The 57,671-nt window shown below is 69.2% G+C and carries 41 protein-coding genes (2 of these 41 running past the window's edge); 11 read left to right on the forward strand and 30 right to left on the reverse strand.

Annotated features, from left to right (window positions below; genetic code table 11):
* A protein-coding gene (locus AU194_RS29375; RefSeq protein ID WP_369804252.1) for a dienelactone hydrolase family protein crosses the window boundary here: on the forward strand, window positions 1-676 show its 3' portion. It extends 32 nt beyond the left edge of the window; only the last 676 of its 708 coding nucleotides appear in the window; the start codon falls outside the window, past its left edge; it ends in the stop codon at window positions 674-676.
* On the opposite strand, the gene AU194_RS29380 is transcribed toward AU194_RS29375, so the two are convergent.
* The 7 genes from AU194_RS29380 to AU194_RS29410 form a co-directional block, all read right to left on the reverse strand.
* Window positions 673-1,083 (reverse strand): PPOX class F420-dependent oxidoreductase, encoded by a 411-nt coding sequence (locus tag AU194_RS29380; protein WP_059092765.1) that lies wholly within the window; start codon window positions 1,081-1,083, stop codon window positions 673-675. The two genes, AU194_RS29375 and AU194_RS29380, sit on opposite strands and share 4 nt — an antisense overlap.
* Before the next feature lies 1 nt (window position 1,084).
* The gene (locus AU194_RS29385) at window positions 1,085-1,468 is read right to left on the reverse strand and encodes a PPOX class F420-dependent oxidoreductase (RefSeq protein WP_059092766.1); all 384 of its coding nucleotides are present in this window, start codon (window positions 1,466-1,468) and stop codon (window positions 1,085-1,087) included.
* A 101-nt stretch (window positions 1,469-1,569) separates the two neighbouring features.
* Window positions 1,570-5,181 carry a cobaltochelatase subunit CobN gene (gene cobN / locus AU194_RS29390; RefSeq protein ID WP_059092823.1) on the reverse strand — a complete coding sequence of 1,204 codons (3,612 nt, stop codon included), beginning with the start codon at window positions 5,179-5,181 and terminating at the stop codon, window positions 1,570-1,572.
* Window positions 5,182-5,466: 285 nt separating this feature from the next.
* Window positions 5,467-6,444, reverse strand: coding sequence for a glycine betaine ABC transporter substrate-binding protein (locus tag AU194_RS29395; protein WP_059092767.1), 978 nt, complete (start codon window positions 6,442-6,444; stop codon window positions 5,467-5,469).
* Window positions 6,441-7,208, reverse strand: a complete 768-nt coding sequence (locus tag AU194_RS29400) for an ABC transporter permease (protein WP_059092768.1) — start codon at window positions 7,206-7,208, stop codon at window positions 6,441-6,443. Before AU194_RS29400 ends, AU194_RS29395 begins: the two co-directional genes overlap by 4 nt.
* The gene (locus tag AU194_RS29405) at window positions 7,205-8,380 is read right to left on the reverse strand and encodes an ATP-binding cassette domain-containing protein (RefSeq protein ID WP_059092769.1); all 1,176 of its coding nucleotides are present in this window, start codon (window positions 8,378-8,380) and stop codon (window positions 7,205-7,207) included. The genes AU194_RS29400 and AU194_RS29405 overlap by 4 nt, the downstream gene beginning before the upstream one ends.
* A complete protein-coding gene (locus AU194_RS29410; RefSeq protein ID WP_059092824.1) occupies window positions 8,377-9,030 on the reverse strand; it encodes an ABC transporter permease in 654 nt (217 codons plus the stop codon). Before AU194_RS29410 ends, AU194_RS29405 begins: the two co-directional genes overlap by 4 nt.
* A gap of 142 nt (window positions 9,031-9,172) precedes the next feature.
* On the opposite strand from AU194_RS29410, the gene AU194_RS29415 reads away from it, so the two are divergent.
* Both AU194_RS29415 and AU194_RS29420 read left to right on the forward strand, forming a co-directional pair.
* A complete protein-coding gene (locus AU194_RS29415) occupies window positions 9,173-10,096 on the forward strand; it encodes a TauD/TfdA family dioxygenase (protein ID WP_059092825.1) in 924 nt (307 codons plus the stop codon).
* A gap of 178 nt (window positions 10,097-10,274) precedes the next feature.
* A complete protein-coding gene (locus AU194_RS29420; protein ID WP_231743622.1) occupies window positions 10,275-12,818 on the forward strand; it encodes an ABC transporter permease in 2,544 nt (847 codons plus the stop codon).
* An 8-nt stretch (window positions 12,819-12,826) separates the two neighbouring features.
* Here AU194_RS29420 and AU194_RS29425 read toward each other — a convergent pair whose 3' ends face one another.
* The 4 genes from AU194_RS29425 to AU194_RS29440 all read right to left on the reverse strand — a co-directional run bounded on the left by AU194_RS29425 (window position 12,827) and on the right by AU194_RS29440 (window position 28,300).
* Window positions 12,827-18,163 (reverse strand): non-ribosomal peptide synthetase, encoded by a 5,337-nt coding sequence (locus tag AU194_RS29425; protein WP_059092827.1) that lies wholly within the window; start codon window positions 18,161-18,163, stop codon window positions 12,827-12,829.
* On the reverse strand, window positions 18,147-26,705 hold the full coding sequence (locus AU194_RS29430) for a type I polyketide synthase (RefSeq protein WP_231743623.1): 8,559 nt from the start codon (window positions 26,703-26,705) through the stop codon (window positions 18,147-18,149). Before AU194_RS29430 ends, AU194_RS29425 begins: the two co-directional genes overlap by 17 nt.
* Before the next feature lie 71 nt (window positions 26,706-26,776).
* Window positions 26,777-27,595 carry an SDR family oxidoreductase gene (locus tag AU194_RS29435; protein WP_059092771.1) on the reverse strand — a complete coding sequence of 273 codons (819 nt, stop codon included), beginning with the start codon at window positions 27,593-27,595 and terminating at the stop codon, window positions 26,777-26,779.
* 261 nt (window positions 27,596-27,856) lie between these two features.
* Entirely contained in the window at window positions 27,857-28,300 is a 444-nt protein-coding gene (locus AU194_RS29440; RefSeq protein WP_059092772.1) for a Crp/Fnr family transcriptional regulator, read from the reverse strand.
* 203 nt (window positions 28,301-28,503) lie between these two features.
* Here AU194_RS29440 and cobG point away from each other — a divergent pair, with 203 nt between their 5' ends.
* Genes cobG through AU194_RS29460 form a run of 4 tightly spaced genes read left to right on the forward strand, consistent with a single transcriptional unit; the run spans window position 28,504 to window position 32,842 of the window.
* The gene (gene cobG / locus AU194_RS29445; protein WP_059092773.1) at window positions 28,504-29,625 is read left to right on the forward strand and encodes a precorrin-3B synthase; all 1,122 of its coding nucleotides are present in this window, start codon (window positions 28,504-28,506) and stop codon (window positions 29,623-29,625) included.
* Window positions 29,626-29,635: 10 nt separating this feature from the next.
* Window positions 29,636-30,262, forward strand: a complete 627-nt coding sequence (locus AU194_RS29450; protein ID WP_059092828.1) for a precorrin-8X methylmutase — start codon at window positions 29,636-29,638, stop codon at window positions 30,260-30,262.
* A complete protein-coding gene (locus AU194_RS29455) occupies window positions 30,259-31,731 on the forward strand; it encodes a precorrin-2 C(20)-methyltransferase (protein WP_059092774.1) in 1,473 nt (490 codons plus the stop codon). The genes AU194_RS29450 and AU194_RS29455 overlap by 4 nt, the downstream gene beginning before the upstream one ends.
* Window positions 31,732-31,768: 37 nt before the next feature.
* Entirely contained in the window at window positions 31,769-32,842 is a 1,074-nt protein-coding gene (locus AU194_RS29460) for a phosphotransferase family protein (RefSeq protein ID WP_059092775.1), read from the forward strand.
* On the opposite strand, the gene AU194_RS29465 is transcribed toward AU194_RS29460, so the two are convergent.
* Genes AU194_RS29465 through AU194_RS29480 form a run of 4 tightly spaced genes read right to left on the reverse strand, consistent with a single transcriptional unit; the run spans window position 32,829 to window position 36,224 of the window.
* Window positions 32,829-33,551, reverse strand: a complete 723-nt coding sequence (locus tag AU194_RS29465) for a cobalt-precorrin-6A reductase (protein ID WP_059092776.1) — start codon at window positions 33,549-33,551, stop codon at window positions 32,829-32,831. The two genes, AU194_RS29460 and AU194_RS29465, sit on opposite strands and share 14 nt — an antisense overlap.
* Window positions 33,551-34,303: a precorrin-4 C(11)-methyltransferase gene (cobM, locus tag AU194_RS29470; protein ID WP_059092829.1), complete on the reverse strand. Its 753-nt coding sequence runs from the start codon at window positions 34,301-34,303 to the stop codon at window positions 33,551-33,553. Before cobM ends, AU194_RS29465 begins: the two co-directional genes overlap by 1 nt.
* A complete protein-coding gene (gene cbiE / locus AU194_RS29475) occupies window positions 34,300-35,496 on the reverse strand; it encodes a precorrin-6y C5,15-methyltransferase (decarboxylating) subunit CbiE (protein WP_369804253.1) in 1,197 nt (398 codons plus the stop codon). Before cbiE ends, cobM begins: the two co-directional genes overlap by 4 nt.
* Window positions 35,475-36,224 (reverse strand): SDR family NAD(P)-dependent oxidoreductase, encoded by a 750-nt coding sequence (locus AU194_RS29480; RefSeq protein WP_059092777.1) that lies wholly within the window; start codon window positions 36,222-36,224, stop codon window positions 35,475-35,477. The genes cbiE and AU194_RS29480 overlap by 22 nt, the downstream gene beginning before the upstream one ends.
* A gap of 34 nt (window positions 36,225-36,258) precedes the next feature.
* Here AU194_RS29480 and AU194_RS29485 point away from each other — a divergent pair, with 34 nt between their 5' ends.
* A complete protein-coding gene (locus AU194_RS29485; RefSeq protein ID WP_059092778.1) occupies window positions 36,259-36,684 on the forward strand; it encodes a F420-dependent biliverdin reductase in 426 nt (141 codons plus the stop codon).
* A 64-nt stretch (window positions 36,685-36,748) separates the two neighbouring features.
* On the opposite strand, the gene AU194_RS29490 is transcribed toward AU194_RS29485, so the two are convergent.
* Entirely contained in the window at window positions 36,749-37,891 is a 1,143-nt protein-coding gene (locus tag AU194_RS29490) for a Xaa-Pro peptidase family protein (protein ID WP_059092779.1), read from the reverse strand.
* Between the two features lie 25 nt (window positions 37,892-37,916).
* Here AU194_RS29490 and AU194_RS29495 point away from each other — a divergent pair, with 25 nt between their 5' ends.
* Complete coding sequence (locus AU194_RS29495; protein WP_059092780.1) at window positions 37,917-38,768, forward strand: hypothetical protein; 852 nt, start codon at window positions 37,917-37,919, stop codon at window positions 38,766-38,768.
* The gene (locus tag AU194_RS29500) at window positions 38,765-39,715 is read left to right on the forward strand and encodes a 5'-3' exonuclease (RefSeq protein WP_059092781.1); all 951 of its coding nucleotides are present in this window, start codon (window positions 38,765-38,767) and stop codon (window positions 39,713-39,715) included. The genes AU194_RS29495 and AU194_RS29500 overlap by 4 nt, the downstream gene beginning before the upstream one ends.
* 7 nt (window positions 39,716-39,722) lie before the next feature.
* Here AU194_RS29500 and AU194_RS29505 read toward each other — a convergent pair whose 3' ends face one another.
* From AU194_RS29505 to AU194_RS32795, 8 genes are all read right to left on the reverse strand, one after another.
* Complete coding sequence (locus AU194_RS29505) at window positions 39,723-40,511, reverse strand: DUF4333 domain-containing protein (protein WP_059092831.1); 789 nt, start codon at window positions 40,509-40,511, stop codon at window positions 39,723-39,725.
* Between the two features lie 41 nt (window positions 40,512-40,552).
* On the reverse strand, window positions 40,553-43,312 hold the full coding sequence (locus tag AU194_RS29510; RefSeq protein WP_059092782.1) for an RNA helicase: 2,760 nt from the start codon (window positions 43,310-43,312) through the stop codon (window positions 40,553-40,555).
* Window positions 43,296-44,243, reverse strand: coding sequence for a twin-arginine translocase subunit TatC (gene tatC / locus AU194_RS29515; RefSeq protein WP_059092783.1), 948 nt, complete (start codon window positions 44,241-44,243; stop codon window positions 43,296-43,298). Before tatC ends, AU194_RS29510 begins: the two co-directional genes overlap by 17 nt.
* Before the next feature lie 80 nt (window positions 44,244-44,323).
* Entirely contained in the window at window positions 44,324-44,563 is a 240-nt protein-coding gene (gene tatA / locus AU194_RS29520; RefSeq protein ID WP_059092784.1) for a Sec-independent protein translocase subunit TatA, read from the reverse strand.
* A gap of 29 nt (window positions 44,564-44,592) precedes the next feature.
* Window positions 44,593-45,570, reverse strand: a complete 978-nt coding sequence (locus AU194_RS29525; RefSeq protein ID WP_059092785.1) for a YafY family protein — start codon at window positions 45,568-45,570, stop codon at window positions 44,593-44,595.
* Complete coding sequence (locus AU194_RS29530) at window positions 45,567-46,547, reverse strand: YafY family protein (RefSeq protein ID WP_059092786.1); 981 nt, start codon at window positions 46,545-46,547, stop codon at window positions 45,567-45,569. Before AU194_RS29530 ends, AU194_RS29525 begins: the two co-directional genes overlap by 4 nt.
* A gap of 652 nt (window positions 46,548-47,199) precedes the next feature.
* Window positions 47,200-48,345 carry a hypothetical protein gene (locus AU194_RS32060; RefSeq protein ID WP_157576590.1) on the reverse strand — a complete coding sequence of 382 codons (1,146 nt, stop codon included), beginning with the start codon at window positions 48,343-48,345 and terminating at the stop codon, window positions 47,200-47,202.
* A 60-nt stretch (window positions 48,346-48,405) separates the two neighbouring features.
* A complete protein-coding gene (locus AU194_RS32795; protein ID WP_231743624.1) occupies window positions 48,406-49,131 on the reverse strand; it encodes a secretion protein EccK in 726 nt (241 codons plus the stop codon).
* A gap of 37 nt (window positions 49,132-49,168) precedes the next feature.
* On the opposite strand from AU194_RS32795, the gene AU194_RS32800 reads away from it, so the two are divergent.
* On the forward strand, window positions 49,169-49,519 hold the full coding sequence (locus tag AU194_RS32800; protein WP_231743625.1) for a hypothetical protein: 351 nt from the start codon (window positions 49,169-49,171) through the stop codon (window positions 49,517-49,519).
* Window positions 49,520-50,699: 1,180 nt separating this feature from the next.
* On the opposite strand, the gene AU194_RS31550 is transcribed toward AU194_RS32800, so the two are convergent.
* The 6 genes from AU194_RS31550 to AU194_RS29560 form a co-directional block, all read right to left on the reverse strand.
* Entirely contained in the window at window positions 50,700-51,656 is a 957-nt protein-coding gene (locus AU194_RS31550; protein ID WP_231743626.1) for a hypothetical protein, read from the reverse strand.
* A gap of 244 nt (window positions 51,657-51,900) precedes the next feature.
* Window positions 51,901-52,710, reverse strand: coding sequence for a hypothetical protein (locus AU194_RS29540; RefSeq protein WP_231743627.1), 810 nt, complete (start codon window positions 52,708-52,710; stop codon window positions 51,901-51,903).
* Between the two features lie 186 nt (window positions 52,711-52,896).
* Entirely contained in the window at window positions 52,897-54,255 is a 1,359-nt protein-coding gene (pafA, locus tag AU194_RS29545) for a Pup--protein ligase (protein ID WP_157576591.1), read from the reverse strand.
* A gap of 88 nt (window positions 54,256-54,343) precedes the next feature.
* Entirely contained in the window at window positions 54,344-55,132 is a 789-nt protein-coding gene (locus AU194_RS29550; RefSeq protein WP_059092788.1) for an IclR family transcriptional regulator, read from the reverse strand.
* Window positions 55,133-55,142: 10 nt separating this feature from the next.
* On the reverse strand, window positions 55,143-56,903 hold the full coding sequence (locus tag AU194_RS29555; protein ID WP_369804255.1) for a putative nucleotidyltransferase substrate binding domain-containing protein: 1,761 nt from the start codon (window positions 56,901-56,903) through the stop codon (window positions 55,143-55,145).
* Window positions 56,904-56,968: 65 nt separating this feature from the next.
* Window positions 56,969-57,671, reverse strand: partial view of a GMC family oxidoreductase gene (locus tag AU194_RS29560; protein WP_059092835.1) — the end only. It continues 821 nt past the right edge of the window; only the last 703 of its 1,524 coding nucleotides appear in the window; its start codon lies beyond the right edge, outside the window; the stop codon is at window positions 56,969-56,971.

A 57,671-nucleotide genomic window follows, 5' to 3' on the forward strand; every position in this document is an offset into this window, starting at 1 on the left:
CGCACCGGGCGGACCGGTCGACGCGCTGCTCGGCGTGCCCGACGGTGACGGCCCCTTCCCCGGCATCGTCGTGGTGCACGACGCCGTCGGCTACGGCCCCGACAACGAGGCCACCGCGGCGCGGATCGCTGCCGCCGGCTTCGTCTCGCTCACCCCGAACCTGTTCTCGCGCGGCGGCCGCGTCCGCTGCATGACGCGGGTCTTCCGCGAGGCGGTGCAGCAGCGCGGCCGTGCCTTCGACGATGTGCTGGCCGCCCGCGACCACCTGCTGGGCCTGCCACAGTGTTCGGGGGCGGTCGGGGTCGCGGGGTTCTGCATGGGCGGGCAGTTCGCGCTGCTCCTCGGGGCGGGCAACTTCGGTGCCTCGGCGCCGTTCTACGGCACCCCGCTGCCGAAGAACATCGCCGACAGCCTCGACGCGTCGTGTCCGGTGGTGGCCAGCTTCGGCCGCCGCGATCCGCTCGGCCCCGGCGCGGGTCCGAAACTGCAGGAGATGCTGACCGCCAAGGGGGTGCCGTCCGACGTCAAGGTGTATCCCGACGTCGGGCACAGTTTCGCCAACCAGCTGCCGATCCAGCCGTTCCTGCGCATCGCGCAGTTCGGCTACCACGCCGAGGCCACCGAGGACGCGTGGCGCCGGGTGTTCGCGTTCTTCACCACCCATCTGGGCGCTTAGGCCGGGCTGGTCACCTCGATCGCGCTGTGCAGCTTGTCGACGCCGCCGCGGATGATCGCGTGCGGCACCCACCACCAGGCGTGCCACCAGTAGCGTCGGGTCACCATGTTCCAAACCCGGCGGGTCTCGGACTTCGGCAGGTTGCGGGCAACCGCCTCGACCGGCTCCCCCTTGGGTTTGCCGAGCACACCGCACTTCTGGATGGTCACGCGCGGAGTGTTGTTGATGCGCTTGGTTTTCCACGACCCGTCGTCGGTGACGATGTACAACTTGTCGCCGTCGGGCACGCCCCACACCGGCGTGGGCTTGGGTCTGCCGTCCTTGGTGAACGTGGTCAGCAGCAGGTACTTCTCGCGGTATACGTCACCGAAGGTGGGGCGGGAGGTGGGATTAGAGGAAGCCGCCACGTCAGCCTCCGGCGGAGATCTCGACCGTCACGTTGTTCTTCATGCCCCCGCGCAGCTTCGAGAAAACGTTGAACGTCTTGCCGAGCAGCCCGTAGCGCTTGCCGAGCGCGTCGTAGGTGGCCCCGTTGGCCGACTTGTCGAGGATGCGCGCCACCGCTTCGGCCGCCTCGCTCTGCGGTTTACCGGAGCGGTCGCACTTGGCGATCGTGACCCGCGGAGTGTTGCGGATCCGCTTGACCTTCCACGACTTCTCCTGGGTGATCACCAGCAGCTTGTCGCCGACCGGTGCGGCCCACACCGCGGTCGGCTTGGGTCGACCGTCCTTGGTGAACGTGGTCAGCAGGATGTACTCGGAGCCGGCGATCTCGGTGAAGGTGGGGGCCATGCGATCACGCTACTGAATTTCCCGTTGACTCTGCGTACTGGGCGAAGAAGTGCGAGTGGGGTGCGCCGTGCGCGCAGAGTCAACGGTGCCGTCAACGGGTCTCAGCCCTCGAGTTCACCTTCGGTCTCCAGCAGCACCTGGCGCAACCCGTCGAGGGTGGCGGGATCCGGTTCGGCCCACATCCCGCGACCGGCCGCCTCGAGCAGCCGCTCGGCCATCCCGTGCAGCGCCCACGGATTGGATTCCTCCATGAACTTGCGGTTCTCCGCGTCGAGCACGTACTCCTGCGAGAGCTTGTCGTACATCCAGTCCGCCATCACGTGCGCGGTGGCGTCGTAGCCGAACAGGTAGTCCACCGTGGCGGCCATCTCGAACGCACCCTTGTAGCCGTGCCTGCGCATCGCGGTGATCCAGCGCGGATTGACCACGCGGGCGCGGAACACCCGGTTGGTCTCCTCGCTCAAGGTGCGGGTGCGCACCGCGTCGGGGCGGGTGTTGTCACCGATGTAGGCCGCGGGCGCCTTGCCGGTGAGCGCGCGGACGGTGGCGACCATGCCGCCGTGGTACTGGAAGTAGTCGTCGGAGTCGGCGATGTCGTGTTCGCGGGTGTCGGTGTTCTTGGCGGCCACCGCAATCCGGCGGTAGCTGCTGTTCATGTCCTCGGCGGCGGGTCGGCCGTCGAGGCCGCGGCCGTAGGCGAAGCCGCCCCAGGCGGTGTAGACCTCGGCCAGGTCGGCGTCGTCGCGCCAGTTGCGGCTGTCGATCAGCTGCAGCAGACCCGCGCCGTACGTGCCGGGTTTGGAGCCGAAGATCCGTGTGGTGGCGCGCCGTTGGTCGCCGTGCTGGGCGAGGTCGGCCTGCGCGTGCGCGCGCACGTAGTTGTCCTCGTCGGATTCGTCGAGGCCCGCGACGAGGGTGACCGCATCGTCGAGCATGGCGACGACGTGCGGGAACGCATCGCGGAAGAATCCGGAGATCCGCACGGTGACGTCGATGCGGGGCCGGCCCAGTTCGTCGAGCGTGATGGGTTCGAGGTCGACGACCCGGCGGGAGGCGTCGTCCCAGATCGGCCGAACCCCTAGCAGCGCAAGGACTTCGGCGATGTCGTCCCCCGAGGTGCGCATGGCCGAGGTGCCCCACACCGACAGGCCGACCGAGCGGGGCCAGTCCCCGTGGTCGTCGCGGTAGCGCGCCAGCAGCGAATCCGCCATGGCGACACCGGTTTCCCACGCCAGCCGCGAGGGGACGGCCTTGGGGTCGACGGAGTAGAAGTTGCGTCCGGTCGGCAGCACGTTGACCAGACCGCGCAGTGGCGACCCCGAGGGCCCGGCGGCGATGTAGCGGCCGTCGAGCGCGCGCAGCACCTGGGTGATCTCCTCGGCGGTCCCGACCAGTCGCGGGACCACCTCGGTGGCCGCGAACCGCAGGATCGCGGCGATCTGCGGATCGTCGGTGATGCCGCCCACCGCGGCGGGGTCCCAGCCGGTGGCCTGCAGGGCGCCGACGAGGTGGCGGGCCTGGGCCTCGACGGTGTCGACGCTGGTGCGTTCGTCGTGGCCGTCCTCGGCGAGACCGAGCGCCTGACGCAGACCGGGCAGGGTCTGCTCACCGCCGAAGAGTTGGCGCGCCCGCAGGATCGCCAGCACCAGGTCGAGTTCGGCCTCCCCCGCCGGCGGCGCGCCGAGGATGTGCAGGCCGTCGCGGATCTGGACGTCCTTGATCTCGCAGAGCCAGCCGTCGACGTGGAGCAGCATGTCGTCGAACGAGTCCTCGTCCGGCCGCTCGTCGAGCCCGAGGTCGTGGTCCATCTTGGCCGCGCGCATCAGCGTCCAGATCTGTTGGCGCACCGCGGGAAGCTTGCCGGGATCGAGCGCCGACACGTTGGCGTGTTCGTCCAGCAGTTGTTCGAGCCGGGCGATGTCGCCGTAGGTCTCGGCGCGGGCCATCGGCGGGATGAGGTGGTCGACCAGCGTCGCGTGCGCACGCCGCTTGGCCTGCGTGCCCTCCCCGGGATCGTTGACCAGGAACGGGTAGATCAGCGGGAGGTCGCCGATCGCGGCGTCGGTGCCGCAGGCCGCGGACATACCGAGCGTCTTGCCGGGCAGCCATTCCAGGTTGCCGTGCTTGCCCAGATGCACGACGGCGTCCGCGCCGAAACCCTCGTCGAGCCAGTGGTAGGCGGCCAGGTAGTGGTGGCTGGGCGGCAGGTCCGGATCGTGGTAGATGGCGACGGGGTTCTCACCGAATCCCCGCGGCGGCTGCACCATCAGCACGGTGTTGCCGGATTGCAGTGCCGCGATGACGATCTCGCCGTCGGGATCGTTGCTGCGATCGACGAAGAGTTCACCGGGCGGTGGGCCCCAGTGCTCGACGACGGCGTCGGTCAGCTCGGTGGGCAGCGTGGCGAACCACTTGCGATAGTCGCTGGCGGACAACCGGATCGGATTCCCCGCGAGCTGACCCTCGGTGAGCCAGTCCGGGTCCTGGCCGCCGCGTTCGATGAGGGCGTGGATCAGCGCGTCACCGTCGCCGGAGGCGACGATCGTGCCGGGGTCACCGGCCTCGACTCCTGGGACCTCCCCGATGTCGTAGCCGTGTTCACGCATGGCGCGCAGCAGCGCGACCGCGCTGGCCGGGGTGTCGAGTCCGACGGCGTTGCCGATGCGGGCGTGTTTGGTCGGGTACGCCGAGAACACCACGGCGATCCGCTTGTCCCGCACCGGGATTCGGCGCAACCGTGCGTGTCGCAGCGCGATCCCGGCGACGCGGGCGCACCGTTCGGGATCGGCGACGTAGGAGATGAGGCCCTCGCTGTCGATCTCCTTGAACGAGAACGGGACCGTGATGATGCGGCCGTCGAACTCCGGCACGGCGACCTGAGTGGCGACGTCGAGCGGTGAGAGCCCGTCGTCGTTGGCCTCCCACTGCTCCCGGGAACTGGTGAGGCACAGCCCCTGCAGGATCGGCACGTCCAGCGCGGCGAGGTGCGCGACGTCCCAGCTGTCGTCGTTACCGCCCGCGCCGACCGCGGCCGGGGTCGCCGCACCCGCGGCGAGCACGGTGGTGATCAGCGCGTCGGCCGATCCCAGCAGGGCCAACAGATCCGGTTCCGCGGTGCGCAGCGAGGCGCAGTACACCGGTAGCGGCCGCCCGCCCCTGGCTTCGATCGCATCGCAGAGCGCCTCGACGTAGGCGGTGTTGCCCGCCAACTGCTGGGCCCGGTAGTACAGCACCGCGACCGTCGGGCCGTCGGTGGTTGGCGCCTGCCGCTCGAGCACACCCCAGGTCGGGGTGGCGGCAGGCGGAGCGAACCCGAAGCCCGTCATCAGCAACGTGTCACAGAGGAACGCGTGGAGTTGGCGCAGGTTCTCCACACCGCCCTGGGCGAGGTAGACGTGGGCCTGCAGTGCCGCGCCCTGCGGGACGGTGGAATGCCGCATCAGCTCCGCGTCGGGCGACTGCTCCCCGCTGACGACGACGACGGGTTTCCCGCCGGACGTCGCGGCGTCGATGCCGTCCTCCCACGCGCGATAGCCGCCGAGGATCCGGACGACCACGACGTCGGCGGCGTCGAGCAACTCCGCCAATTCGCCCGTGACCAGCCGACTGGGGTTCGCCCAGCGGTACCGCGCCCCGCTGGCGCGGGCGGTGATCAGGTCGGTGTCAGAGGTCGACAGCAGTAGAACGGTCGGCGCTTGGGGCGGCGGGGTCACGCACCATTCGTACCCCACCGCCACCGGTCACTGGTCCGAGCCACCCCACCGGCGGTACCACGACTGCTGGTAGGGCAGACCGAGCATCGTCACGAGGACGAACAGGGCCAGGGCGATGGCGAGCAGTGCGAACATGATGCACCCCTTTCACGTCGTTACCGGTACCCGCGGTACCGGTTCACTGGCAACGTACGACGGGGCGCAGCGCAAAGCCACGGTTTGTGCCGGAGCGATCATATCCGATCTTGGTGTGACAAGTGCCACATCCGGCGGTGTCGGTGCAGGTCAGGGCACGGTGACGAAGCCCTGGGCGACCATCCAGTCCCGGGCGACGACGCTGGGGTCACGCCCCTCGACGTCGACCTGCTTGTTCATCTCGGTGATCGCGTCGTTGGTCAGCGCAGCGGTGACCGGTGCGGTGACCTCGGCGATCTCGGAGTGGGCCTCGAAGAAATCCTGCTTCATCGTGACCGACGGGTTGTAGTGCGCGAAGAATTGTTTATCGTCGGTGAGCACGGTCAGGTCGAGGGCGGCGATGCGGCCGTCGGTGGTGAAGACTTCGCCGAAATCGCATTGCCGTCCGTCGGCGGTGGCCTGGTAGATGATCCCGACCTGCAGGATCGGGGTCTGCGCGCGCGCCGGGTCGAAGCCGTAGGCGGCGGCCATCCCGGGGAAGCCGTCCTGGCGGGCCCGGAACTCCGTGTCGACGCAGGTCTTGGCCGCGGCCGGATTCGTCCGTACCAGCTCCGCGTACTGCGACAGGGTGCGCACGCCGGTGCGGTCGACGACGGCCTTGCTCGCGGCCAGCGCGTAGGTGTCGTCCATCGGACCGGGTTCGAGCCAGATCATCCCGTTGCGGTCGAGGTCCTCGTCGCGCACCGCCTCGAACTGTTCGCGAGTGTCCGGGATCGGTTTCTCGTGGCCGAGGTAGTTGATCCACGCGTTGCCGGTGAACTCGTAGGCCACGTCGACCTGACCCGACAGTTGCGCCTCGCGGGTGCTGCGCGACCCGACGATGCCGGTCAGGTCGCGGACGTCGGCGCCGGCGGCCATCAGCGTGAATTCGAGGATGTAGCCGAGGATGACCTGTTCGGTGTACTCCTTGGACCCCACGGTAATCGGCACGCCCTCGAGGCCCGGGGTGGGCTGGATCGACCCCGGACCGACGCGCAGCGGCGGCGTGCCGCCGGAACCCAGCCCGCACGCGCTGACCGTGAGCAGAACTGCCGCGAGGACGACCCGAAACCGGTTGCGCCGCTTCATCGGAGTCCCTTGGGGTTGAGGAAGAACTCGGCCAGCCCGCCGAGCCAGTCGACCAGCAGCGCAAGGCAGACGGCGAGCACACTGCCCAGGATCAGGGTCACGTTGTCCTGCAACTTGTATCCGGTGTCGATGAGGATGCCGAGCCCGCCGGCGTTGACCAGGAACGACAGCGTCGCCGTGCCGACGGCCAGCACCAGTGAGGTGCGCATACCGGCGAGGATGTAGGGCACCGCCAACGGCAGTTCGACGCGCAGCAGCAGCGACCCTCGCGACATGCCCTGTCCGAGACCGGCGTCGATCAGCGACCGGTCCACCTGGTCGAGGCCGAGGATGGTGCTCGCGAGCACCGGCAGCAGCGAGTACAGCGCGATCGGCAGCACGCCGATCCAGAACCCGGTCCGTGCGGTGAGCAGGAACAGCAGCACCAACAGCCCGATCGCCGGCGCGGCCTGGCCGACGTTGGCCACACCGATGAACAACGGCCGCAACGCTTTTGCGCGTGGCCTGGTGACGAGGATGCCCAGCGGCACCCCGACGGCGAGCACGATGGCGGTGACCGCGGCGGTGATGAGCAGGTGCTGCCAGATCAGGGTGGCCACGTTGGCCGGGTTGATGTTCTCCTGCTGGGTGGCGGTGAGCTCGCGGTTGAACGCCCAGAACACCACCGCGGCGGCGACCACGAGCACCAGCGCGGGCTGGATGAGCAGCCGCAGCTTCTCGGCGGAGGTGGTCTTCGGGGCGGCCCGGTCGGCGACGGTGCTCACGGTTCGGGCGTCTCCGCGTTGGCCTCCGCGCGCAGCCGGGTGATGGTGTCGATGAGGGTGTCCAGCGTGACCACACCCGCGTACCGTCCACCCGGTCCGGTGACCACCGCCGAGGCGTGCTGTTCGGCGAGGATCGCCTCGAGCGCGTCTTCCAGTGTCGACTGCGTGCTGATCAGATCGAGGTGTTCGACCACGTCCGACAGCGGCCCGGCGTGGCGCAGCCGGTTCTCCCGCACCCAGCTGACCGGCCGTTCCCGCTGGTCGAGCACGACCGCCCAATCGAATTCGCTGCCCGCCAACCGGTTTCGCACCTCGTCGACCGAATCGTCGGCGTGTACCGTCGCCGCCTGGCGCAGGTCGATGTCCTTCACCCGCATCAGCCCGAGCTGGCGCAGCGACGCGCCGGAGCCGACGAAGCCCGCCACCGTGTCGTCGGCCGGGCTGGCGAGGATGTTCTGCGGGGTGTCGTACTGCAGCAGCTTCGACTTCGGGCCGAGGACGGCGATGCGGTCGCCGAGTTTGACCGCCTCCCCGAAGTCGTGGGTGACGAACACGATGGTCTTGCGCAGTTCGGTCTGCAGGCGCAGCAATTCGTCCTGCAGGGTGCTGCGGGTGATCGGGTCGACCGCGCCGAACGGTTCGTCCATCAGCAGCACCGGCGGGTCGGCGGCCAGTGCGCGGGCGACGCCGACGCGTTGCTGCTGACCGCCCGAGAGCTGGCGCGGATACCGGTCGGCGTACTGGCCCGGGTCCAGCCCGACGAGGTCGAGCAGTTCGTCGACGCGGGCCTGGATGCGTTTGCGGTCCCAGCGCAGCAGCCCCGGCACCAGGCCGACGTTCTGGCGGATCGTCATGTGCGGGAACAGCCCGGCCTGCTGGATCGAATAGCCGATCTTGCGGCGCAGTTCGGTGGGTTTGATGGCCAGCGCGTCGACGTCGCCGATGCGGATCTGCCCCGAGGTCGGCTCGGAGAGCCGGTTGATCATCCGCATCATCGTGGTCTTGCCGCACCCGGATGGGCCGACGAAGACGACGATCTCCCCGGCCGGGATGTCCAGCGAGGCATCGTCGACGGCCGGTTCGGTGGCGCCCGGGTAGACCTTGGACACGTGGTCGAGTTCGATGCGCACGCCGGACGGGTCGGTCACCGTCGCACCGTTCTGTGTGGTCATCGGATGCCTTTCGAGGTGGTGAGCCGGCCGATCAGCACCAGCACGGCATCGAGGGCGAGGGCCAGGATGACGATGAGCAGCGTTCCGGTCAGCGCCATCGGCACCGCGGTGGGGCTGCCGACACGGGCCAGCCCGGCGAAGATGAGGTTGCCGAGGCCCGGGCCCTTGACGTAGGCGGCGATGGCGAGCACACCCATCGACATCTGGGTGCTGATCCGCATCGCGGAGAGGATCGACGGCCACACCAGCCGCAGTTCGACGCGGCCGAGCGTGCTCAGTCGGCTCATCCCGATACCGCGCGCGGCGTCGGTGAGTGCCGGGTCGACCGCGTTGAGCCCGACGATCGTGTTGCGGACGATCGGCAGCAGCGAATACAGCACCAGCGCCGCGACGCTGGGCACCACCCCGAGGCCGAACAGCGGGATGAGCAGACCGAGGAGCGCGAATGCAGGCACGGTGAGGATCACGCTCGAGGTGGCCGTAGCCAGGTTCGCCGCGGTGGCGTTGCGGTAGGTCAGCACCCCGATCATCACACCGATGACAGTCGCGATCAGCACGCTCTGCACCACTGCGCTGACGTGCTGATACGAGTCGAAGATCAGTTGAGCCTGATGGGTTCTGAGGTAGTCCCAGAGCTCCCGCACGACCACCTCCACGGATCGGCTCGTTGAGTGCCGAATTTGCTGATACCCCAGCTCACGCCAACCGAAACGATCTTGGCCTCGCGGGACTTTCGGTTCGCGGTGAGTCAAACCATGGTGTCGAGCGTCCGCGACGACCACTGTGACCGGCATGTCGTTGCGAGTGGTGAAGTTGGGCGCGCACATCGGCGCCCGTATCGACGGTGTCCGTGTCGGCGGCGGGGTGGATCCCGCGGCGGTGGCGGCGATCAACGCGGCGTTGCTCGAACACAAGGTGATCTTCTTCCGCGGTCAACACCACCTCGACGACGACGGTCAGTTGGCGTTCGCGCGACTGCTCGGCACGCCGACCACCGCGCATCCGACGGTGACCTCGCGGGGGCACCGCATCCTGCCGATCGACTCCCGCTTCGACAAGGCCAACAGCTGGCACACCGATGTCACGTTCGTCGACCGCATCCCGAAGGCGTCGCTGCTGCGCGCGGTCGCGCTGCCCGAGTACGGCGGCACCACGACGTGGGCGTCGACCGAGGCCGCCTACGACCAACTGCCCGCCCCGCTGCGCGCGCTCGTCGAGAACCTGTGGGCGGTGCACACCAACCTGTTCGACTACGCCGCCGACTACGACGGCCGCCGCGAGGCGCTGACCGCGACCGAGCGCGAGTTCCGCGAGGAGTTCTACTCCGACTACTTCGAGACCGAGCACCCCGTGGTGCGCGTCCATCCGGAGACCGGCCGCAAGGTGCTGGTGCTCGGCCACTTCATCAAGCAGTTCGTCGGCCTCGGCGTCGCGGAGTCCACGAACCTGCTCGCCCTGCTGCAGAACCGCGTCACCAAACTCGAGAACACCGTGCGGTGGAGTTGGGAGCCGGGCGATCTGGCGATGTGGGACAACCGCGCGACCCAGCACTACGCGGTGGCCGACTACGACGACCAGTACCGGCGGCTGAGCCGCGTCACGCTGGCCGGCGACATCCCCGTCGACGTCTACGGGCAGCGGAGCCGGGTCATCGCCGGCGATGCGTCCGGCTACTCCGAGGTGGTGCCGCCGGCGCCGATCGCGCTGGCGAGCTGAGCTATTCGGCGAAAAGGGCGCTTGTCCGTTTCGCCGGAACGGCATCCTGCCGACACTTAAGATGGGGCATGGCCGCAAGCCGCGGCGACGTCTCCCCCGGCGCCGTGCCCGAAGCCCGTGCGCTGTGCAAGTCCTTCGGCCGCGGGTCGGCACCGGCCGTGATGCTGTCGGTGCCCTGATGGCACGTCTGGCCCCCACGCGGTTGAGCGCCACGCTGGCCGTGCTGCGGGTCGTCAATCTGCGGGCCGTGCGCAGGCACACGATCCGCGCCCTTCTGGCCGCGCTGTCACTCGGTGGCGGCGTCGCCGTCGTGGTCGCGGTGATGATCGAGACCACCAGCGTCAGTACCGCGATCGACGACGTGGGGTACCGGATCGCCGGGCCCGCACCCCTGCGTTTCGTCGGTGCGGCGACCCGCGGCGGTGTCGATCCGACGGCGATCGCGGACGTCCGCGCGCTACCGGGAGTAGCCGCCGCGGTCCCGATCGTCCGCGCGGTCACCATGGTGCGGGACAACGGCCGGGAGACCTTCGTCCTCGCCGTGGGCGCCGACTGTTCCGCCCAGTGGATCGTCGATCCGGCGGTGTGCGCACCGGGAACGCCGGAACCGCAGGTGATGGCCACTTCGGAGGGTTTCGGCCGGTCCTTGGGTTCGGCCGCGACGCTGGCCACCGACCTGGGCGAGCTCCCGCTTCGGGCCGTTGCGCACGCGACGGAACTGGACGCGATCAACAACGGGTACGTCGTTGTGGTACCGCTGCGCGAGGCCAAGCGGCAGTTCGCGCGCGGCGACCGCGTCGACATGGTCTACGTGACCGTCGACGACGGCGTGGACGTGACCGAGGTGCGGTCGCGGATGTCGGACGTTCTCGGCCCGGGATACAGCGTCATGACGAGCGACGAGCCGGCCCGCGCGTTCAACGTCAACACCGTGCTGTTCCCTCTGCTGGCCGTCTTCGCGCTCGTCGCGGGCGGGGTGGGGGTGATCCTGATCGCCCAGATCACCCGCCTGTCGGTCGAGGAGCGTCGGCGCGACATCGCCGTCGCCGCGGCGCTCGGGGCCTCCCCGCAGGCCACCATGACCGGATTCCTCGCCGAGGCCGCGCTGTTGGGTGTGGCCGGTGCGGGTGTCGGCATCCTCATGGGGTTGGCGATCTCCCGTCCGGTCGTCGCGAGCGCGAGCGAACTGACCGAGCTGTATGTGGGAGTCAACGTGCCCGTGGTGGTCACGCCAGGGATCGTCGTCGCGGGGGTGGCGATCGGGGTGCTGCTGGCGGTCGCGGCCGCGGTGATCCCCAGTGTCTCCGCGGCGAGAACCCCGGTGGCGACCGAACTCTGCGGTCGCGCCGCGCACGATTCGACGAAGTCCAGGGCGCTGTGGCCGAAGGCGGTCGGAATGCTCGCCGTCGGAGCCGCAGGAGCGCTGGCGGCGAAGCTGGCCGGCGCCGCAGGCGGCCTGGAGCCGTGGCAGGCCGTCGTCGCCGACGTGGCCGTGGTCGCAGCCATCGTGGGATTGCTCTCTGCGGCAGCATTTCTCAGCGCACAGATCATCGCAGCGGTCCGCATCCGGCCGTACTGGCCGCACTGTGCGACGGTGGCCGTCGCGGCCACGTCGTTGCGCGCCGACGGGTCTCGCACGACGGCGATCGCCGGGGCGGTCGCCGTTCCCGTCGCGATCGCCACACTTCTGTCGGGCTTCCTCGTGGCGATCAACCGGGGCGCCTCGGATGTCGCACGCGCACAAGCCGATGGACAACTCGTGGCCACCACGACCCGCTTCACGGACTGGGGGACGGTGGACGCGAAGTTCGCTCCTCGGACCATCGCCGACATCGCCGCGCTACCGGGCGTCGACGCGGTCGACAGAATGGCGGAGATCGAGATCAACCTGGCGGACGGATCGCTGGCCTATGTGCGGGCGGAGGATCGGCCTGCGTTCCCGTTCGCGGTGCTCGCCGGCCAGGCTCCGCAAGACAGTATCGAAACGGGTCAACTCGTGGTCGGCGCCGTGCTGGCGCGTGAGCAACGACTCCGCATCGGCGACCGCCTGCGGCTCGGATCCGGATCACGCGCCCGCGACATGGTCGTCTCCACGGTCGTCGCGACGCCCGAACTGGGCGGGCGCAGGATCTATCTGCCCTATCCGACCGCCGACGAGATCTTCGGCGCCGAGCCTGCGGGGCTGCTGTTGATCACGCCAGCACCGGGTTTCACCGCCGGCCAGGTCGAGGCCGCGGTCACCTCGCTGCGAATGCCCCAACCGGTGACGGTGATCGACGCCGAGCAGTACCGGACGGCCACCGCCGACGGCGTCGCGCGATTCCTGACCCCGCTGAACGCATTGAAGTACGGACTGCTCGGGATCGCCTTCATCTCGGTGGCATCGACGCTGTTGCTGGTGGGCATGCGCCGACGGCGGGAGGTCGCTCTCGTCCAGGCCCTGGGAGCCACCCGGTGGAAGGTGTTCGCGATCACGACCCTCGAGGCCCTGTTGGCCGGCGTGACCGGCGCGACCGTGGGGGCGCTGCTGTCGGTGCTCATCATGGCGACCGTCGGTTGGGCAGCGGTGGTGCTCATCGGTTCGGTGACGCCACTGACCTTCCCGTGGTCGGAAGCGGCGAAGTACGCGGGACTCGCCGCGGTGGCGGCGGTGCTGGCGGCGGTCATACCGGCCTGGCGGAACACCCAGACCGCGCCCGCGACCGAACTTCGGGAAGAGTGATAGCAGGTTCAGAAGTGATAAGTGGCGCAACCCACTTCGACTCCGGATCCGACACTGATGATCAACCCGACGTCACCCGGTGCGACGAGACCCCCGCGCCGCGCCTCGCGAAGTCCGAGCGGGAATGACGAGGTGAACGGATCTGCCGCACAGCGCAACTCGACGAACCGGGACGGGTCGATCTTGATGCGGTACCCGAGCTCGGCGCGGGCCGCCACGGACAGGAAGGGCGCGAACACGACGGCGATGTCGTCGCAGTGCAATTCCTCCGACTTGAGGAGTTGCGCGACGACGGTGGGCACCGCGTCGAGGTAGTGGGCCGTCAGATCCGGGTCCCGGTCCACCTGCAACCAGGTCCTTCCGTCGGTGTGGCGGGAGAACGTCTCCAGCGTCCCGCTGTACTCGGGGAAGTGCGCAAAGGCGAAATCGCCGAAACCGCAGGCGTTGTCCGCAGTCTCACTCAGCAGGACGGCCGAACCCAACTCGGCGACACCGTATGCGGGATGGCCGGAGTCGGGGCCGTTGGTCTCGACCTCCGAGGCCATCACGATCGCGTGGTGGGCTCGCTTCGCCTCGAGCATCCGTACGGCGACCTGGCATGCGGCGAGGAACCCGACACCGCCGTTGAGCACATCGAACGCCAGTGTCGTCGGGGCGTCCGGCGATTGCGCATCGTCGTTGATGCCGAGCTCGCCCGCGACGAACGCCGCGATCGCGGGTTCACTGATGAAATCCTCGCGATAGACGCCTGCGTGGATCATCAGGTCGATCGCCGTACGTTCGACCCCGCTCTCGGCGAGACATTCGGCGGCGGCGGTGGCCGCCATCTGGATCGCGCTCGGTGAGCTCACGGTCCCGGGATCGCAGATGCCGACACCGTCGATGCGGACACGCGTCGACGTTCGTCCGGCAGGAGGGCGGCCTGCCGCCGATGCCACCGAACGGCGGGGTCTGCGGTCCGGCGTACGGCGGAGCCGGTCGGGCAGGTCGTCGAAGGTGTACAGCGCAGCGCCCACCGTCTGCCCGGAGCCGGTGATCCCGAAAACGACGTTGTCACCCGATTTGATGCGGTTCGCCAGGATGTGATCCTTGACGGCGACGAAATGTGTTGTGCTGGCGGTGTTCCCACGTTCGGCGAGGTTGACGATCGTGTTGCCGGGATGCGCGACGACCTCCCCGAACAATTTGTTGATCGCCGACACCCCGTCGTGGATCGACGCCTCGGACGTCTGATGCATGATGATGTGGTCGCAGTGCTCCGGCCGCCACCCGTGCCGCCGCATCACGTCGGCGACGAACGGTACGGTGCGCTTGACCGCGACGGCGGTCCCCGAGATCGAATCGCAGATCATGATGGCGCCGCCATGCGGCTGGTCGGTCGCCCTGCCCACACACAGCGTGCTGTACCGGCCCAGGGTGGCGAGGTCGATGTCGTGGAAGCCGGTGCGCCGGTCGCTGCCGCGTTCGAGGATCACCGCCGCGCCCGCGTCACCGAGGGTGAGACAGGCCAGCCGCGGGTCCATCGGCCCGGAGATCTCTTTCTGGGCGGTCTCGGTGAGCTGGGTGATGTATTCACCGCTGACCACCATGGCGGTGTGGACCCGTCCGGTGTCGAGGAACGCCTCGGCCACCGTGATCCCGGTGAACATGCCCGCGCACGCGTTGGAGATGTCGAAGGCGGTGGCGTTGACCAGTCCGCACAGGTCGCGCAGGCGTGCGGCCGTACTGGGTTCGAAGACGAATTTCTGCCCCGGCCCGTCGCAGCGCGAGACGTTGCAGCAGAGCAGCAGATCGATCTCTTCGGGAACGTAACTCGAGTGCATCAGACAGTCCGTAGCCGCTTGGCGCGCCAGGTCGATGGCGTATTCGCCCCGGCCGGCAGTCCGGCGGGTCCGGATCCCGGTGAGGCGTTCCAGCGGGATGCCGATCGGGTTCGCGCAGTCGTCCAGGACGGCCCCGGTCGATACGACGGTCGGCGGCAGATACGTTCCGAGACTTTCGATGACGGTGTTGCGCCGGTCGACGTCGTGCCCGACGCCCCCGGTCGCGACCACGTGCTCGACGGTGTGCGGCGCCGTGGCGCCGGGGTCGGGTGCTGGACCGCCACACCCCTCCGCTGCTGCCACGTTCCCCGGGTAGGCCTCCGCCAACTCCGCGACCGTGCCGCAGAGGAACACCGATTCCGGTGTGAGCGGCACCCCGGCGCGCTGCGCACGGGCGGCGACGTCGAGGCTGTGGCTCGATGAACCGCCCAGCGCGAAGAAGTCGTCGTGCACACCGATTCGGTCGTGGCCGAGGACCTCACTCCAGATCTCGGCGAGAATCCGTTCTGTGGGCGTTCGCGGTGCCACATAGGGCGTCTGCTCGGGTGCCGACAGATCCGTGGTCGGCGCCGAGAGGGCTTTACGGTCGATCTTTCCGCTCGACGTGCGCGGTAGCGCCTCAGTGGGGCGGAACACCGCGGGCAACATCGCCGCGGGCAGGCGCGCGTGGAGGAACCGGCGCAGGTCGGTGGTGGTCGGCGGGTCACCCGGCGCCGTCGGTGTGAAGTATGCGGCCAGCATCCTGTTGCCCCGGCCGTCATCGACGGCGACGACGGCGTTCTCGCCGACGGCGGGGTGCTGATTCAGTGCGGCCTCGATCTCCCCGGGCTCGATGCGGACGCCGCGGATCTTCACCTGATCGTCGCGCCTGCCCAGGTACTCGATGTCGCCGTCGGCGTTGTAGCGAGCGAGATCACCGGTCCGGTAGAGCTTCTCGCCCTCGCGATCGGCGAACGGATCGGTGACGAACGCCGCTGCGGTCGCGTCCGCGCGGTTGAGATAACCCCGGCCCACCGCGGCGCCGCCGATGAACATTTCACCGGGCACGCCGACGGGCACCGGCGTCATGGCCGCGTCCAGGATGTGGATCCGGGTGTTGGCGATCGGCCGCCCGATCGGGACCGTCGACACGCCGCAGCCGCGCCGGCAGTCGTAATAGGTGACACCGACCGAGGCTTCCGCGGGCCCGTACTCGTTCCACAGTTGCGCATCGAAAGTGGAGAAGAAGCGCACGGCGAGATCTTGCGGGAGTACCTCACCGGCGCTGAACACCCGACGCAGCTCGACGCACTCGGCCACCGTCGGTTCTGCGAGGAATGAGCGCAACAACGACGGTACGAAGAACAATGTGGTGACCCGTTGCTCGACGACGGTCCTGACCAGATAACCGTTGTCCTTGTGCCCGTCGGGCGCCGCGACGACCAGCCGCGCCCCGGCGATCAGCGGCCAGAAGATCTCGAGTACGGAAGCGTCGAAGGTCACAGGCGTCTTGTGCAGCACGCGATCTTCGGCGGTGAGTCGGTAGGTGTCCTGCATCCACAGCAGCCGGTTGCGGATGCCCCCGTGGGTGTTCAGCGCCGCTTTGGGCACGCCGGTTGACCCCGAGGTGTGGATGACGTACGCCAGGTGTTCGGCTCCGGTATCGGCACACACGGGACCGCCGTCGCGGGCGGGATGCGGGACGTCGAGACACAGACGGGGGCCGGTGAAGCCGGACAGGTGCTCGAGGTGCCGCTGCATGGTGACGCACGGGGCGGCGTCGGGTAGTTCTGCGATCAGGGCGGCCGTACGGTTCGCCGGCTGTGCGGGGTCCAGCGGCATGAAGGCCCCGCCTGCTTTCAGCACCCCGAGCAGGGCGACGATCAGATCCAACGACCGCTCGAGCAGTACGGGCACCACGGTGTCCGGCTCGACGCCGAGCGCACGGAGGTGTTGAGCGACTTCTGCTGCCTGGCGGTCTAATTCGCGGTAGGTCAGGGATTCGTCCCCGTACGTGACCGCGACGGCGTCGGGAATCCGCTGAACCGTCCGTGCCACGAGGTCGTGCAGACACGGGGGGCCGTCGAAGGTCCGTGTGGTGTCGTTCCACTCACGCTGGTCGCGGCGCTCTCGCGCGGTGAGCAACGGCAGTTCGGACAGTCGCATGTCGGGGTGCGCGGCGACGCCTTCGAGCAGCGTGAGCAGGTGGTCGCCCATTCGCTCGATCGTCGATGCGTCGAACAAGTCGGTGTTGTACTGCATCGCGAACGACAGTCCGCCGTCGCTCTCCCCCGCCATCAGCGTCAACTCCAGCGGCGCACCGCCCTGCCCGATGTGGAGGGTTTCGATGTCCAGCACCGCGCTGCTCTTGCCGACGCCACCGAGGACGTTGTCGAACCGCCGCGCCTGCTCCCAGGCGAACGAGGTCTGGAACACCGGTGAATGACCCGGATCCCGGGTCGGGGCGAGGCGCTCGACCAGCAGTGGGAACGGGAACTCCTGGTGGGCGAGGGCGCTCAGCACCGTCTCCTTCACCCGGCCGAGCATGGCGGTGAACGGCGGGTCGTCGCACATCTCGATCCGCAGCACCACTGGATTGGCGACGTAGCCGACCACGTCTTCGAGCGCACCGTCGTCGCGGCACGCGAAGGGCGAGCCGATGTGGACCGCGTCCTGTCCGCTGTAGCGGTGCAGCAGGGCGGCGTAGGCGGTCAGCACCGCGACGTACGGCGTCACGCCTGCGCGTTTCGCCGAACTTTTCACTCTGGCCGTGCAGTCACGGTCGAGGCGGAACCGGTGGACGGCTCCCCGGTAGCTCTGCAGCGTGCGCGACGGCCGATCCGTCGGCAGTTGCAGTACCGGTATGTCGCCGGTGAGTCGTTCGCGCCAGTACTCCCAATGGCTTTCGCCGACGCCGCTGGCCACCATCCGGCGTTGCCGGTCGACGAAGTCGAGGTAGTTCCCCCGCGGTGGCGCGGGCCGCTCCCCTCCCAGTTCGGCGGCGTAGAGAAGGCACAACTCGTCGAGCATCACGTCGATCGCCCAGAAGTCGACCGCGATGTGATGCACCGACAGGACGAGGACATGCTCATGTGCTGATCGGCGCAACAGCGTGAAACGAAGAACGGGGCCGGTTTCCAGATCGAACGGACGGTGCGCCTCACGGTGCAGCACCTCCTCGACACCCTCACCGTCACCGAAGTCTTCGCGGTTGATGTGCACCGGCCAGCCCGGATGGACCAGTTGCACCGGCTCACCCTCGCGGACGCCATAGGTGGTGCGCAGCACCGGATGGCGGTCGACGAGTGCCTGGGCGGCGCGCTCGAGGGCCGCTACGTTCAGTTCGCCGCGGATCCTGCCCGCGAAGGTGATCGTGTACGCGGGGCTGCCCGGCGCGAGCTTGTGCAGGAACCACATCGACCGCTGCCCGAACGACATGGGGTGAACCGACGCCGACATTCCGGCCTGCTCCATCAGCAGCCGGGACAGCAGGATTCGCTTCTCGTCGGCCGAAAGGCCTGCGATGTCATCGGTGTCGATCATGGCTGTCACCCTCTCTGGTGGCCAGGGCGGTGCGGAGAAGGGCGTCGACGGTGTCGTCAGACGCTTCGGTGACGGTGGTCAGTACCTCGAGCCAACGCGCGGATGCTCCGTCGTTCGCCGTGTGGTGCCGGCTGTCCGTGGGATCGGACGGGGTGAACTGCGCGTCGTCGGCGATGCGCTCGCACAGTCGCTCGGCGAGGTCGGTGACGCTGGGCCCCTTGAGGAGTTCGACGATGGGCACGGGGATACCCAGTTCCCGTTCCATCTGCGTACGCAGTTCGGTCGCGATCAGCGAGTCGAGACCGAGTCGGTCCAAGGCGGCATCGGTGTCGAGGCCGGCCGGTGCGATACCCAGTTTTGCGGCGGTCTGTTCGCGGAGGTACTCCACGAGGATGGTGCGACGGGTGGCGGGCACGGCGTCACGCAACCGGGCGAGGTAGGCCACGGCGCCGCGTTCGGCCGGCGCGTCACCCGGCGTCACCGACAGGTCGGCGACCAACGATGACGCCGCGCTGGGGATCGGGCTGGCGCTCAGCCACTTCGGCCAGTCCACGTCGATGACCGCGAGTTGCGGGCTGGGACACGCGAGGAATCGTGCGAACGCGCTGGCGGCTTCCGCAGGCGCCAACGGGTGCACACCGCGATGTTCGAGGTGTCGGATCTGCTCGGCCGCGGCGACCAGTCCGACCGTGGCCCAGGGCCCCCAGTTGATGCTCAGGGCGGGCCTGCCCTCCATGCGGCGGCGCCACGCCAGTGCGTCCAAGAAAGCGTTGCCCGCCGCATAGTGCGCCTGGCCCGGCGATCCGAACACCGACGCGGCAGAGGAGAAGAGCCAGAAGAAGTCCAGCGGCGCATCCCGGGTCAGCCGGTGCAGGTTCCATCCGCCTGCGACCTTCGGCGCCATGACCTCGCGCAGGCGGGTGTCGTCGAGGCTCGCCAGGATTCCGTCGTCGAGAACCCCGGCGGCGTGGACGATTCCGCGCAGCGGCGGCATGGTGTCTGCGATCGTGCGCAGGACGTCGGCCATGGCGACCGCATCCGCCGCGTCTGCCTGCATGTGGGTGACGTCGGCCCCCTGTGACCGCCATGCATCCATCCGTGCGCGGACGGGTTCCGGGCAGGGACCGCGACTCGTCAGGACCAGGTGGCGCGCACCCTCGTCGATCAGCCAGTGCGCGACCTCGAGGCCGAGTCCGCCGCAACCGCCGGTGATGAGATACGTTGCCGTCGAGACGATCTCGACGGGGTGCCCGGCCGCTGCCTGCGGAGGGGGGCTGCCTGCCACGGACACGGCGACCTTTCCGATGTGCGTGCCGCGGGCGAGGCACCGGACCGCCTCGGCGGTCTCGGACACCGGGAACGTGTGGAGGGGCGGCAGCCGAAGTGTGCCCTGCTCGATGTGGGCGATGATGTCGCGGAGCATCGCGCCGATGTAGTCGGGGCGGTCGTCGGCGAGTTGCGCCAGATCCACCACGCTGTAGGACGCGTTCCGGCGGAGTTGCCACAGGCGTAGCCGGCCGTGCTGATAGATGTCCCGTTTGCCGATCTCGACGAAGCGTCCGTAGGGCGCGAGTGCGGTGAGTCCCTTCTCGACAGCTCGGCCCGTCAGCGAGTTGAGCACCACGTCGACGCCCGCGCCGCCCGTCGCAGCCATGATGTCGGCGGCGAAGTCGAGACTGCGGGAGTCCGACACGTATTCGATGCCCAGGCCGCGCAGATGGTCGCGTTTGGCGGCGGTGCCCGCAGTCGCGTGCACGCTGGCGCCCAGCCAGCGTGCGACCTCTATGGCTGCGAGTCCGACCCCGCCCGCGGCCGAGTGGATGAGGACGCGTTCGCCGATGCGCAACCGTGCCTGTTCGTGGAGCCCGTAGTAGGCGGTGAGGAAGGCGATGGGGATCGTGGCAGCCTCTTCGAAACTCAGCCGCGCCGGTTTGGCCACCACGAGGGCTGCCGCCGTGGTGACGTGCGAACCGAGTCCGTCGGACGCAAGACCGAGAACCGCATCGCCCACCCGCACCGTGTGCACGTGCGGCCCGACCGCGGTCACCGTCCCCGCGACCTCCACGCCGATACGGACGGGTTCGCCGCCCTGCCCCGGATAACTACCAAGAGCCTTCAGGACGTCGATGAAGTTGAGCCCCGACGCGTGTACCCGGATCTCGATCTCGCCGTTGCCGGGCGGGCGACGGCGATCCGACCGGGCGCGGACGTCGTCGAGCACTCCCGGGCGGAGGTATTCCATCCGGTACGCCTGATCCCCAGAGACTTCTTCGGACGGCGGCGTCGGTGTGCCGGCGGCCACCGGATCGTACCGACGCAGGCGTGCCACATGACGCCCGCTGTCCCGGAGCGCGACGTCGGTGTCGTCGTCGTCGCCCAGCATCTCGTCGATGAGCACGCCGATCTGATCGATCGCACTCGTCGCGGAGAGATCGATTCGTTTACAACGGAATTCGGGACACTCCTGGTCGATGCTGCGGCCCATCCCCCACAGTGGTGCTCCGGAGATCGCGACGGGCCCGTCATCGTCGGATACGCGGTGGGCGCCCCGGGTGACCAGGTACAGCCGAGGTGTCCGTGGCATCGCCGCGGACACCAGCGCCTGTACGAGATGCAGCACGCTCGACGGCCCGAGGCGTTGCGCGGCGGCCAACGACTCGGCGGTCGAACAAGGTTCCGCGGCAAGGCTCCACAGATGCACGACGGCCGTCGCAGGAGCCCGGTCATCGGCGCTCAGCTCGTCGACGAGTCGGCGGTAGTGCTGCGGCTGATCCGGGTCGATGCGGAACTCATCGCGTCCGACGCGCGCGAATTCGGGGCCGGGTTCGACGAAGACGCCCACGGGGGTGTGCCGGTCCAGATGGCGGCGCAGGACGCCGGTGGTGTCGGCGCCGTCGCTGAAGAACAACCACGTTCCATGGTCCTGACGGTCGGCAGGCGTCGCATTTCTCACCTGCCAGCCCGGCTCGTAGAGCTTGTCGTCGATGCCGGCGGCCTGAGCGCCGGCGCCGACCGGATGCGCACGGAGTCCGCGCACCGCCATTGCGACCCGGCCGTCGTCGTCGAGGAGGAAGACGTCACCGCACAATGCGCCCGGCGGCGCGTCGTCGGCTTCCGTCAGGACCGCGTGGCACCACGCCCCAGCGCACGTCGGCCCGAAGGCCGCGACCTCGGACACCGCCACCGGCAGATACGTCGCGCGATCCTGGTGACCATTGCGCATCGGGAGGGTCGCCGCAAGCGTCTGGAAGCATGCGTCCATCGTCCGGAACGCGGACTCCGGTGAACTGACCTGCGCGGCTGCGGGTTTCAGCGATGCGAGCGCCTCCCGGCCGCCGCGGTGCACCGCCGCGACGGCACGCAGTCCCGGACCGTAGTCGAGCCCGTAGCCGGCGAGTGTGTCGTAGAAGCGCGCCGCGGTCATCTCCTCCGGGCATCGCGACCGGATGGCGTCGAGGTCGTGCGCGCCGCCGTCGAGTGCCTCCTCGGGTTGGGCCACGCCGCTGGCGAACAACGACCAGCGGGCGGCGGGTGCGGCCCCTTCGTCGAGGCGGTAACACTCGAACAACACCGGCTCGTCGGCCTGACCGCGCAGGACTATCTGAACCGTGCAGGGCCGACCGGAGGCCATGGCGACGGAGTGGTGGAACGCGACGTCGCGAAGCAGCCGCGGACCGGCGCCGAACGCCTCGGTCAGCGCCGTCGTCACGAACTCCAGGACCGCTGCGGCAGGCAGTATCACGGCACCCTGCACACGGTGGTCGGCCAGGATGGGCATCGAATCGGTGGTGACGTCGAATTCGTAGAACACCGTGTTCGGGTCCACCGCCGAGCGGATCGGACGCCGCCCGGGTGCCCGGTTGGGCGACGTCCGATCGCCGGTTGTCGTGTCGCCGTCCAACCAGCAACGCCGTCGCTGCCAGGGATACCTCGGCAGTGCGGTGACCGTACCGCCCCAGGGATGCAACCGGTTCCACGCGATGTCATGTCCGCGCGCGTACAGCGCCCCCACGGCGCCGAGCATCGTCGTGTGGTCACCGTCGTCTCGGCGCATGGACGGCAGGAGCGTGGGTTGCCGGCCCATGTCCTCGGCGTCTTCGCGAATCGCGCTGAGTAGCAACGGGTGCGGACTGACCTCGCAGAACAGGTCCGCCCCGGTGGCCAGCACGTCGCGCACGGTCGACGAGAACCGCACCGTGCGACACAGGTTGTCGACCCAGTAGGCGTTGTCGAGGTGGCGGGACACCGCGCCACCGGTCACGGTGGAGTACATGGGAATCCGCGGCGGAACCGGGCACAGTCCGGTGAGCATCTCGCCGAGCTCGCCGCGCAGCGCAGTCATCTGAGGACTGTGAGACGCGACGTCGACGCTGATCCATCGGCAGAACCTGCCGCGCCGTTCGAGGTTCGCGACGATGTCGGTCAACGCCGTCGGGTCGCCGGACAGCACGGTCGACCGGTGACTGTTCTCGGCGGCGACGGCGACGGCCTCAGGTCGACCGGCGACGATCTCCTGCGCCTCAGCCAGCGAGATCTCCGCCGCCACCATGGCGCCGCGTCCGGCGACCCGGCGCAGCAATGCAGCCCGGGCGCAGATCACCTGCGCGGCGTCCTCGAGGGTCAGCGCGCCGGCGACGTGGGCGGCCGCGACCTCACCGAGGCTGTGACCCACCACCGCCCGTGGTTCGACACCCCACTCCCGCCACAGCGCGCTCAACGCCACCTGCACCGCGAAGATGACCGGTTGGATCACCCCGACGTCGTCGAGTCGGGCGCGCCCGCCGTCGGCGAGGATCTCCGCGATCACAGATCCGCCGAAGGAGCGGCCCATCGCACGATCGCACTCGGTCAACGCGTCGCGGAAGGCCGGTTCCTCGGTGAACAGCCACCGACCCATCCCGGGCCACTGTGAACCCTGCCCGGAGAACACGAAGACCGCACTCGGCGGAGTGCCGGTGATACGCCGGCCGGCGAATACGCGGGCATGTGCCGACCCGTGACGGTAGGCGGCCAACACGTCGCGCAGTTCGGTGGCGGAGCGGCCCACGACTGCCAACCGGTGGTCGTGATGACCGCGACGCGCGCCCGCCGTATAGCAGATGTCGGCGACGGGGGCGCCGTCCTCGAGAACCGATTCGTAACGGCCCGCGAGCGTCCGGAGCGCCTCCGGCGAGCGTGCCGAGATCGGGAGCAGCGCGACGCGCTCGGTGGTGTCGCCGGTGGACCGGGCGGCGCGCACATGTGGACCTTCGGTCAGCACCACATGCGCGTTGGCGCCACCGAACCCGAACGAGCTCACACCGGCCACGGCACGTGCGCCGGCGGGCCATGGTGTCACGGCACGTGCGACCCGCAACCGCAGCTCCTCGAAGCGGATGTGCGGGTTCGGTGAGGAGAAGTTGATACTCGGCGGGATCTGCCGATGACGTAGGGCCAGCGCGACTTTGATGAGGCCCGCCACACCCGCGGCGGCCTCGAGGTGGCCGATGTTGGTCTTGACCGACCCGATCAGACACGGGGAGTCGGCAGCCCGCCCGGCGGCCAGCACCGCGCCCAGCGCACCCGTCTCGATGGCGTCCCCGAGGGCGGTGCCGGTGCCGTGCGCCTCGACGTAGTGAACGGCGCTCGGTGCGATACCGGCGGCGCGGTAGGCCTCCGTGATGACCGCTTCCTGTGAGCGTCCGTTCGGAGCCATCAGCCCGTTGGTGCGGCCGTCCTGATTGATCGCGCTGCCCCGGATCACGGCGTACACGGGATCCCCGTCCTCCAGCGCGCGGCTCAACGGCTTGAGCACGACGATGCCGGCTCCTTCGCCGCGGACGTAGCCGTCGGCTCGCTCGTCGAACGTCTTGCAACGTCCGTCCGCCGCCATCACCCCGGCCTTGGCGAAATTCACTCCCAGTGTGGGAGAGAGGATGACGTTGACCCCGCCCGCGACCGCGAGGCTGCACTCACCGGTGCGCAGGCTGCGGCACGCCAGATGGACCGCGTTCAGCGAGGATGAGCAGGCGGTGTCCACGGCGATGCTCGGTCCGCGGAAGTCGTAGGTGTACGACAGCCGGTTCGCCGCGATGCTCAACGCGCTCCCCGTCCCGGTGTAGGCGTCGAGGAGCGCCATCTCGCCGAGTTGATACTGGCCGTAGTCGTAGGTCGAGATGCCGATGAACACCCCTGTGCGGCTGCCTGCCAGCTGCTCGGGTACCTGTCCGGCGTCGTCGAGAGCCTCGGTGCTCACTTCGAGTAGGAGTCGCTGCTGGGGATCCATCCGCGCCGATTCCCGCGGTGAGATCCCGAAGAACTCGTCGTCGAACTCGTCGATCTGGTCGAGGAATCCACCCCACCGGGTCCTGGCTGGTTCCGTGGACGCGTCCGGGTGGTGGAACGATTCGGCGTTCCACCGGTCACGCCGGATCTCCGTGATCGTGTCCGTACCCTCGGTCAGCAACTGCCAGAACTCGGCGGGACCGTCGGCGCCGGGGAAGCGGCAGCCGATCCCGATGATCGCGACGGGCTCGTCGGCGACCGGTTCGCTGCCTGCCGGGGTCGGCGCGGCGGCTGCGGCCGGGAGTGCTGGATCGCCGGCCAAGTGTGCGGCGGCCTGGTCGATGGTGGGGTGGTCGTAGACCAGTGTCGGGGATATTTCGCGGCCCAGCCACGCGCCGAGTGCCGCGGACAGCTGCAGTGCGCGTACGGAATCCAGTCCGTAGTGCGCGAATTGGCGGGCGGGCTCGACCTGCGTCGGGTCCAGCCCGAACTCCCGGCAGATCTGTGCGGTGAGCCATGTGGTGATCTCCGCGGCGGTGCGCGCAGCGGGTGGCTCGTCCGGCGGCGCGTACCGGTCCGCGGGAGCGGGTGCGCGCCATTGGGCGATCACATCGAGGGTGTCCTCGAGGAAGCGCTCGCGGCAGGCTTTCCGCCGCACCTTCCCGCTCGACGTCGTGGGGATGCGGGTCGGCTCGACCAGAACGATTGCCTGCGGCTGGATTTCGTGACGATCGCTGATACCCACCCGGACCGCGTCGATCACGTCACCGACGTCGACCGCGCCGATGCGGTCTCGGATCACCTCTTGAACCACGACGAGTTCCTCGGACTGGCCACCGGGCGGCGAGATGGAGAAGGCTGCGCCGCGGCCCCGCAGCAGCGCCGGATGGCTGTCCTGGACCGTGTTCTCGATGTCTTCGGGGAAGTGGTTCCGGCCGCGGATGACGATCAGGTCCTTGAGCCGCCCGGAGATGAACAGCTGATCGCCGTCGAGGAATCCGAGGTCACCGGTGCGCAGGTAGGGTCCTTGTCCGGTGTCGGACAGGAACGCCGAGAACGTCTCCTCCGTCTCGACGGATCTGCCCCAATAGCCCTGTGCCACACTGGGGCCGCCGACCCAGATCTCACCGATCTCGTTGGTGGCGCAGGTGGACCGGGTCTCCGGGTCGGCGATGACGACGTCGACGCGGTACTGCGGCTGACCGCACCCGACGTAGGTCGCGCCGCCGGAACCGGGCGCGGCGTCGGCGACACGGCGCTCGCGGAGTGCGAGGCGGTCCAGCTGCCGGACCACCGGTGAGTTCATGTCGGTGGCGCCCGAGACCAGCAGGGTGGCCTCGGCCAGGCCGTACACCGGGTGGAAGGCCTCGGGCCGAAAACCCGAGGGCGCGAACGCTTCCGCGAAGCGGTCGATGGTGGCGGCGCGAACCGGTTCGGCGCCGCAGAAGCAATACGTCCAGCGCGACAGGTCGAGCGCCGCGCGCTCGTCGGCGGTGCTGCGTTCGACGCAGAGCTCGAAGGCGAAGTTCGGGGCGCCGCTGATTCTCGCTCCGGTGCGTGAGATCGCTTCGAGCCACCGCATCGGTCGCGAGATGAAGTGCGACGGCGGCATGAGATGGAGCATCCCGCCGGCGTAGATCGTCTCGAGGATGCCCGCGATGAGGCCCATGTCGTGATGTAGCGGCAGCCAGCTGACGCCGACGGTGACGTCGTCGTGGCCCCACAGTCGTCGAATCGCCTCCAGGTTGCTCAGCAGGTTGTGGTGCGACAGCACGACGCCCTTGGGCGTTCGCGTCGAGCCCGACGTGTATTGCAGGAACGCGATGTCCGTCGGCTCGACGTCGGGCTCGTCCCAGTGCACGGACCCCGTCGACGGTGTGGCGTCGGTGATGCACCACTGCAGCGACCGCCCCTGCGGCATCTCGTCGACGACAGGTTCGACCACGTGGTGGTCTTCGGCGGTGGTCAGCGCGAAGCGCGCCTGCGCGTCGGTCACGATCGATGCGACGCGGGACACGAGCCGGTGACCGACCGGGGGATGCACCGGCACCGCGATCGCCCCGGCGTAGAAGCATCCGAAGAATCCGGCGATGAATTCCAGACCGGACGGGCAGAGGACCAGCACCCGTTCGCCGCCGGCGCCTTGCCGCTGCAGCGCACCCGCGATCGCACGTGCCCGGGAATCGAGCTCGCCGTAGGTGATTCGCTGATGATGCTCGCCGTCGGCGGTGTAGTCGAACGCGACCTTGTCCCCGTACCGTCCCGCTTGCCGCTTCATGAGCTGTAACAGGTTCGGCGCTGCAGAGCCGGTTCGGTCGACCATGGTTCATCCGATCTGGGGCTGATCTGTCAACGGTTGGTGGTTGCCACGCCGCCGTGCTCGCGCACGTCGAGCACGGTCCTCCTGAAGCGCTCGGCGCCCGCGACCCGCGCCGCGTCCCCCACGAGGACCGGCGCGAGCCGGCCGATCAGCCCGGCCAGTCGGACACCACTGCCCGCCACGGTGGTCTCGGCGCGGTTGCGCTCCACCGCCCGCTCGACCGCCGCCGCCACCTCGTCGGCCGAATTCGTGGCGATCCGGCGCGGCAACGGAACCCCGAGTTGAACGGACATCCCCACGTCGCGGATGGGGCCGGGGAACACCGTCGACACCCCGATCCCGTCGCGGTGCAGTTCTTGGCGCAGCGCCAGCCCCAGTCCGCGTAGGCCCCACTTCGTCGCCGTGTACACCGGGCTGTTGGCCGATGTGGCGACGAAACCCGCGACCGAGCAGACGAAAACGATGTGGCCCGATCCCCGCCGCCTCATCGCGGGTACGACGGCGCGGGCCAGTTCGGCCGGGGCGAGGAGATTGATGCGAACCGCTTCCTCGAGCGCGTCCCGGGAGATCTCGGCGAGGCCCTCGACGGGCCCGACTCCGGCGCTGGTGACCAGGACGTCGATCTGACCGGCGTCCTCGAGTAGGGCCAGGACATCGTCGGATTCGGTCAGGTCGGCGACGACGCCGCGTGCGGGCGGGCCAAGGGCGTCGACGAGCTCGGTGAGTCCCTCACGTCGCCGCCCGGTGAGGACCATTCGACAGCCGCGGGTCGCAAGGCGGCACGCTATGGCGTTGCCGATGCCACCGGTGGCACCGGTGACAAGTACACGACGACCTTCGAGCCGCATGGTGACCCCGACCAGCTGAGCGCAACGATGAGGCAGAATTTACGCCCCAATTGACTCGCCCGTAAGTGTCGCGGCTAACGTCACGGCAGCATCTTGAGTGCGCAATGACCTTGTTCTGGTTACGTGTTCGGGCCATTGTTCGATGCCCATTTGCTGCGTTTATGGCACCCCTTGCCGAATTCCGCAAGACATTCATGATCGGAATTGATCACGGCCGAGGAAACTTTGTTGCGGATGCATTCGCTTCCTGCGCGGTGTCGGTCAGGCGCGGTCGGGCTCCGCCGCAGGCGTCTGCGTCATATGCCGCGCGATCGTGTCGTCGACGGTGCCCCGCAGTGCCGGGATCTCGTCGAGCAGGCGCGCGAAGTCGTCGCGGTCGATCCGCAACACCTCCGCCGGGCCTGTCGTCGTCACGGTGGCCGAGCGGAGCTTGCCGCGACGCAGCGCGGATTCGCCGAGGACCTCCCCCGGCGGGATCATCGCCACACGGTCGCGGCCGAGAAAAACCGCGGCCTCACCGCTGAGCAGGATGAAGCAGGCGTCCGACGGGGTCTGTTCGTGGATCAACGGCCAGGGCGCCGAGGTCGACGTGTGGTGGGAGGCATGGACGAGGCGCGTCAAATCGTCGTCGGAGAAGTTCGCGAATGCCGGGAACTCCCTGAGCCGACCGACGTCCTCTTTTTCCCTCTTCGCGCGCGAATTCATGTCCGCTCCTGTTCCGGCGATCGACCATCGACACCGCGGAGCCTAGTAAAAGGTGTCCCGCGACAATTCCGGAAAAGCACATCGAATGTCGGACATAGTGCCCAGATCAAACAATTGTCGAACGTCCGTGCAAGAAATGCTTCAGACACGTGAGCGCGCGCCCGGCCGTCCCGTGCACCACACGCTCCATAGAATGGCCGGCAGTGACGACACGATCCCGCGATCAGGACGCGTGCCCGGGCGCCCTCTCGGTGCACCGGGCCGCCGACGGTGCGCTGGCCCGGATCCGGTTGCCCGGCGGAATGATCTCCGGGTCGGCGCTCACCGCGCTGGCCCAGGCGGCCACCCAGTTCGGCACCCCGGACCTCGAGGTGACCTCACGCGGCAACCTGCAGATCCGCGGCATCACCGACACCGCGGCCGTCGCCGCCGCGGTCGCGGCCGCCGGGCTGTTGCCGTCCCCCACCCACGAACGGGTCCGCAACATCGTCGCCTCCCCGCTGTCCGGGCGGTCGGGCGGTCTGGCCGACATCCGGTCGTTGATCGTCGACCTCGACGACGCGATCCGACGCGACCCCGCGCTCGCGGAGCTCTCGGGCCGGTTCTGGTTCGGCCTCGACGACGGCCGCGGCGATGTCTCGGGTCTGGGCACCGACGTCGGAGTGCACGCCCTCGACGGCGAGCAGGCGGCGCTGCTTCTGGCCGGCCGCGACACCGGGGTGCGGCTGGCGCTCGATGAGGCGGTACGCACGCTGGTCGACGTGGCACGCCGGTTCGCCGCCGTCCGCGGCACCGCCTGGCGGGTGGGGGAACTCGCCGCGCGCGAGGATCTGCTGGACGGGTTCGCGGTCACGGCGGAACCCGGCGCCACGTGGCCGCCGCTGGTGCGCCCGCCGGTCGGCTGGATCCCCCAGCACGACGGCCGGGTCACGCTCGGCGCCGGGGTGCGGCTCGGGGTGCTGCCCGCCCGGACCGCCGAGTTCGTCGGCGCGGTCGAGGCCCCGGTGATCGTCACGCCGTGGCGGTCATTGCTGATCTGCGACCTCGACGAGGGCGTCGCCGACGTCGCGCTGCGCGTGCTGGCCCCGATGGGATTGGTGTTCGACGAGAACTCGCCGTGGCTCGACGTCAGCGCGTGCACCGGCAGCCCAGGCTGCGAGCGGTCGGCCGCCGATGTGCGCGCCGATGCGGCCGCCGCCGTCGACGACCCCGCCGAGGGGCACCGCCACTTCGTCGGATGCGAGCGCGGCTGCGGCAGCCCGCCGGTCGGCGAGGTGCTGATCGCCGGTCCGGACGGTTATCGGCCGCGCGAGCGCCCGTCGTAGGGTGAGCGGCGTGCTCGACTACATCCGCGACGCCGCCGAGATCTACCGGCAGTCGTTCGCGACGATCCGCGCGGAGGCGGATCTCGCACGTTTCCCCGACGACGTGGCGCGGGTGGTGGTCCGGCTGATCCACACGTGCGGTCAGATCGACGTGACCGACCACGTGGCGTTCAGCGACGACGTCGTCGTGCGGGCGCAGGGCGCGCTCGCCGCGGGCGCCCCGGTGCTGTGCGACTCATCGATGGTCGCGGCGGGCATCACCCGGTCCCGGCTGCCCGCCGACAACGAGGTGGTGTCGCTGGTCGCCGATCCACGCGCCCCTGAACTCGCCGCGCGGATGGGGTTCACCCGGTCGGCAGCGGCGGTCGATCTGTGGGCCGGCCGCCTCGGCGGTGCGGTGCTCGCGATCGGGAACGCGCCGACCGCGCTGTTCCGGCTGCTCGAGCTCATCGACGACGGCGCGCCGGTTCCTGCCGCGGTCCTCGGCGGCCCGGTCGGTTTCGTCGGCTCGGCGCAGTCCAAGGAGGAACTCATCGCCAGACCTCGCGGGATGTCGTATCTGGTCGTGACCGGTAGACGCGGCGGCAGCGCCATGGCGGCGGCCGCGGTGAATGCGATTGCGAGCGAACGCGAATGACGCGCGGCACGCTCTATGGCGTCGGCCTTGGCCCCGGCGACCCCGAACTCGTGACCGTCAAGGCCGCCCGGGTCATCGGGCAGGCCGACGTGGTGGCCTACCACAGCGCCCGGCACGGCCGCAGCATCGCGCGCCGCATCGCCGAGCCCTACCTGCGCGGGGGGCAGATCGAGGAGCACCTGGTCTACCCGGTGACCACCGAGGTCACCGAGCACCCAGGCGGCTATGCCGGCGCGATGGAGGACTTCTACCGGGAAGCCGCCGACCGCATCGCCGCCCACCTCGACGCGGGCCGCGACGTCGCGCTGCTCGCCGAGGGCGATCCGCTGTTCTACAGCTCCTACATGCACATGCACACCCGCCTCACCGAACGGTTCGACGCCGAGATCGTGCCCGGCGTGACGTCGGTGAGCGCGGCGTCGGCGGCCATCTCCACCCCGCTGGTCCAGGGCGAAGAGGTGCTGACGATCCTGCCGGGCACACTGCCCGCCGCCGAACTCGAACGCAGGCTGGCCGACACCGACGCCGCCGTCGTCCTCAAGCTGGGCCGATCCTACCCCGCCGTGCGGGCGGCGCTCGCGGCGACGGGCCGCCTCGACGAGGCGTTCTACGTCGAACGCGCGAGCACCGCCGACCAGCGGACGCTGTCGGCGGCCGACGTCGCAGGCGACGACAAGGTGCCGTACTTCTCGCTGGCGATGATCCCGGGCGGCAGACGCCGCCGGACGACGGCGGGCAGCGTCACCGTCGTGGGGCTGGGCCCGGGTGCGGCGGAGTGGATGACGCCGCAGAGCCGGCGTGAGCTGGCCGCGGCCACCGACCTGATCGGCTACGGCCCCTACCTCGACCGGGTCGCAATGCGCGACGGTCAGCAGCGCCATCCCAGCGACAACACCGACGAACCGGCCCGCGCCCGGCTGGCCTGCACGCTCGCCGAACAGGGCCGCGCAGTCGCGGTGGTGTCCTCGGGTGACCCGGGGGTGTTCGCGATGGCGACCGCGGTGCTCGAGGAGGCCAAACAGTGGCCCGGTGTCGAGGTGCGGGTGATCCCGGCGATGACGGCGGCCCAGGCCGTCGCCAGCCGCATCGGCGCGCCGCTGGGCCACGACTACGCGGTGATCTCGCTGTCCGACAGGCTCAAACCGTGGGAGATCATCGAGTCCCGCCTGTCCGCGGCCGCTGCGGCGGATCTGGTGCTGGCAATCTACAACCCGGCGTCCAAGACCCGCACCTGGCAGGTCGGCAAGATGCGCGATCTGCTGCTGGCACACCGTGATCCGGGCACGCCCGTGGTGATCGGCCGCGACGTCGCGGGTCCGCGCGAGGAGGTCCGCGTGGTGCGGTTGGCCGATCTGGACCCCGCCGAGGTCGACATGCGCTGCCTGCTCATCGTGGGCTCGTCGCAGACCCAGTGGTACACCGGCGACGGCGGCGATCGCGTGTTCACCCCGCGTTACTACCCCGGGTGATAGTGTCACGCGTCACAGCGTGACGAAAGGCGGTGCCGTGCAGGCCCTCATCCCCGGTAAGCCCACCGATGTGACGCCGGAATGGCTCGGCACCGCACTGGCCCGCGACGGCGTTCCGGTCGATGTCGCCGCCGTCGACACCCAACCGATCGGCACCGGTCAGACCGGGGCTACCTACCGGGTGACGGTCCGCTATGCCGACCCGCGACCCGACCTGCCGTCGTCATTCGCGATCAAGCTGCCCGCCCAGGACGACACCGTGCGCGACCGCGTGGCCATCGGCTACCGCTCCGAGCACGCGTTCTACACCAGCTTGGCCACGCAGGTGCGGATCCCGATCCCGCCCTGCTACCACTGCGAGATCGCCGGTGAGGGAGTCGATTTCGTGCTCCTGCTCGGCGATATGGCGCCCGCGGTGCAGGGTGATCAGATCGCCGGGTGCAGCGCCGAGGAGGCCCGGCTGGCGGTCGAGGCGCTGGCCGATCTGCACGGCCCGACGTGGTGCGATCCGCAGTGGGCGGACTTCCCCGGCATCGCGATGCCCAAGCCGGAACCGGCCTCGGCGCAGGGTTTCGGCGAGGTGGCGACGATGGCGGCGGGGATCACGCTCGACCGCCTCGGCGACCGGATGCGTCCCGAGGACCGCGACACCATGAGCGCGGCGATGTCGGTGGTGACGCCGTGGCTGCTCGCCGAACCCGACCGGTTCGCGGTGCTGCACGGCGACTATCGGCTCGACAACATGCTGTTCGATCCCGACCGCAGCCGCATCACGGTGGTGGACTGGCAGACGCTGGGTTCCGGCCTGCCCGCCCGCGACCTGTCGTACTTCACCGCGACCAGCCTGCAACCCGAGACCCGCGCCGCCGCCGAACGCGACCTCGTCGAGGCTTACCATCAGCGGCTGCTCAGCCACGGTGTCACCGGATACGACGCCGAAACCTGTTGGCGGGATTACCGGTTGGGCATGCTGCAGGCGCCGCTGATCACCGTGCTCGGCTGCGCGTTCGCCTCATCGACCGAACGCGGCGACGAGATGATGCTGGTGATGGCCGCCAGGGGATGTCAGGCGATCCGCGAGCTGGGCACCCTCGACCTCATCGGCGCCTGAGCCACGCGACCGCATCCTCGACGGATGTCACGGTGCGCACCCCGGGCGGGAGCGCGGGCCGGTCCACCATGACCACCGGGACGCCCAGCGTCACAGCGGCGTCGAGTTTGGGCCGGGTCATGTCACCACCGCTGTTCTTGGTGACCAGCGCGTCGATGCGGTGTTCGCACAGGACGGCGACTTCGTCGCCGTAGCGGTACGGCCCGCGGGAGAGCAGCAGCTCGTGGTTTTTCGGGAGCGCCTCCCCGTCGGGTGGGGTGACCGCGCGAATGAGGAACCAGGCGTCGCTGTTCCGGAAGGCCGCGACGCCGGTGCGGCCGGTGGTGAGGAACACCCGTCGAAATCCCTGTCGGGCAACGGTTTCGGCGGCGTCGCGGTCCGAGTGGACGACGATCGCGTCGCCGGGATCCCACGCGGGCCGGGCCAGCACCAGATGCGGTATCCCCAGTTGTGCGCACGCCGAGGCGGCGTTGGCGGTGATGGTCGCGGCGAACGGGTGCGTCGCGTCGACGACCGCGTCGACGGGGTTCTCGGTCAGCCAACGGCACAGTCCGTCGACGCCGCCGAAACCGCCGATGCGGACCTGCCCCACCGGCAGCGCGGGGTCGGGCACCCGTCCGGCCAGGGAACTGATCACCTCGACGCCGGGGTGCAGTGCGCGCGCCAGTGCCCGCGCCTCGCCGGTGCCCCCCAGCAACAGGATCCGCATCAGGGCCGTCCGCGCCGTACACGTCCCGCCGAGTACAGGTAGCTCTCGGCGCCGCCCGCGGCCAGCACGTCGCCGACGACGATCACCGCGGTGCGGGTGACGGCGGCGTCGTGCATCTGCGCGGCGATGTCGGCGAGCGTGCCGCGCAGCACGATCTCCTCCGGCCAGCTCGCGAATGCCACGACGGCACAGGGTGTTTCGGGGCGGTAGCCACCGGCGAGCAGTTCGGGCACGATGTTGTCGACCTGCGCGGCGGCCAGGTGCAGCACCAGCGTGGCGCCGGAGGCGGACAGCGTGCGCAGGTCCTCCCCCGGCGGCATCGCCGTCGACAAGGTGGCGACCCGGCTCAGGGTGACCGATTGCGAGACGCCGGGGACGGTGAGTTCGTTACCCAGTGCGGCCGCGGCGGCGGCGAAGGCGGGCACCCCGGGCACCACCTCGTAGTCGATGCCGAGGGCGTCGAGGCGGCGGGTCTGTTCGGCCAGCGCGCTGTAGATCGACGGGTCACCGGAGTGCAGCCGCGCGACGTCCTGACCGGCGGCATGCGCACGGGCGAGTTCGTCGACGATCTGGTCGAGGGTCAGCGGACCGGTGTCGACGATGCGGGCGTCCGGCGGGCACAGCGCGAGCAGGTCCTCGGGCATGATCGACCCGGCGTAGAGGCACACCGGGCAGCGGTTGAGCAGCCGTTGGCCCCGCACCGTGATCAGGTCGGCCGCCCCCGGTCCGGCGCCGATGAAGTAGACGGTCACGGCTTCACCACCACCCACTGGGTCACCGGCATCGCGGGCCGCCACCCGGTGAACGTCCCCACCGGTTCACCGCGGTAGTGCTGATAACGCCGCAACTCTCCACCCATCGTCGAATACCACTGCGTGAGAATCGCTTCGGACTCCGCGGTGACGGCGTTCGCCACGAGCCTGCCACCGGACGGGAGCGCCTCGAAGCACCCTTCCAGCACTCCGGCCACGGTCACCCCGCCGCCGATGAACACCGCCGAAGGGGCGGGCGCACCGCCGAATTCGTTCGGTGCCGCGCCGCGCACGTCGACGTCCACGCCGTGCGCGACGGCGTTGGCGGCGATCCGGGCCCGGCGCGCCTCGTCCCGTTCGAAAGTGACCGCGCGCAGACCTCGTCCGCTGCGGCACCATTCGATCGCGATGCTGCCCGAGCCGCCGCCCACGTCCCACAGCCGTGCGCCCGGGCGCGGGGCCAGCGCGGCGAGTGTGACCGCCCGCATCGACTGTTTGGTGAGTTGACCGTCGTGGGCGTACGCGTCGTCGGGCAGCACCTGGAGTTGGCGCTCGTCAGGGCGGTAGTCGACGGCGACGACGTTGAGCGGGTCGACGTCCTCGGGCGGTTCGGCCGCCCATTCGCGGGCGGTGCGGCTGCTTCTGCGTTCAGCCGGTCCGCCGAGTTGTTCGAGCACCGTGAATGCGGAGTCCCCGCGGCCGGTGTCGGTGAGGAGCCGGGCCAGGGTCGCCGGGGTGGTCTCGTCGCGGGACAGCACGACGGCGCGGCCGCCGCGGCGCACCGCGGTGTGCGCGGGCGCCGTCACCAGGCTGATCACCTCGGTGTCCTGGACCGCCCAGCCGAGGCGCGCGCACGCCAGGGTCACCGACGAGACGTGCGGCAGCACGGTGACCCGGTCGGGGCCGAACACGCGCACCGCGGTACCGCCGATGCCGTGCAGCATCGGGTCGCCGCTGGCCACAATGTGCACGTCGCGGTCGGTGTCGTCGATGGCCTGCAGCGCAGGCAACAGCGGTGACGGCCACTCCCGGCGGTCGGCACGCACGGTGTCGTCGAGCAGGTCGAGTTGCCGGGGCGACCCGTAAATTATGGTGGCGCAGCGTAATTCGTCGGCGGATCGGGGCGCCAACCCCGAAAGGCCGTCGGCGCCGATACCGACCACGACGATCGTCACCGCGGCATCCTGCGCCACACCACCCGCGGCAGCAGCCGCATCACCACCGCCGCTGCGCCCAGCGGGCGTGGGATCCACACCGCGCGCTTACCCGCGGCGAGCGCGCGCACCGTCGCGTCGGCCACCTGAGCCGGCGTGCTCGACATCGGCGCCGGCTCCATCCCCTCGGTCATCCGCCCGATCACGAAGCCCGGCCGCACGAGCAGCAGGTGAACGCCCGACCCGTGCAGCGCGTCGGCCAGCCCATTGGCGAACCCCTCGAGCCCGGCCTTGGCCGACCCGTAGACGTAGTTGGCGCGGCGCACCCGGGCCCCGGCGATCGAGGAGAACACGACCAACGACCCGCGACCGGCAGAGCGCATCGCTGCCGCGAGCACCGTCAGGAGGCTGACCTGGGCGACGTAGTCGGTGTGCACGATCGCCGCGGCGTGCGCCGGGTCGCGTTCGGCGCGGGCCTGGTCGCCGAGGACGCCGAACGCCACGACCGCGATACCGATCGGCCCGTGGTCGGCGACCAGCCTCTCCACCAGCGGCGTATGCGAGGCCAGGTCGTCGGCGTCGAACTCGACGGTGTGCACCGCCGCCGCACCTGCCGACCGCACGGCGGCGACCTCCTGGTCGAGCTGATCGGCGCGGCGTGCGGCCAGCACCACGGTCGCGCCCTTGGCCAGCCGCTTCCCCACCTCGACGCCGATCTCACTGCGACCGCCGAAGATCACCACCGCACCGCTATCCGTGTCCTTCACGGCAGTCAGTATCTCCTGCGCTAGCGTGGGCCTTGTGGCTACATCGGGCCGCAAGGCGACCACCCGGCTGACCAGCGATGCGCTGGCGTTCCTCACCGAGCGTCACCTCGCGATGCTGACCACTCTGCGCTCGGACAACTCGCCGCACGTGGTGGCGGTGGGATTCACGTTCGACCCGAAGACCCACATCGCCCGGGTCATCACTTCCGGCGGCTCGCAGAAGGCGGTCAACGCCGACCAGCGCGGCGTCGCGGTGCTCAGCCAGGTCGACGGCGCCCGGTGGTTGTCGCTGGAGGGCAAGTCGACGGTGAACTCCGACCCCGACGCCGTCCGCGACGCCGAACTGCGCTACGCACAGCGGTATCGCACCCCGCGGGTCAACCCCGAGCGGGTGGTGATCGAGGTGCGCGTCGAGCGGGTGCTCGGCTCCTCGCACCTGCTGGACCGCTCCGGCGACTGATCTTCTGCGCGAGCAGACACAGAATCGGGTGATTCGCGGCCCGATCACGCGAATCTGTGTCTGGTCACGCGGTGGCGGGCGGGCCCGCAGGCACCACGACCAGGTCGTGCGGCTGATGGTTCACCGATTCGACGCCGTCGGCGGTGACCACCACGATGTCCTCGATCCGCGCACCCCACTGCCCCGGGAAGTAGACGCCCGGTTCGACGCTGAACGCCATCCCCGGCTCCAGCGGCAGGGTGTTCCCGGCGACGATGTAGGGCTCCTCGTGCACCGACAGCCCGATGCCGTGGCCGGTGCGGTGCACGAACGCCTCGGCGAGGCCCTCGGCGGCCAGCACGTCGCGCGCGGCGGCGTCGATCTGCTCGGCGGTGGCACCGGGCCGCACCGCCTCGACGGCGGCCTGCTGGGCCCGTTGGAGCACGGCGTAGCGGCGCGCCACCTCGGGGTCGGGTTCGCCGATGCTGTAGGTGCGGGTGCAGTCGGAGTTGTACCCGGGGGCGTACGGACCGCCGATGTCGACGACGACGATGTCCCCGGCGCGCAGTTCGCGGTCAGAGCATTCGTGGTGCGGATCGGCGCCGTGCGGGCCGGAGCCGACGATGATGAACGCCACCTCCGAATGCCCCTCGGCCACAATGGCTTCGGCGATGTCGGCGGCGACGTCGGCCTCGGTGCGGCCGGGGACGAGGAATTCTGGCACCCGGGCGTGCACGCGGTCGATGGCCGCACCGGCCTTGCGTAGTGCGTCGATCTCCGCGGCGTCCTTGAGCATCCGCAACCGGCGCAGCACATCGGTGGCGAGCACCGGCACCTCGCCGAGCACCCCGGCCAGCGGCAGCAGATGCAGCGCGGGCATCGAGTCGGTCACCGCGGTGCGCACCGGCGCACCGCCGAGCGCCTGGGCGACCAGCGCGTACGGATCGTCGCCGTCCACCCAGTCCCGCACCGCGACACCGAGTTCGGGGATCGCGGACTCCTTGAGCGCCGCCAACTCCAGCCGCGGCACCACCACGGTCGGCTCCCCGTCCGCCGGGAGCACTAGCGCAGTCAACCGTTCGAAGGTCTGCGCGCGCGAACCCACCAGGTACCGCAGGTCGTAGCCGGGGGTGATGACGAGGCCGGCCAGGCCGGCGTCACCGGCCGCGGCAGCGGCGGCTGAGAGTCGTCGGGCATAGACATCGGTGTCGAATCGGCTGCCGGTCATGACTTCAAGGCTACTGTTCTAGGCGATGCTCCGAGATATCCGCGACCTGATCGACGACCACGAGGCCTATGCCGACGAACTGCGGCGGCGCTGGGGTGGACTGTTGAGCTACCGCTACATCGGCCGCCTGTACTCCTCGATGGACCCGCGTGCCGTCGACGACACCGTGACGCTACGCAGCGACATGCGAAACCCGACCGGCGGACTCCTGTTGTCGGTGTTGGGGATCGCGGCTCCGGAAAGCGGCCATATGTCTGACCTCGAGGCGGTGCCGAATCCCGTCGTGCACTCGTGTCAGCTGGTGGACCCCGGCCGCGATGTGCGGCGCATCGAGGTGGTTTCCGAGCAGCTCCGACGCGGCAGGCAGATGGGGTACAGCCGGGCCAGGATCGTCGACGCCGACCACCCCGACCGCGTGCTGGCGCTGATCGAGGGTCAGGGCGTCAGCATCGGCACCCCACCGGAGGGTCTGCAGAAGATGGAGGTCGACGCAATCGACGTCGTGGACTCCCCCGACCTGCCGCCACTGTGGCAGGTGTTCGGCGGCCACCGGCGCCCCGACGGGCATTGGGCGCTTCCCGAGCTGTCGATGGAGGTGGCGTCCCCGGACGCGGCGCTGCACATCGGACCGCAGTTCGTCATCTGTGAGACCGCGGCCGCCGACGCCGCGGCCGAGGTGGCAGGCACCGACCGGTTGCAGGGCACGTCGTCGCACGTGATGTTCATGGCCCGCGGCAAGACCGGACCGTTCCGCGCGGACGCCGAGGCCGTGTCGGGCGCCGACGGCGCCGTCGCGGTGCGAATCCTGTTGCACGACGAGGGAAACGACGACCGGCCGATCACCAGCGCCTCTTACGTGTTCGCGAGCCACCGGTGAGCGGCCCACTGCTGTTGCTCGACGGTGCGAGCATGTGGTTCCGCTCCTACTTCGCGCTGCCGTCGTCGATCACCGCGCCCGACGGCCGACCCGTCAACGCCGTACGCGGCTTCCTGGACACAGTCGCGATGCTCATCGACCGCGAGCGGCCGTCGCGGCTGGTGGTGTGCCGCGACGACGACTGGCGGCCGCAGTGGCGCGTCGACCTCATCCCGTCCTACAAGGCGCATCGCGTCGCCGAACCACAGCCCGCCGGAACCGATGTCGAGGAAGTGCCCGACGAGCTCACCCCGCAGGTCGACATGATCATGGCGATGCTCGACGCGTTCGGCATCCCGCACGCCGGGGCGCCCGGCTACGAGGCCGACGACGTACTCGGCACGCTCGCCGCCGCCGAGAAACGCGACCGGGTCATCGTGGTCAGCGGTGACCGGGACATGCTGCAGGTGGTGCGCGACGAACCCGTCGAGGTGCGGGTGCTCTACCTCGGTCGCGGGATGAGCAAGGCGACGCTGTTCGGCCCCGCCGAGGTCGCCGACCAGTACGCGGTGCCGCGCGACCGGGCCGGCGCCGCCTACGCCGAACTGGCGCTGATGCGCGGCGACCCCTCCGACGGACTGCCCGGGGTCCCCGGGGTCGGGGAGAAGACCGCGGCGTCGCTGCTGGCGCAGTTCGGCTCGCTGGAGGCGATCGTCGCCGCGGCCCAGGATCCGAAGTCGAAGATGTCGAAGGCCTACCGCAAGAAGGTGCTCGCCGCCGCCAACTACATCGAGGCCGCCGAACCCGTCGTCCGCGTCGCGACCGACGCCCCGATCAGCATGTCGACTTCGACCGACGAGTTACCGCTGGCCGCAGTGCATCCCCGCAAGGTCGCCCAGTTGGCGGGCGACCTCGGCGTCACCTCGTCGGTCGGCCGACTGCAGAAGGCGCTCGACTCCCTCGACTAGCGGAAGACTAGCGGGGGCGGCCGACCTCGTAGGTGCCGTCGTCGTCCTGGAAGGTCACGGTCACTTCACGTTTCGTGCCGTCGATGCTGACCTCGCAGTCGAACGTGGCGCCCTTCTTGACCTCGGGGCTCTCCCCGTTGTTGCACGTGACGTCGCGGACGTTCTTGGCGCCGTAGCCGTTCGACTCGTCGGTGAGGATCTGCTGCACACCGGACTGGGCGGCGTTGACGTCGAGCTTCGTCGTCACGAAGAAGCCGGGCTTCCAGAATCCGAGTACGAGCACCACGGCAACGACCACCAGGACGAGAGCGCCGATGACGCCGCCGATCACGGCCATCGAGCGCTTGGAGCCGTCTTCGCCACCGGGCGGCGGGAACTGCCCGTACTGACCGGTCTGCTGGCCGAACTGACCCGGCTGGCCGGGCTGCCCATATTGGGGTTGCTGGCCGAACTGCCCCGGCTGACCGTACTGGGGTTGCTGACCGTACTGCGGCTGGCCGTATTGCGGCTGACCGTACTGGGGTTGGCCGTACTGGGGCTGCCCGTACTGCTCGGTCGGCGGGTACGGCTGGTACTGCGGCTGTTGGCCGGTCGGCTGCTGGTACTGCGGATACTGCTGCGGCGTGTACGCCGGCGGCTGCTGCCACTGCGGGGTCTCGGTGGTGCCCTGTTCACCGCCCTGTCCGGGCGACTGCCACTGGGTGTTCGACGGGTCGCCGGCCGACTGATCCTGGCCCGCGTCCGGCTGCTGACCGGTCCACGGCTGGTTCGGATCAGGTCCCTGCGGTCCGCTCATCGTCTCTCCTTGATCCTCGCTCGTCTCGCTGGCCACACACACTACCCCGCATCAACTGCCACGACGCCGCGTCGAATGTCGTTGATTGCGCGTTTCGCGCTGGTGCGCAAGGCGGGGGTCGGCGCGGCGTTGCGGACCTGGTCGAGCAGGTCGAGCACCTGCCTGCACCACCGCACGAAATCACCTGCGGACAGCGGGGACCCGCCCCCGGAGTAGTCCGAAGCGGCCAGCGCGGTGGTCAGGTCCCCGGTCGTCGCCCACCGGTAGATCGCGGTGACGAAACCCTCGTCGGGCTCCCGGCCGGGGCTCAGCCGGTGGCGTTGCTCGTCGGAGCGCAGCTCGGCCGACAGCCGGCGGGTCTGGTTGAGCGCACGGCGCACCTTGCCCGTCGGCGCCTCGTAACCCGATGGCAGACCGGGCGTGTCGCCACGCGATTCGAACAGCACCGACGACAGCACCGCGGCCAGCTCGGCGGCGTCGAGCCCCTCCCAGGTGCCGGCGCGCAGGCATTCGGCGACCAGCAGATCGCTCTCGCTGTAGATGCGGGCCAGCAGCCTGCCGTCGTCGGTGACCTTCGGATCGTCACCGGTGGTGTCGATGAATCCGCGCTCGCCGAGCAGCACGACGATGCGGTCGAAGGTGCGGGCCAACGAGTTGGTGGCCGCGGCGACCTTCTTCTGGATCTGCGCGTTGTCCCGTTCGATGCGCAGGTACCGCTCGGCGATGCGCACCTTGTCCTCGCGGTCGGGCAGATGGTGTGCGGGGTGGCGGCGCATCGTTTCGCGCAGCGAAATGAGCTCCGGATCGATGTCGTCGTCGTGCTGGGCGCCCTTGCGCTTCCCGCGCGCCTCCGGCATGACCAGCCCGGCGGCCGCCGACAGCAGCGCCGAGGCCAGGTCGCGGCGCACCCGCGGATTGCGGTGCTCGACGCGTTTGGGCAGCGTCATGGTGCCGACGCGCGGGGTCGCGCCGCTGTAGTCGGCCGACGAGATGCGGCCGGCCCAGCGGTGTTCGGTCAGCACCAGCGGCCGGGGGTCCTCGGAGTCGCGGGCGGATTCGAGGACGACCGCCAATCCGCCGCGCCGGCCGTTGGTGATCGTGATGATGTCGCCGCGGCGCAATGCGCTGAGCGCGTCGTTGGCCGCCGCACGGCGCTGCAGGCGCGACGAACGCGATTGCGCGCGTTCGCGTTCGGAGATCTTCGCCCGCAGCCGCACGTAGTCGAGGACCGGCGCGTCCCGGCCGCCGAGTTCGGCGGCGATCCCGTCGAGCATGCGTTCGCCGCGTTCGACACCGCGGCGCAACCCCACCACCGAGCGGTCGGCCTGGTACTGGGCGAACGACTGCTCGAGCAGTTGACGGGCCTGCGCAGGCCCCATCTGGGAGACAAGGTTGATGGTCATGTTGTACGACGGTGCGAACGAACTGCGCAGCGGGAACGTGCGTGTCGATGCAAGGCCGGCCACCTCGACCGGCTCCACATCGGGGGTCCACAGCACGACGGCGTGGCCCTCGACGTCGATACCCCGGCGGCCGGCCCGGCCGGTCAGCTGGGTGTACTCCCCCGGCGTCAGCGGCATGTGCTGCTCGCCGTTGAACTTGACGAGCTTCTCGAGCACCACGGTGCGGGCGGGCATGTTGATGCCCAACGCCAGTGTCTCGGTGGCGAACACGGCTTTGACGAGGCCCGCGGTGAACAGTTCCTCGACGGTGTGGCGGAAGACCGGCAGCATGCCGGCGTGGTGGGCGGCCAGACCGCGCAGCAGGCCCTCGCGCCACTCGTGGTAGTCGAGCACGATCAGGTCGTCCTCGGCGAGGTCGGCGCAGCGCCGGTCGATGATCTCGGCGATCTGTTTGCGTTCCTCGTAGGACGTCAGTCGCAGCGGGGAGCGCAGGCATTGTTTGACCGCGGCGTCGCAGCCGGCGCGGGAGAACACGAACGTGATGGCGGGCAGCAGACCCTCGCGGTCCAGCGCGGCGATCACGTCGGGCCGGGCGGGCGGGCGATAGATGGTCGGGCGGCTGCGGTGGGTGTTGCGGCCCCGGCCGCGGGGCTGCCAATCGGCCAGCCGGTCGGCTTCGCGGCGGTGGGTGATGTGGCGCAGCAGTTCCGGGTCGACGACGAGTTCCTTGCCGCTGCGGCGCGACGGGTTCTGCGCCCGGTAGTCGAACAGATCGAACAGCCGTTTGCCGACCAGCACATGCTGCCACAGCGGCACCGGTCGGTGCTCGTCGACCACCACGGTCGTGTCGCCGCGGACGGTCTGGATCCAGCCGCCGAACTCCTCGGCGTTGCTCACCGTCGCCGACAGGCTGACCAGCCGCACCTCGTCGGGCAGGTGCAGGATGACCTCTTCCCACACCGCGCCGCGCATCCGGTCGGCCAGGAAATGCACCTCGTCCATCACCACGTACGAGAGCCCGTGCAACGCGGGTGAATTCGCGTACAGCATGTTGCGCAGCACTTCGGTGGTCATCACGACGATGTCGGCGTCACCGTTGATGGACTGGTCACCGGTGAGCAACCCGATCTTGTCCGCCCCGTACCGGCGGACCAGGTCGGCGTGCTTCTGATTACTGAGCGCCTTGATGGGCGTGGTGTAGAAGCACTTGCCGCCCGCGGCCAGCGCCAGATGGACGGCGAACTCGCCGACGACGGTCTTACCGGCGCCGGTGGGTGCGCAGACCAGGACGCCGTGGCCGGTCTCCAGCGCTTCGCACGCGCGGATCTGGAACGGGTCGAGCGCGAACGGCATCCCCGCCGCGAAGGCGGCGAGTTGCGTCTCAGGTGGATTCGTCATGAATGGTGCGCGACGGTGTCGACACCGCGCTCGGCGGTTCGATGGGTTCGACGTCGCCGATCGGCGCGGCTTCGTCCTCGGGAACGGTCTCGGCCGCCTCCCGCTTGGCTTTGCGCTTGTCGTGGATGCGGCCGATCTGGATCGCGAATTCGAGCAGCACGGTCAGCGCGCACGCCAGCGCGAGCATCGAGAACGGGTCGGAGCCGGGGGTGAAGAAGGCCGCGAACACGAACAGCGCGAAGATCAGGCCACGTCGCCACGCCTTGAGACGTTCGTAGGGCAGCATGCCGATGAAGTTCAGCATCACGATCAGCAGCGGGAACTCGAAGCTGAACCCGAACACCAGCAGCAGGTTGATCAGGAAGCCGAAGTACTGGTCGCCGGACAGCGCGGTGACCTGGACGTCGCTGCCGACGGTCAGCAGGAAGCTCAACGCCTTGGCGAGCACGACGTACGCCAGGACGGCGCCGCTGATGAACAGCACCGCGCCGAAGGTCACGAACGCCATCGCGAACCGGCGTTCGTTGCGGTAGAGGCCCGGGGTGATGAACGCCCACATCTGATAGAGCCACACCGGGCAGGCCAGCACGATGCCAGCCATCAGCGCGACCTTCAACCGCAGCATGAACTGGTCGAACGGTGCGGTGGCCAGTAGGCGGCACTGCCCGTCGTCGGTGATCGACGCGCGCGCGTAGTCGGGCAGCGCGCAGTACGGGCCGCGCAGCCATTCGCCCAGGCTGTGGAAGCCGAAGATGCCGTGGCTGTACCAGAAGAACCCGAGGATGGTCGTCAGCACGACGGCTGCGGCCGCGATGAGCAGGCGGTTACGCAGTTCGTGAAGGTGCTCGACCAACGACATGGTGCCGTCGGGGTTGACTCGGGCGCGGCGTTGACGCGGGTTGAGTCTCTTGATGAAACCGGGGGTTTGCACGTGTGGTTGCTGCCTAGGGGCCGCCGACGGACGCCGCCTGACGACGCGGCGTCAGGCCGCGTGGGACAGAGAGCGTGGGGTCAGGCCGACCGTTTGTCGGTGTGCTCGGCCGTCGGGTTGGCGGTGTCGACGCGCTCGGACGCGATGGGCGTGGCGGACGGATTGTCTTTGCCCTCCGCCTGCATCTCCTTGATCTCCGATTTGAAGATCCGCATGGACTTGCCGAGCGAACGCGCAGCATCCGGCAGTTTCTTGGCGCCGAACAGCAGCACGAACACCGCAATGACGATTACCCAGTGCCAGGGTTGTAGACCGCCCAATGTGCACCTCCTCGAAGTCGTCGCCGAGTCTACCCGGCGATGTCGTCGTTCTCGTAGGCGAGAAGCGCCGCGGCGGCGGATTCGCGCACTTTGTCGGCCAGGGCCTGCGGTTCCAGCACCCGGACCGCGGAGCCGAAGCCGAGGACGAAGCGGGCCATCCAGGCGTCGGAGGCGTAGGTCATGGTGGCCTCGCAGGCGCCGTCGTCCAGCTCCCGCACGTCGCGCAGCGGGTAGTAGTCGAACATCCACGACGCGGAGCGGTCGATGAGCAGGGTGGCCGCGGGCAGCGCGGGGTCGGCGTCGAACAGCGAGGTGTCGGGGCCGGCCTGGACCGCGGGCGGCGGCGGGGCGGCGGGTTCGTCGAGGACGCGGGCGTCGACGATGCGGTCGAAGCGGAACAGCCGCACGCCCTCGGCCGAGCGGCACCACGCCTCGAGGTAGGTGTGGTCGGCGACCAGGACCACGCGGATGGGGTCGACGATGCGGCTGGTCAGCGCGTCGTGGGAGGCAGAGTAGTACTCGATCATCAGGGCGCGGGCGTCGCGCACCGCGGTGCGGACGGCGGCGGCGGCCTCGGTCTCGGACGGGGCGGGTTCGTCGACGGCGGTCACGGTGTCGCCGAGGTCGTGGCCCGCGGCGCCGGCGGCCTGCTCGATCTTGGCGATGGCGCTGCGGGCGGCTTCGGGGTCGACCATGCCGGGCACGTCGACGAGGGCGCGCAGGGCGACGAGCACGCCGGTGGCCTCGGGTGACGTCAGGCGCAGCGGGTGGTCGATGCCTGCGGAGAAGGTGACCTCGATGGTGTCGCCGGAGAACTCGAAATCGATGAGGTCGCCGGGGCCGTAGCCGGGCAGCCCGCACATCCACAGCTGGTTGAGGTCATCCTGCAGCTGTTTGACGGTGACGCCGAGGTCGGAGGCGGCTTCGGTGTAGGTGATCCGCGGGTTGGCCTGGAAGTACGGGACCATGTTGAGCAGCCGGACCAGCCGGGTGGAGACGGCGCTCATGCGGTGGCCTGCGCTGTGAGGCGGGCGACGACGTCGTCGCGCAGGGACTGCGGTTCGAGGGCGACGGCGTCGGCGCCGTAGCTGGCGACCTCGCGGGCCAGTTGGTCGAACATGCCGATCTCGAGGGTGATGACCTCGCCGGGGCGGCCGCCGAGGGTCATCGGGCCTTCGACAGTGGCTTGGCGGCGCAGGGCGGTGGCGCGGCCGTCGGCGACCCAGACGCGGGCCTTGGTGCCGGTGGGCCATTCGGCGACGGCGCGGCGGACGACGTCGCGCAGGTCGATGTCGTCGGGTTTGTGGACGGCGCCGGGCGGGCCGACGGTGGTGACGTCGTCGGCGATGCGGGACAGGCGGAAGGTGCGGGTGGCGTCGCGGTCGCGGTCGTGGCCGACGAGGTACCAGCGGCCGCGGTGGGTGACGACGCCCCACGGTTCGACGGTGCGGGTGGTGTAGGGCTCGGAGCGGGCGGGGCGGTGGCCGAACCGGACGGCGTAGCCGTCGTCGATGGCCCGGAGGAGGCTGCGGAGGACTTCCTCGGAGCCGCGCACGCCGGGCAGGGTGGCGGTGGAGATCGCGACGCTTTCGGCGGGGTCGACGTCGACGCCGGCGGCGCGGAGTTTGAGCAGGGCGCCCTGGGTGGCGGTGATGAGTTCGGGTGACTCCCAGAGTTGGGTGGCGACGGCGACGGCGGCGGCCTCGTCGGCGGTGAGTTCGACGGCGGGCAGGGCGTAGGCGTCGCGGTTGATGCGGTAGCCCTCGGTGGGATCGAACTGGGAGACGCGGCCGGTCTCGAGCGGGATGCCGAGGTCGCGCAGTTCGTTCTTGTCGCGTTCGAACATGCGGGAGAACGCTTCGTCGGTGGGGCTGTCGGCGTAGCCGGCGACGACCTGCCGGATGCGCTCGGCGGTGATGAAGGTGCGCGTCGAGAGCAGCGCGATGACCAGGTTCATCAGCCGTTCGACTTTGGAGGTCGCCACTTGTACGAGCTTAGGGCGTCGGGGGGTGGGTCAGGCTCGGCGACGCGGCGGTTCCTGCTCGGCGCGGGGTTGTCGCGGTTTCGCGAGACTGAAGCTGCGCAGCGGAAGTACGAGAGCGCGCCTGCGCCAGTTCCGTCTCGCGGTTCGGTTCGCCAGCGGGGGCGGGTAAGGGAGTTGCTCCCGCGACGCTAGGCCCCGGACCTACATCAGGGTCGTGAATCGAGTCCCGGAGCCGCGGATCACAGCCCTGGTGTAGGTCCGGCACGCAAGGCAGAAGTCGCAGAGTCTTCAGCCGCAGCTCGCGTCGAGTTCTACCTCAGGGTCGTCTGGGCGTCGGTTCTGCGACCCTGGTGTAGAACTCGACGCACAGCTACTGCTTGACGACGATGGCGTCGCTGCTCATGACGCTGATGTGCTGCCCAGTACACCCAGTCGGCAACGGCCACCCGCAATTGTTCTTGAATCATCACGAAGGACCTGCGAGGACTATCCGACCTCGCCCCGTTGAACAGCGGTGAGCGGTGGCCTTCTCAAGTCTGGCTTGCACTCCACAGCAGGTTGGAGTCGTCGCGCAGCCTCGGCCTGAGACACTGTCCGTCAATCCCCCGCCACGCGCCGGTCTGTTCGACTCAACAGCGCAGGCTGCCGGACATCAGTGTGAGGCTTCGCAAGCGAAGCTCACCGTCTTGACTAAATTCGACGCAGTCTCGGCAAGGTAGTTGTCAGAAACCGTGTACGAGGGAATACCTTGGGCGAAGCCTCGCCGGTACTGCGATGCCAGTACTGCGAAGTCCTCAAGGACCGAGTTTCCGCTGTGGCGCCCCAAAGCCTCCAGGTTCTCTGCGTTTTTATTCATCACCGGAATGGCATTTTCATTGATCGTCCGCTCCTTAGGAGACCAATCGCTCGCATCGATATTCGGGTTCAGCGCTCGCCATTCTGCCGTATCCGCATCAAACTTCATTGCCGCATGCTCCCACTCCGCGCATACGGAATTCGGGGTCCGCATGAATTGTTCATTCGCGTTGAGCTTCGCTGGCGCGACAGCGGTCGGCCGTTCCGATTGCTTTAGCAGCGGTTCGACAGCGGAGGCGCTTTGGCTGTTGATCGCACCACAAATATTGCTGACCGAGTTTCCGGATTCCGTGACGACCGTAGACAAGCTATCGTCAGCGCTGTTGTATCGCGGGATACTTGCGCTGAAAGACTTCGCGTAAGCAGCGAACTGCTCATACAGTTCACGCATCACTCGATGAGGCGTTTGGAAACTAAGTTTCACAGCATCGTCCGCCGCAGATGTGAGCGCCTTCCCCATAGCGTCGTACGTGCCGCGTATCTCGGTGTTCCAGTCGGTGGCTGGGATGCTCTTGTCTCGCCTTTCCCAGCCGGAGTGTTCGATTACTCGCCCGAGTTCTCGCGCCACATTCCCCCACGCATCACACGTCGGGTCCTCGGTGATGATGTTGACCGGCCCAATGTCGTTGGCGCTCGCGAACTCGGACGCCTGCCCATCCCCCGGCTCCGTCGGCGAACTCCCGCTCGACCCATCCCGCGTCACCAAGATCGTCACCGTCACCGACAACGCGACCACCAGCAACACGATCACCCCACCGAGGACCCACTTCCCCTTGCCGCCCTTCTGCGGCGGAGGCCCCGGCGGCGGACCATCCCACTGCGGTTGCTGCGGCGGCGGACCCCACGGCGGCGGCCCAGTGAACTGCCCCTCCCCAGCACCTTGCGGTGGCCGACCACCCCACTGCGGCTGCCCGCTATCAGGATTCGGCAGATACGAACTCAATGACGCTCCCCAGATCGCTTGGCCCGCTCAGTTTTTTGAATTTTCCGCCGGATCCTTCGGCTATTGCTTGACGACGATGGCGTCGCTGCTCACCACACTGATGTGCTGCCAATAGACCCAATCGGCGATGGCCGCCCGCTGCGTCTCGGCATCCGCCGCCGTCTGGGCTTTGTGTAGGGCCAATTCCTGGGCGTGGTTGGCGTAAGCCACCATCGCTTCGAGGTGGGCTGCGCCCCGATCCGCCGCGGTGCTCATCAACGGCTTCATCACGTCGAACCACAGCATCATCGAATTGTCCACTGGCGGAGTGGTATCCGCGGGGGCAGGCGGCAGCAGGTCGACGAGCATCGCGTCGGCGACGGAGTCCAGTTGGCGCGCAGCTCCCGGAGCGATGATCTCCAGACGTGACCGGCCGGCCATGTCGCCGCGCTCCGGGATGTCATCGGGGTTGAGGATGACACGGGCCGCGCCCGGGTCGAAGCCGTCGAACTGTTCGGCTGTGGCGACCACGGCGCGCAAGGGCATGTCGTGGTGCTGGGCCCAGCCATGCAACGCCAGCATCGGGAAGGTCGCCCACTTGGCGCGCTCTTCGACGGGGATCGACTCGTCAGCACTGACCATCTTCACGCTGTCGGGCAGCTTCACGCCCTCGGGGACATAGCCGATGCCGTAGCTGTTGGCCACGAGGATGGTGCCGTCCTTGGTGACACCTGTCGCCCAGAAGAAGCCGAAATCCATTGACTCGACGGCATTCAGCGCGGCAGCAACGCGACGAGCGAGCTGCACGGGATCACCCGCCGACTGCCGACGCATCGAGCCCGCGATGGCGTCGCGCTCTGCACGCGCCGCCGAAACCGGTACCGGAGCCGGAGCGCCCACTACCGAGCCAGCGCTCGAGGGCGGAGCGGCGACCGGAGGCGGCGCCGCAGACGCAGGCACGACCGGAGCGGCGGGCGACGGGGTTGGCGGCGGACCCAACGGCATCGGCGGCGGTGGCATCGCCGGTCCGCCGGACATCGGCATACCGCCGGCAGTGGCTGGCGGAGGGGCGACGGGCGCGACCGGCGTGTGCGCGGCACTGCTGGTCATCGGGTTGGACGGAGCAGCCGAGGCCGCCGGTGGCGGGACGTCGGCTGGCGCCGCGGGCGCTGCGATCGGCGCCGATGCGGGTTGAGTCGGCGGGTTGAAGTTCGACAAAGTGTCAGCGAGCGTCGGGGGCTGATACTGCGGCTGACCACCGGAGCCTGACGACGGACCCGACGCACCTTTAGATGGGTCGACGCTTGGGTGATCGCTCACGGAGGACGCTCCGTCTGAGGGCGAACCGTGCCACGATCCGCTGTCCGGCGATCCTCCGCTGCTACTGCCGGACGCTACCCCCCCTCCGCTTGATCCCGCGATGCCCGCAGGGGACGTCGACGGAGCGTTAGCACCGCCGGGCAGCGATGGATTCGAAATTGCAGTTGACGGCGGTGTGCCTGCGCCTGCCGACGGATGCGCTCGGGGCGGAATTCCGCTCGAGGGAGCAGGCCTGTGCGGTGGCGCTGACGCTTGAACAATCGGCTGACTGTTTGCCCCTACGCTCGGCTCCCGGGCCGAAGCTACTTCGGGCGGAGCGGGCGTCTCTGGTGCACCGTGTATGAACTGACTCGTCTTGCTTACCACCGGCGTAGGCGGCGTAACGGCAGGAGTTTCTCGCTGAGCCCTCCCATTGGAGACAATCTCGGTCTTGCCGGTGCCGACGGCCGGAGCAAAGGTCGCGAGAGGCCTATCGGTCGCTTCACCGGCCTTTGTGCCATCGCCCTCACCGGGAGTTCCGTCAGTTTCGTCGGGGAAAGGCCGTTCGGGTATTCCGCGGTCTCCTCCCCAACGCTCCGCCATATCGCCAACTAGGTTGAAATTTTTGATGTACTCGTCATTGACATATGAGTGAATCTCGCCAATAGCGTCCCGCCCTTCGGCAGCGGCTTGCCGCTCTCGCTCACTAATTTCGCCTTGAGCGAGACGGACGTTCTTGCGGATCGCGTCTTTGGTATTGCCGATGTCTTCTGCCGCAAGCCGTGCCGAGTCGATCGCGGCGGCGTACTGCTGGCCGTGTGTGACCATATGTTGTCCATGGTCCGACACTTTCGCATCAGCTTTTCCAGCAGCTGTTCCCGTCCACACAGTTGGGCCGTTGAAAATCAAGGCCTGACTTTCGGACCACCCGCTCTTCGCGCCTTCGAGCGCCGCCTTGCCCTGCGACAGATCAGCTGCGCGATTCGTGAAGAGAGATTCATCAGTTTCCGGCCACGCACCCGCACCAGTCATCTCAGCCGCATACGGCCCCGACGGCCTCCCCGCCGCTCCCCCGATCACCCGACGCCCTCACACGCAACCAATACGGTATTCGTTAGATATGTCGCGCTGGCTGAGAGGTAATTGTCGACGCTTTTGTACGCCGGAACGGATTCAACGTACGCTCGCCAGTACTGAGCCGCCAAAAAGGCAAAATCTTCGAAAACCGGCTCGCCACTGTCGGCGCCAAGCCGTTGAAGTGTATCCGCGAGTGCCGACATGCGCGGGGTCGCAGACTCAACTGCGGCGCGTTCGGCCGGCGTCCACTCACTGGCTGACTTCTGAGTGTCGACCCGTCGCCATTCATCGTTCTCGTCAGCGAACTTCAGCGCGGCTGACTCCCACTCGTCACACGACGGATTAGACGACTGAAGGAATACCGTTGACGCAGCCCCGAGCTCGGGCGGCGAGCCCTCGGACGGAGGAGGCAGATCTGGAAGTAAAGGCGCATAAGCCGACGCCGCGGCGTACGAAGCGGCGGAACAAATGGTTGACAGCCCGGACGCGAGGTTTTCAACTACGACTGCGAATCGATTGTCCTCTGGCTCATAGTTAGGGAGCGAATCGGTAAAGGAGGTGCTGTACGCGACAAATTGTTGATACAATTCCCGCATTACTCGATGGGGAGTATTTCTTACCAACTTAAGTGCTCTTTCCGCGGCGCTGGTGAACGCCGCGCCAGCGCCTTCAAACTGTCGGCGCTGTTCGGGGCTCCACATGGTTACCGGGACCGAGTCGTCCCGATTCACCCAATCGAGCCCAGCGGTCGTATCTGATAGCTCCCGGGAGATAAGCCCCCACGCATCACACGTCGGGTCCTCGGTGATGATGTTGACCGGCCCGGTGTCGTCGGCACTCGCGAACTCCGACGCCTGCCCATCCCCCGGCTCCGTCGGCGAACTCCCACTCGACCCATCCCGCGTCACCAAGATCGTCACCGTCACCGCCAGCGCGACCACCAGCAACACGATCACGCCGCCGAGAATCCACTTCCCCTTACCGCCCTTCTGCGGCGGCGGTCCCGGAGGCGGACCACCCCACTGCGGTTGCTGCGGCGGCGGACCCCACGGCGGCGGCCCACTGAACTGCCCCTCCCCGGCCCCCTGCGGCGGCTGACCACCCCACTGCGGCTGACCGCCATAAGGCGGCTGCCCGCCGTACGGATTCGGAGGGGGAGGCAAACTCATATGCGCACCTTCGCGTCAGAAACACTCACGGTCACAACACAATCGACGAATCAGCCGGCCGCGTCGGAGCCGGCTTCGGCGCCGCGGGCTCCGGTTCCGGCGCGGGCCCGGCCGTAGGCGTCTCCGGCGCCGCATGCCTCGGGACGTACTCCGGCGCCCGCTCCCCCGCGGCCTCGCCCGCCGCCGCGCCCTCGGGCTCCTTCTCCTCGGCCGGCTTGTCCTCCTCGTCCCGCAGCTTCTCCTCGAGATCGGCCTTTTCATCCTTGGCGCCACCGGCCATCTCGCCGAACTGGCCGGTCATCTGGCCGACCTGCTGCATCCCGCTCGAGACGCCCTGCATGATCCCCTGCGGGATCTGCATCGCCATCCCCGCCAGCTGCATCGGGATCTGCGCCGCCTGCTGCGCCAACTGCATCGGCATGCCCATCATCTGGCTCATCTGACCCGCGCCGGCGGCGTCCGCGCCACCAGCGCCACCAGCGCCCGCACCGATTGCGCCGCCCGCGGCGCCCCCCGTGACCGCGCCACCACCCGCGCCCGCGCCTTCCAACTCGGCCAGCGCCTTGCGCACCTGATCGGCGATCTGCTGATCGCTCTGCTCATACAACGCCGCAGCCCGGATGATGTTCTCCGCCGTCGCCAGCGCCTCGGCTTTCGTCTTCGGCATGCCCTCGATGAGCGGCAGTTCGACTTCATTCGTCCGGGCGGCCAGCGCCAGCGACAACGCATCGGTGCCGCCGGTTGTGAACGGCTGCAGCGGCTCCGGTATCGCCTGCGCGCCGCTGACCAGACCGTTTCCCCCGTTAGCCAGCTCGCCGGTGTTGACTCTCAACTCAGTCATCGCCACCCCCACTCAACCCGTGCGCGAAGCGCCGCCGTCCAACCGTCCAGCAAGTGCTTCGCCGACAAGATCACACCCTCATCTGCCTTGGGACACGTCTCGGCCACCCGTCTACGAATCGTCCAGCAAATGTTACCTGAGCACGGCTGGACCCCACCGCACGAAATTTCGGCGGCGGGGCGGGGACTACATGCTGGCGATCAGCCGCTTCACTCGCTCGTCGACCGAGCGGAACGGGTCCTTGCACAGCACCGTGCGCTGCGCCTGGTCATTGAGCTTCAGATGCACCCAGTCGACCGTGAAATCGCGGCCGGCTTCCTGTGCGGCGCTGATGAACTCACCCCGCAGCTTCGCGCGGGTGGTCTGCGGCGGCGTGTCGACGGCGGCGTCGATCTCCTCGTCGGTGGTGATCCGTGCCGCCAGACCCTTGCGCTGCAGCAGGTCGAACACGCCACGGCCGCGCTTGATGTCGTGGTAGGCGAGGTCGAGCTGGCTGATCTTCGGATCGGACAGTTCCATGTTGTAGCGGTCCTGGTAGCGCTGGAACAGCTTGCGCTTGATCACCCAGTCGATCTCCGTGTCGACCTTCGCGAAGTCCTGACTCTCCACCGCGTCGAGCTGGCGGCCCCACAGGTCCACCACCTGCTCGATCTGCGAATTGGGCTCCCGCGTCTGCAGATAGTCCACCGCACGCGAGTAGTACTCCCGCTGGATGTCCAGCGCGCTGGCCTGCCGCCCACCGGCCAGCCGCACCGGCCGCCGCCCGGTCAGATCGTGGCTGACCTCGCGGATCGCGCGGATCGGGTTGTCCAGCGAGAAGTCACGGAACGGCACCCCGGCCTCGATCATCTCCAGCACCAACGACGCGGTGCCCACCTTGAGCATGGTGGTCGCCTCGCACATGTTGGAGTCGCCGACGATCACGTGCAGCCGGCGGTACTTCTCGGCGTCGGCGTGCGGTTCGTCGCGGGTGTTGATGATCGGCCGCGACCGCGTGGTCGCCGACGAGACGCCCTCCCAGATGTGCTCGGCGCGCTGGGACAGGCAGAAGGTCGCGGCCTTCGGGGTCTGCAGCACCTTGCCGGCGCCGCAGATCAACTGGCGCGTCACCAGGAACGGCAGCAGCACGTCGGAGATGCGCGAGAACTCACCGGCACGCACGATCAGATAGTTCTCGTGGCAGCCGTAGGAGTTCCCGGCGGAGTCGGTGTTGTTCTTGAACAGGTAGATGTCGCCGCCGATGCCCTCGTCGGCCAGCCGCTGTTCGGCGTCGATGAGCAGGTCTTCCAGCACCCGTTCCCCGGCGCGGTCATGGGTGACCAGTTGGATCAGGTTGTCGCATTCGGCGGTGGCGTACTCCGGGTGGGATCCGACGTCGAGATACAGCCGCGCGCCGTTGCGCAGAAAGACGTTCGAACTGCGGCCCCACGACACCACCCGCCGGAACAGATATCGGGCGACCTCGTCCGGACTGAGCCGACGGTGGCCATGGAACGTGCAGGTCACGCCGAATTCGGTCTCGATCCCCATGATTCGTCGCTGCACCTCATCGAGCTTACGGGTTTGTTCCCGGTAACGGCATGCAAGCCGCCCGATGACGCGCCGTCGGCGTTGACAACGAAACGGTGAAGTGTCACTCCGCGGCGGGGTCGAGCCAGCCCAGCCGCCGGCTGACCGCCTCGGCGGCGGCGATGGTCCGGTCGGCGACCTCCCCGAACTTCTCCTGGCCGAGTCGGTACGACGGTCCCGAAACGCTCAACGCGGCGATGACCTGGGAGTTCGCGTCGCGCACCGGTGCGGCGACCGCGTTGAGGCCCACCTCGAGTTCCTCGGTGACGCTCGCCCAGCCCCGCTCCCGCACCTCGGCGAGCTCGGTCTGCAGCGCCGCGACCGTCGTGATCGTCGACGGCGTGAACGACGCCAACCGATCGGCCAGCCGGGCCCGCACCTCAGCGGCGTCCAGGGCGGCCAGCAGCACCTTGCCGCTCGACGTCGCATGCGCGGGGCAGTTCTGGCCGACCCAGGTGCGCAGCGTGATCTCCCCCGGCCCGATGGATTCGACCACGTTGACGATGCGGTTCTCGTCGAGGATCGCGACGTTCGTCGTCTCGCCCAGCTCGTCGGAGAGGCCGTCGCACACGTCCTGGCTCAGCCGCCCCAGGTCCAGGTGCGCGCTGGTGGCCCGCGCCAGCCGAGCGACGGCGAAGCCCAACCGGTACTTGCCGCGACCCGACACCTGCTCGACGTAGCCCCGCGACTCGAGCACCGCGATGAGCCGCGACGCGGTGGATTTGTGCACGTCGAGCGCCGCGGCGATTTCGGTGACGCCCGCCTGCCCCGCCTGGGCCAAAATCTCGAGGACCACGAGCGCGCGGTCGACGGATTGCACCGCCGCGGCCGGCCTGTCGTCTCCCCTGGGCATCGGCGTCAGCCTAAACGGCGGGGATGCCGCTTTGGCGCACCCGTCGCTGGACGGCGGCGATCTCCCGCAGCCCCTCGTTGAGCAGGCTGCGGTTGAGCGGCGACAAATCCGACATGGTGACGACGTCGTTGGGCGGGTGGCCCGCGGTGAGTTGTTCGACCTGATGGGTCATGCGCAGCCGCTGCACCATCAGGAACACATCGCACAGTGTGGTGGCGTCCTGGGCGCTGAGGGTGCGGGCGTCGGCGGCGGCCGCCAGCCGTGCCGGGGTGGTCGCGTTGGCCAGGCCCGCGGTCAGCCCGCCCCACCGGGCCAGGTTCACGATGGGGGTGAGCGCGTGGCTCTTCAGGTCGAAGGTGCCGCCGCGGCGGGCCAGCACGTCGCGCAGCGAGCGGGTGCGCACCCGGCCGGAGACCGCGTCGAGCAGGTGCAGGCGCAGCGTCTCGGGGTGCTCACGCAGTCGGCGGTACGCGGTGGGCACTGTGTGCAGGGCCGGGTCGCCCCAGACCACCCGGGCGTCGATCATCAGCGACGACATGATGAGTCCGCGGTCGCGCAGCGGCTGGTCGATCCACCCGTGCGCGGAGGCCAGCCACTGCGATGCGGGCCGGGCGAAACCCGGCTTGCTCGCGACGGCGCCGTTGCTGTCCGAGGGCAGCCCGCATCCGTCGAGGATCTCGTGGGTGCGGCCGGCGACGGTGCGCAATGTCATCGGGTCGCAACGCGTTTCGTCGCTCCACGACAACGCGCTGTCCACATCCGACGACGGCATCGCCTCCCGCCGCGCCACACTGCCCAGCGTCAACCATGCGAAATCAGCTGCCGCCCCGCCGCTTTCGATCAACGCGAGCTCGAGCGCCCGGCGCACCAGGCTGTCCACGACCACGGACAGGATCGCGCTGGCCGCGGTCGCCTTGGTCCCGTTGCGGAACACGTCGGCCGCGACACGGTGCACCCGCTGACCGACGCGCTGCAGCTCCCGCGCGTCGGTGGCCGATCCGATCGCCCGGCGCAGCATGAAGCTCTGCCGCGCGGCCGCCGCGAGGAGGTCGGCATCCTCGAGTACGCCGACCACCTCGCCGCGGCCGGTCAGCACGGGCATGTGCCGCACACCGCTCTCGAGCATCTCCATCAGCACCGTCTCGGCGGTGAGGTCGGCGGTGACGGTGCGGGCCGGGGCGCTCATCACCCGGCTGATCTCGACGTCGACCGGTAGTCCCGCCGCGACCACCCGTGCCCGCAGATCGCGGTCGGTGAAGATTCCCAGCCGGCCGTCGGGCAGCCGGATCAACGCGTACGACACTCCGTGGCGGGTCATCTGGGTGACGGTGTCGCGCACCGTGGTCTGTGGGTCGACCGTCAGCACAGTGCGGTCGACCAGTTCGCCGACGGCCTGACCGCCCATCGGACGTGAGGGTCGGGCGGCGGTGGTGGTGGCCTTCCAGGCCGACGACGCCAGGAACGCCAGCCCCGCCGGGCTGGCGAACTGGGCCCGCACCAGTGCAGCCGGCAGTTGGATCAGCCTGCTGGGCATCGCTGTTCGCGCGTCGAACTGCAACCCCTCGCCGACCAGGATGGGGGTGTACCCGAAAATGCCGCCGGGATCGACGGTGTCGATGACGGCGCCTCCGGCGTGCAGGGTCACCTGCCCGTCGCGCACCATCCAGATGACGTCGGGCACCGGCCCGGTGTAGTCGGCGACCAGGGCGCCGTCCGGGAATTCCTCGACGCGAGCGCCGTCGACCAGCCGGTCGAGCTCGTCGCTGGACATCGCCTGAAAGGGCGTGTGCTGGGCCAGGAATGCCCGCACACCCGAGTCAGCCGCGTCCACCGCCGTCACGTCTTTCGGATGAGATCAGCACATTTCTCCGCCATCGTCATGACGGTGATGTTCGGGTTGACCGCGGGCAGTTTCGGCATCGCCGACGCGTCGACGACCCGCAGCCGCGACACCCCCTTCACCCGCAGCTCGGGGTCGAGCACCGCCATCGGGTCGGAGGCCGCGCCCATCCGCGCGGTGGCCGCCGGATGGTAAACGGTGTTGTGGCACTGGTGGATGTAGTCGAGGAGTTCGTCGTCGGTGGTGGCGTTGGGTCCGGGTGCGAGCTCGCGGTGCACCCACGGCGCCAGCGGCGTCTGTTCGGCGATGCGGCGGGCCAGGCGAACCCCGGCCAGCATGATCCGTTCGTCGTAGCCGTCGGGATCGGTGAAGTACCGCGGGTCGACGCGCGCGCGGTCGCGGAAGTCGCGGCTGCGCAACCGCACCGTGCCGCGGCTGCGGCCCTGGGTCACGTTCGGGGTCAGGCAGAATCCGTTGTCGGTGGTCGGGTAGCCGCGCCGCAGGGTGTTCATGTCGAACGGCACGCTGCCGTAGTGCATCATCAGATCCGGTTGCGTCACCCCGTCGTCCACGGTGGTGAACAGCCCGATCTCCCACCACTGCGTGGATTCGCTGACCATCGGCTGTGCCGCTTCCCAGAACACCAGCCCCTCGACATGGTCGTCGAGGTTGGCCCCCACCCCCGGCGAGTCGACGCGG

The sequence above is a fragment of the Mycobacterium sp. GA-2829 genome, from assembly GCF_001499965.1.
Classification (GTDB): Bacteria; Actinomycetota; Actinomycetes; order Mycobacteriales; family Mycobacteriaceae; genus Mycobacterium.

Bases quoted from the DNA above. Each gene is read 5' to 3' on its own strand.
- AU194_RS29385 (WP_059092766.1), bottom strand. From the start codon at position 1,468: ATGGCCCCCACCTTCACCGAGATCGCCGGCTCCGAGTACATCCTGCTG.
- AU194_RS29395 (WP_059092767.1), bottom strand. From the start codon at position 6,444: ATGAAGCGGCGCAACCGGTTTCGGGTCGTCCTCGCGGCAGTTCTGCTC.
- AU194_RS29405 (WP_059092769.1), bottom strand. From the start codon at position 8,380: ATGACCACACAGAACGGTGCGACGGTGACCGACCCGTCCGGCGTGCGC.
- AU194_RS29415 (WP_059092825.1), top strand. From the start codon at position 9,173: ATGTCGTTGCGAGTGGTGAAGTTGGGCGCGCACATCGGCGCCCGTATC.
- AU194_RS29420 (WP_231743622.1), top strand. From the start codon at position 10,275: ATGGCACGTCTGGCCCCCACGCGGTTGAGCGCCACGCTGGCCGTGCTG.
- AU194_RS29425 (WP_059092827.1), bottom strand. From the start codon at position 18,163: ATGATCGACACCGATGACATCGCAGGCCTTTCGGCCGACGAGAAGCGA.
- AU194_RS29430 (WP_231743623.1), bottom strand. From the start codon at position 26,705: ATGAAGCGGCAAGCGGGACGGTACGGGGACAAGGTCGCGTTCGACTAC.
- AU194_RS29435 (WP_059092771.1), bottom strand. From the start codon at position 27,595: ATGCGGCTCGAAGGTCGTCGTGTACTTGTCACCGGTGCCACCGGTGGC.
- AU194_RS29440 (WP_059092772.1), bottom strand. From the start codon at position 28,300: ATGAATTCGCGCGCGAAGAGGGAAAAAGAGGACGTCGGTCGGCTCAGG.
- AU194_RS29455 (WP_059092774.1), top strand. From the start codon at position 30,259: ATGACGCGCGGCACGCTCTATGGCGTCGGCCTTGGCCCCGGCGACCCC.
- AU194_RS29465 (WP_059092776.1), bottom strand. From the start codon at position 33,551: ATGCGGATCCTGTTGCTGGGGGGCACCGGCGAGGCGCGGGCACTGGCG.
- AU194_RS29490 (WP_059092779.1), bottom strand. From the start codon at position 37,891: ATGACCGGCAGCCGATTCGACACCGATGTCTATGCCCGACGACTCTCA.
- AU194_RS29495 (WP_059092780.1), top strand. From the start codon at position 37,917: ATGCTCCGAGATATCCGCGACCTGATCGACGACCACGAGGCCTATGCC.
- AU194_RS29505 (WP_059092831.1), bottom strand. From the start codon at position 40,511: ATGAGCGGACCGCAGGGACCTGATCCGAACCAGCCGTGGACCGGTCAG.
- AU194_RS29510 (WP_059092782.1), bottom strand. From the start codon at position 43,312: ATGACGAATCCACCTGAGACGCAACTCGCCGCCTTCGCGGCGGGGATG.
- AU194_RS29525 (WP_059092785.1), bottom strand. From the start codon at position 45,570: ATGAGCGCCGTCTCCACCCGGCTGGTCCGGCTGCTCAACATGGTCCCG.
- AU194_RS32800 (WP_231743625.1), top strand. From the start codon at position 49,169: ATGGCGTCGCGCTCTGCACGCGCCGCCGAAACCGGTACCGGAGCCGGA.
- AU194_RS29540 (WP_231743627.1), bottom strand. From the start codon at position 52,710: ATGACTGAGTTGAGAGTCAACACCGGCGAGCTGGCTAACGGGGGAAAC.
- AU194_RS29550 (WP_059092788.1), bottom strand. From the start codon at position 55,132: ATGCCCAGGGGAGACGACAGGCCGGCCGCGGCGGTGCAATCCGTCGAC.
- AU194_RS29555 (WP_369804255.1), bottom strand. From the start codon at position 56,903: ATGTCCAGCGACGAGCTCGACCGGCTGGTCGACGGCGCTCGCGTCGAG.